Annotated in this window: 62 protein-coding genes and 6 tRNA genes (1 of these 68 running past the window's edge); 34 read left to right on the plus strand and 34 right to left on the minus strand. The window is 69.0% G+C overall.

The window, feature by feature from the left end; genetic code table 11:
- The first annotated feature begins 17 nt into the window (after positions 1-17).
- A complete protein-coding gene (locus BLQ91_RS01790; protein ID WP_090094790.1) occupies positions 18-3,305 on the plus strand; it encodes an error-prone DNA polymerase in 3,288 nt (1,095 codons plus the stop codon).
- A gap of 7 nt (positions 3,306-3,312) precedes the next feature.
- On the opposite strand, the gene BLQ91_RS40980 is transcribed toward BLQ91_RS01790, so the two are convergent.
- Positions 3,313-3,486 (minus strand): hypothetical protein, encoded by a 174-nt coding sequence (locus BLQ91_RS40980; protein WP_176959526.1) that lies wholly within the window; start codon positions 3,484-3,486, stop codon positions 3,313-3,315.
- Between the two features lie 398 nt (positions 3,487-3,884).
- Here BLQ91_RS40980 and BLQ91_RS01800 point away from each other — a divergent pair, with 398 nt between their 5' ends.
- The 6 genes from BLQ91_RS01800 (at position 3,885) to BLQ91_RS01825 (ending at position 10,801) form a co-directional block, all read left to right on the plus strand.
- Positions 3,885-4,511 carry a Crp/Fnr family transcriptional regulator gene (locus BLQ91_RS01800; protein ID WP_176959527.1) on the plus strand — a complete coding sequence of 209 codons (627 nt, stop codon included), beginning with the start codon at positions 3,885-3,887 and terminating at the stop codon, positions 4,509-4,511.
- A 140-nt stretch (positions 4,512-4,651) separates the two neighbouring features.
- Positions 4,652-5,332, plus strand: coding sequence for a Crp/Fnr family transcriptional regulator (locus BLQ91_RS01805; protein ID WP_176959528.1), 681 nt, complete (start codon positions 4,652-4,654; stop codon positions 5,330-5,332).
- Positions 5,333-5,364: 32 nt separating this feature from the next.
- The gene (locus BLQ91_RS01810; protein WP_143022481.1) at positions 5,365-6,108 is read left to right on the plus strand and encodes a hypothetical protein; all 744 of its coding nucleotides are present in this window, start codon (positions 5,365-5,367) and stop codon (positions 6,106-6,108) included.
- On the plus strand, positions 6,092-8,104 hold the full coding sequence (locus BLQ91_RS01815) for a hypothetical protein (protein ID WP_090094795.1): 2,013 nt from the start codon (positions 6,092-6,094) through the stop codon (positions 8,102-8,104). The genes BLQ91_RS01810 and BLQ91_RS01815 overlap by 17 nt, the downstream gene beginning before the upstream one ends.
- A complete protein-coding gene (locus tag BLQ91_RS01820) occupies positions 8,101-9,471 on the plus strand; it encodes a hypothetical protein (RefSeq protein ID WP_090094796.1) in 1,371 nt (456 codons plus the stop codon). The genes BLQ91_RS01815 and BLQ91_RS01820 overlap by 4 nt, the downstream gene beginning before the upstream one ends.
- Positions 9,461-10,801, plus strand: coding sequence for a DUF4407 domain-containing protein (locus BLQ91_RS01825; protein ID WP_090094797.1), 1,341 nt, complete (start codon positions 9,461-9,463; stop codon positions 10,799-10,801). The genes BLQ91_RS01820 and BLQ91_RS01825 overlap by 11 nt, the downstream gene beginning before the upstream one ends.
- A 51-nt stretch (positions 10,802-10,852) precedes the next feature.
- On the opposite strand, the gene BLQ91_RS01830 is transcribed toward BLQ91_RS01825, so the two are convergent.
- The 6 genes from BLQ91_RS01830 to BLQ91_RS01855 form a co-directional block, all read right to left on the minus strand.
- Positions 10,853-10,924 (minus strand) — tRNA-Asn (locus BLQ91_RS01830).
- Positions 10,925-10,943: 19 nt separating this feature from the next.
- Positions 10,944-11,032, minus strand: a tRNA-Ser gene (locus BLQ91_RS01835).
- An 8-nt stretch (positions 11,033-11,040) separates the two neighbouring features.
- Positions 11,041-11,128, minus strand: a tRNA-Ser gene (locus BLQ91_RS01840).
- An 11-nt stretch (positions 11,129-11,139) separates the two neighbouring features.
- Positions 11,140-11,211, minus strand: a tRNA-Phe gene (locus BLQ91_RS01845).
- 105 nt (positions 11,212-11,316) lie between these two features.
- Positions 11,317-11,388: transfer RNA gene (locus tag BLQ91_RS01850), tRNA-Arg, on the minus strand.
- 264 nt (positions 11,389-11,652) lie between these two features.
- Positions 11,653-12,216 (minus strand): dihydrofolate reductase family protein, encoded by a 564-nt coding sequence (locus BLQ91_RS01855; protein WP_090094798.1) that lies wholly within the window; start codon positions 12,214-12,216, stop codon positions 11,653-11,655.
- 75 nt (positions 12,217-12,291) lie between these two features.
- Here BLQ91_RS01855 and BLQ91_RS01860 point away from each other — a divergent pair, with 75 nt between their 5' ends.
- Complete coding sequence (locus BLQ91_RS01860) at positions 12,292-12,861, plus strand: TetR/AcrR family transcriptional regulator (protein WP_090094799.1); 570 nt, start codon at positions 12,292-12,294, stop codon at positions 12,859-12,861.
- Here BLQ91_RS01860 and BLQ91_RS01865 read toward each other — a convergent pair.
- The 3 genes from BLQ91_RS01865 to BLQ91_RS01875 are packed head-to-tail and all read right to left on the minus strand — an operon-like array spanning position 12,851 to position 14,923.
- On the minus strand, positions 12,851-13,144 hold the full coding sequence (locus BLQ91_RS01865; protein WP_090095915.1) for a DUF3017 domain-containing protein: 294 nt from the start codon (positions 13,142-13,144) through the stop codon (positions 12,851-12,853). The genes BLQ91_RS01860 and BLQ91_RS01865 overlap by 11 nt on opposite strands.
- A gap of 13 nt (positions 13,145-13,157) precedes the next feature.
- Complete coding sequence (locus BLQ91_RS01870) at positions 13,158-14,006, minus strand: bifunctional methylenetetrahydrofolate dehydrogenase/methenyltetrahydrofolate cyclohydrolase (protein ID WP_090094800.1); 849 nt, start codon at positions 14,004-14,006, stop codon at positions 13,158-13,160.
- Positions 14,003-14,923 (minus strand): DMT family transporter, encoded by a 921-nt coding sequence (locus BLQ91_RS01875; RefSeq protein WP_090094801.1) that lies wholly within the window; start codon positions 14,921-14,923, stop codon positions 14,003-14,005. The genes BLQ91_RS01870 and BLQ91_RS01875 overlap by 4 nt, the downstream gene beginning before the upstream one ends.
- Positions 14,924-15,079: 156 nt before the next feature.
- Here BLQ91_RS01875 and BLQ91_RS01880 point away from each other — a divergent pair, with 156 nt between their 5' ends.
- A complete protein-coding gene (locus tag BLQ91_RS01880; protein ID WP_143022482.1) occupies positions 15,080-17,794 on the plus strand; it encodes a TNT domain-containing protein in 2,715 nt (904 codons plus the stop codon).
- An 84-nt stretch (positions 17,795-17,878) separates the two neighbouring features.
- Here BLQ91_RS01880 and BLQ91_RS01885 read toward each other — a convergent pair whose 3' ends face one another.
- Positions 17,879-18,478, minus strand: a complete 600-nt coding sequence (locus tag BLQ91_RS01885) for a pentapeptide repeat-containing protein (protein ID WP_245732974.1) — start codon at positions 18,476-18,478, stop codon at positions 17,879-17,881.
- Positions 18,479-18,570: 92 nt separating this feature from the next.
- On the opposite strand from BLQ91_RS01885, the gene BLQ91_RS01890 reads away from it, so the two are divergent.
- Both BLQ91_RS01890 and BLQ91_RS01895 read left to right on the plus strand, forming a co-directional pair.
- Positions 18,571-19,551 carry a malate dehydrogenase gene (locus BLQ91_RS01890; RefSeq protein ID WP_090094803.1) on the plus strand — a complete coding sequence of 327 codons (981 nt, stop codon included), beginning with the start codon at positions 18,571-18,573 and terminating at the stop codon, positions 19,549-19,551.
- Between the two features lie 23 nt (positions 19,552-19,574).
- The gene (locus tag BLQ91_RS01895; RefSeq protein ID WP_090094804.1) at positions 19,575-20,390 is read left to right on the plus strand and encodes an inositol monophosphatase family protein; all 816 of its coding nucleotides are present in this window, start codon (positions 19,575-19,577) and stop codon (positions 20,388-20,390) included.
- On the opposite strand, the gene BLQ91_RS01900 is transcribed toward BLQ91_RS01895, so the two are convergent.
- The 10 genes from BLQ91_RS01900 to BLQ91_RS01945 all read right to left on the minus strand — a co-directional run bounded on the left by BLQ91_RS01900 (position 20,387) and on the right by BLQ91_RS01945 (position 28,729).
- Positions 20,387-20,578: a DUF1918 domain-containing protein gene (locus BLQ91_RS01900; RefSeq protein WP_090094805.1), complete on the minus strand. Its 192-nt coding sequence runs from the start codon at positions 20,576-20,578 to the stop codon at positions 20,387-20,389. The two genes, BLQ91_RS01895 and BLQ91_RS01900, sit on opposite strands and share 4 nt — an antisense overlap.
- 96 nt (positions 20,579-20,674) lie before the next feature.
- On the minus strand, positions 20,675-21,022 hold the full coding sequence (locus tag BLQ91_RS01905; RefSeq protein WP_143022483.1) for a hypothetical protein: 348 nt from the start codon (positions 21,020-21,022) through the stop codon (positions 20,675-20,677).
- A 45-nt stretch (positions 21,023-21,067) separates the two neighbouring features.
- Positions 21,068-22,039, minus strand: a complete 972-nt coding sequence (locus tag BLQ91_RS01910) for an ABC transporter ATP-binding protein (RefSeq protein WP_090094807.1) — start codon at positions 22,037-22,039, stop codon at positions 21,068-21,070.
- A complete protein-coding gene (locus BLQ91_RS01915; RefSeq protein WP_090094808.1) occupies positions 22,036-22,833 on the minus strand; it encodes an ABC transporter permease in 798 nt (265 codons plus the stop codon). The genes BLQ91_RS01910 and BLQ91_RS01915 overlap by 4 nt, the downstream gene beginning before the upstream one ends.
- Entirely contained in the window at positions 22,826-23,536 is a 711-nt protein-coding gene (locus BLQ91_RS01920) for an ABC transporter permease (RefSeq protein ID WP_245732982.1), read from the minus strand. Before BLQ91_RS01920 ends, BLQ91_RS01915 begins: the two co-directional genes overlap by 8 nt.
- A 111-nt stretch (positions 23,537-23,647) precedes the next feature.
- Entirely contained in the window at positions 23,648-25,024 is a 1,377-nt protein-coding gene (locus tag BLQ91_RS01925) for a serine/threonine-protein kinase (RefSeq protein WP_143022484.1), read from the minus strand.
- A gap of 39 nt (positions 25,025-25,063) precedes the next feature.
- Positions 25,064-25,966 (minus strand): esterase-like activity of phytase family protein, encoded by a 903-nt coding sequence (locus BLQ91_RS01930; RefSeq protein ID WP_245732983.1) that lies wholly within the window; start codon positions 25,964-25,966, stop codon positions 25,064-25,066.
- A 105-nt stretch (positions 25,967-26,071) separates the two neighbouring features.
- On the minus strand, positions 26,072-26,638 hold the full coding sequence (locus tag BLQ91_RS01935) for an HhH-GPD-type base excision DNA repair protein (protein WP_090094810.1): 567 nt from the start codon (positions 26,636-26,638) through the stop codon (positions 26,072-26,074).
- 167 nt (positions 26,639-26,805) lie between these two features.
- Positions 26,806-27,450 carry an RICIN domain-containing protein gene (locus BLQ91_RS01940; RefSeq protein WP_176959530.1) on the minus strand — a complete coding sequence of 215 codons (645 nt, stop codon included), beginning with the start codon at positions 27,448-27,450 and terminating at the stop codon, positions 26,806-26,808.
- A 166-nt stretch (positions 27,451-27,616) separates the two neighbouring features.
- Complete coding sequence (locus tag BLQ91_RS01945; protein ID WP_090094812.1) at positions 27,617-28,729, minus strand: J domain-containing protein; 1,113 nt, start codon at positions 28,727-28,729, stop codon at positions 27,617-27,619.
- A gap of 106 nt (positions 28,730-28,835) precedes the next feature.
- Here BLQ91_RS01945 and BLQ91_RS40985 point away from each other — a divergent pair.
- The 3 genes from BLQ91_RS40985 to BLQ91_RS01955 all read left to right on the plus strand — a co-directional run bounded on the left by BLQ91_RS40985 (position 28,836) and on the right by BLQ91_RS01955 (position 29,788).
- Positions 28,836-28,909, plus strand: a tRNA-Pro gene (locus BLQ91_RS40985).
- A gap of 216 nt (positions 28,910-29,125) precedes the next feature.
- A complete protein-coding gene (locus BLQ91_RS01950) occupies positions 29,126-29,386 on the plus strand; it encodes a Prokaryotic metallothionein (RefSeq protein ID WP_090094813.1) in 261 nt (86 codons plus the stop codon).
- 66 nt (positions 29,387-29,452) lie between these two features.
- The gene (locus tag BLQ91_RS01955) at positions 29,453-29,788 is read left to right on the plus strand and encodes a nitroreductase/quinone reductase family protein (RefSeq protein ID WP_090094814.1); all 336 of its coding nucleotides are present in this window, start codon (positions 29,453-29,455) and stop codon (positions 29,786-29,788) included.
- 4 nt (positions 29,789-29,792) lie between these two features.
- Here the strand turns inward: BLQ91_RS01955 and BLQ91_RS01960 are convergent, their stop codons facing one another.
- Complete coding sequence (locus BLQ91_RS01960; RefSeq protein WP_090094815.1) at positions 29,793-30,053, minus strand: hypothetical protein; 261 nt, start codon at positions 30,051-30,053, stop codon at positions 29,793-29,795.
- A 13-nt stretch (positions 30,054-30,066) separates the two neighbouring features.
- Between BLQ91_RS01960 and BLQ91_RS41975 the strand changes: the two genes are divergently transcribed.
- On the plus strand, positions 30,067-30,330 hold the full coding sequence (locus tag BLQ91_RS41975; RefSeq protein ID WP_218130138.1) for a hypothetical protein: 264 nt from the start codon (positions 30,067-30,069) through the stop codon (positions 30,328-30,330).
- A gap of 1 nt (position 30,331) precedes the next feature.
- Here the strand turns inward: BLQ91_RS41975 and BLQ91_RS01970 are convergent, their stop codons facing one another.
- The 6 genes from BLQ91_RS01970 to BLQ91_RS01995 form a co-directional block, all read right to left on the minus strand.
- Positions 30,332-30,901, minus strand: a complete 570-nt coding sequence (locus BLQ91_RS01970; protein WP_090094816.1) for a PIN domain-containing protein — start codon at positions 30,899-30,901, stop codon at positions 30,332-30,334.
- On the minus strand, positions 30,898-32,013 hold the full coding sequence (locus BLQ91_RS01975) for an XRE family transcriptional regulator (protein WP_245732984.1): 1,116 nt from the start codon (positions 32,011-32,013) through the stop codon (positions 30,898-30,900). The genes BLQ91_RS01970 and BLQ91_RS01975 overlap by 4 nt, the downstream gene beginning before the upstream one ends.
- Before the next feature lie 62 nt (positions 32,014-32,075).
- Positions 32,076-33,020, minus strand: a complete 945-nt coding sequence (locus BLQ91_RS01980; protein ID WP_090094818.1) for a ribose-phosphate diphosphokinase — start codon at positions 33,018-33,020, stop codon at positions 32,076-32,078.
- Between the two features lie 10 nt (positions 33,021-33,030).
- A complete protein-coding gene (locus BLQ91_RS01985; RefSeq protein ID WP_245732985.1) occupies positions 33,031-33,513 on the minus strand; it encodes a hypothetical protein in 483 nt (160 codons plus the stop codon).
- Positions 33,510-34,025 carry a hypothetical protein gene (locus BLQ91_RS01990; protein WP_143022486.1) on the minus strand — a complete coding sequence of 172 codons (516 nt, stop codon included), beginning with the start codon at positions 34,023-34,025 and terminating at the stop codon, positions 33,510-33,512. The genes BLQ91_RS01985 and BLQ91_RS01990 overlap by 4 nt, the downstream gene beginning before the upstream one ends.
- 78 nt (positions 34,026-34,103) lie before the next feature.
- On the minus strand, positions 34,104-34,910 hold the full coding sequence (locus tag BLQ91_RS01995; RefSeq protein ID WP_090094820.1) for a metal-dependent hydrolase: 807 nt from the start codon (positions 34,908-34,910) through the stop codon (positions 34,104-34,106).
- A gap of 260 nt (positions 34,911-35,170) precedes the next feature.
- Between BLQ91_RS01995 and BLQ91_RS02000 the strand changes: the two genes are divergently transcribed.
- The 11 genes from BLQ91_RS02000 to yhjD all read left to right on the plus strand — a co-directional run bounded on the left by BLQ91_RS02000 (position 35,171) and on the right by yhjD (position 45,358).
- On the plus strand, positions 35,171-36,394 hold the full coding sequence (locus tag BLQ91_RS02000) for an NADP-dependent isocitrate dehydrogenase (RefSeq protein ID WP_090094821.1): 1,224 nt from the start codon (positions 35,171-35,173) through the stop codon (positions 36,392-36,394).
- Between the two features lie 198 nt (positions 36,395-36,592).
- Positions 36,593-36,874 (plus strand): SH3 domain-containing protein, encoded by a 282-nt coding sequence (locus BLQ91_RS02005; RefSeq protein WP_143022487.1) that lies wholly within the window; start codon positions 36,593-36,595, stop codon positions 36,872-36,874.
- A 10-nt stretch (positions 36,875-36,884) separates the two neighbouring features.
- A complete protein-coding gene (locus BLQ91_RS02010; RefSeq protein ID WP_090094823.1) occupies positions 36,885-37,103 on the plus strand; it encodes a hypothetical protein in 219 nt (72 codons plus the stop codon).
- Positions 37,104-37,114: 11 nt separating this feature from the next.
- Positions 37,115-37,909, plus strand: coding sequence for an exodeoxyribonuclease III (locus BLQ91_RS02015; RefSeq protein WP_090094824.1), 795 nt, complete (start codon positions 37,115-37,117; stop codon positions 37,907-37,909).
- A 61-nt stretch (positions 37,910-37,970) separates the two neighbouring features.
- Positions 37,971-38,267, plus strand: a complete 297-nt coding sequence (locus BLQ91_RS02020; protein ID WP_245732986.1) for a nucleotidyltransferase family protein — start codon at positions 37,971-37,973, stop codon at positions 38,265-38,267.
- Positions 38,268-38,280: 13 nt separating this feature from the next.
- Positions 38,281-38,658: a HepT-like ribonuclease domain-containing protein gene (locus tag BLQ91_RS43570; protein WP_342670602.1), complete on the plus strand. Its 378-nt coding sequence runs from the start codon at positions 38,281-38,283 to the stop codon at positions 38,656-38,658.
- Between the two features lie 67 nt (positions 38,659-38,725).
- Positions 38,726-40,384 (plus strand): TIGR03767 family metallophosphoesterase, encoded by a 1,659-nt coding sequence (locus BLQ91_RS02030; protein ID WP_090094825.1) that lies wholly within the window; start codon positions 38,726-38,728, stop codon positions 40,382-40,384.
- Between the two features lie 61 nt (positions 40,385-40,445).
- Positions 40,446-42,968, plus strand: a complete 2,523-nt coding sequence (locus BLQ91_RS02035; RefSeq protein ID WP_090094826.1) for a bifunctional FO biosynthesis protein CofGH — start codon at positions 40,446-40,448, stop codon at positions 42,966-42,968.
- Positions 42,969-43,126: 158 nt separating this feature from the next.
- Entirely contained in the window at positions 43,127-43,282 is a 156-nt protein-coding gene (locus BLQ91_RS40990) for a hypothetical protein (RefSeq protein ID WP_176959531.1), read from the plus strand.
- Between the two features lie 27 nt (positions 43,283-43,309).
- Positions 43,310-44,347 carry a tryptophan--tRNA ligase gene (gene trpS, locus BLQ91_RS02040; RefSeq protein ID WP_090094827.1) on the plus strand — a complete coding sequence of 346 codons (1,038 nt, stop codon included), beginning with the start codon at positions 43,310-43,312 and terminating at the stop codon, positions 44,345-44,347.
- A 24-nt stretch (positions 44,348-44,371) separates the two neighbouring features.
- Positions 44,372-45,358, plus strand: coding sequence for an inner membrane protein YhjD (gene yhjD / locus BLQ91_RS02045; RefSeq protein ID WP_090094828.1), 987 nt, complete (start codon positions 44,372-44,374; stop codon positions 45,356-45,358).
- 66 nt (positions 45,359-45,424) lie between these two features.
- On the opposite strand, the gene BLQ91_RS02050 is transcribed toward yhjD, so the two are convergent.
- On the minus strand, positions 45,425-46,693 hold the full coding sequence (locus BLQ91_RS02050; protein WP_090094829.1) for a D-alanyl-D-alanine carboxypeptidase family protein: 1,269 nt from the start codon (positions 46,691-46,693) through the stop codon (positions 45,425-45,427).
- Between the two features lie 61 nt (positions 46,694-46,754).
- Between BLQ91_RS02050 and BLQ91_RS02055 the strand changes: the two genes are divergently transcribed.
- A complete protein-coding gene (locus BLQ91_RS02055; RefSeq protein ID WP_090094830.1) occupies positions 46,755-46,982 on the plus strand; it encodes an SCO4848 family membrane protein in 228 nt (75 codons plus the stop codon).
- Between the two features lie 10 nt (positions 46,983-46,992).
- Positions 46,993-47,343 (plus strand): hypothetical protein, encoded by a 351-nt coding sequence (locus BLQ91_RS02060; protein ID WP_090094831.1) that lies wholly within the window; start codon positions 46,993-46,995, stop codon positions 47,341-47,343.
- Positions 47,344-47,439: 96 nt separating this feature from the next.
- Here BLQ91_RS02060 and BLQ91_RS02065 read toward each other — a convergent pair whose 3' ends face one another.
- The gene (locus BLQ91_RS02065) at positions 47,440-47,862 is read right to left on the minus strand and encodes a hypothetical protein (protein WP_090094832.1); all 423 of its coding nucleotides are present in this window, start codon (positions 47,860-47,862) and stop codon (positions 47,440-47,442) included.
- 1 nt (position 47,863) lies between these two features.
- On the opposite strand from BLQ91_RS02065, the gene BLQ91_RS40995 reads away from it, so the two are divergent.
- Genes BLQ91_RS40995 through BLQ91_RS42415 form a run of 3 tightly spaced genes read left to right on the plus strand, consistent with a single transcriptional unit; the run spans position 47,864 to position 48,773 of the window.
- On the plus strand, positions 47,864-48,010 hold the full coding sequence (locus BLQ91_RS40995; protein WP_176959532.1) for an LPXTG cell wall anchor domain-containing protein: 147 nt from the start codon (positions 47,864-47,866) through the stop codon (positions 48,008-48,010).
- A 48-nt stretch (positions 48,011-48,058) separates the two neighbouring features.
- Complete coding sequence (locus BLQ91_RS42410) at positions 48,059-48,502, plus strand: hypothetical protein (protein WP_245732987.1); 444 nt, start codon at positions 48,059-48,061, stop codon at positions 48,500-48,502.
- Positions 48,503-48,506: 4 nt separating this feature from the next.
- Positions 48,507-48,773, plus strand: coding sequence for a hypothetical protein (locus tag BLQ91_RS42415; protein WP_245732988.1), 267 nt, complete (start codon positions 48,507-48,509; stop codon positions 48,771-48,773).
- 286 nt (positions 48,774-49,059) lie between these two features.
- Here the strand turns inward: BLQ91_RS42415 and BLQ91_RS02075 are convergent, their stop codons facing one another.
- Genes BLQ91_RS02075 through sdhC form a run of 4 tightly spaced genes read right to left on the minus strand, consistent with a single transcriptional unit; the run spans position 49,060 to position 52,452 of the window.
- Entirely contained in the window at positions 49,060-49,842 is a 783-nt protein-coding gene (locus tag BLQ91_RS02075) for a succinate dehydrogenase iron-sulfur subunit (RefSeq protein ID WP_090094833.1), read from the minus strand.
- Positions 49,842-51,596: a succinate dehydrogenase flavoprotein subunit gene (sdhA, locus tag BLQ91_RS02080; RefSeq protein WP_090094834.1), complete on the minus strand. Its 1,755-nt coding sequence runs from the start codon at positions 51,594-51,596 to the stop codon at positions 49,842-49,844. Before sdhA ends, BLQ91_RS02075 begins: the two co-directional genes overlap by 1 nt.
- Before the next feature lie 22 nt (positions 51,597-51,618).
- Positions 51,619-52,026, minus strand: a complete 408-nt coding sequence (locus BLQ91_RS02085) for a succinate dehydrogenase hydrophobic membrane anchor subunit (RefSeq protein WP_090094835.1) — start codon at positions 52,024-52,026, stop codon at positions 51,619-51,621.
- Positions 52,027-52,029: 3 nt separating this feature from the next.
- Positions 52,030-52,452: a succinate dehydrogenase, cytochrome b556 subunit gene (sdhC, locus tag BLQ91_RS02090; protein WP_090094836.1), complete on the minus strand. Its 423-nt coding sequence runs from the start codon at positions 52,450-52,452 to the stop codon at positions 52,030-52,032.
- Between the two features lie 134 nt (positions 52,453-52,586).
- Between sdhC and BLQ91_RS41000 the strand changes: the two genes are divergently transcribed.
- The 3 genes from BLQ91_RS41000 to BLQ91_RS02100 all read left to right on the plus strand — a co-directional run.
- The gene (locus BLQ91_RS41000; protein WP_176959533.1) at positions 52,587-52,724 is read left to right on the plus strand and encodes a hypothetical protein; all 138 of its coding nucleotides are present in this window, start codon (positions 52,587-52,589) and stop codon (positions 52,722-52,724) included.
- 300 nt (positions 52,725-53,024) lie between these two features.
- Positions 53,025-54,158 (plus strand): BMP family lipoprotein, encoded by a 1,134-nt coding sequence (locus BLQ91_RS02095; RefSeq protein ID WP_090094837.1) that lies wholly within the window; start codon positions 53,025-53,027, stop codon positions 54,156-54,158.
- An 80-nt stretch (positions 54,159-54,238) separates the two neighbouring features.
- A protein-coding gene (locus tag BLQ91_RS02100; RefSeq protein WP_090094838.1) for an ABC transporter ATP-binding protein crosses the window boundary here: on the plus strand, positions 54,239-55,550 show its 5' portion. It continues 287 nt past the right edge of the window; 1,312 of the gene's 1,599 nt are visible here — the first part of the coding sequence; it begins with the start codon at positions 54,239-54,241; its stop codon lies beyond the right edge, outside the window.

A 55,550-nucleotide genomic window follows, 5' to 3' on the forward strand; every position in this document is an offset into this window, starting at 1 on the left:
GCTGACCGAGAGCGCTGATGGGCTGGAACAACCCGCCGGTCCGCTGGAAGGACCTCGAACGAGCCCTCTCCGGCACACCGGCCGACCAGAGACCCGATGGCGGCGACGGTCCCGCGTGGTCGCGCCGCCGCGACCGCTACACCGCCCCGCCGGGGTTCGAGCTGCGCGTCGACGAGCTCGCGGTCACCCGCAAGCGCGTGCCGTACGCGGAGCTGCACTGCCACAGCAACTTCAGCTGGCTCGACGGCGCGAGCCACCCCGAGGAGCTCGTCGAGGAGGCGCAACGGCTCAAGCTCGACGCGATCGCGATCACCGACCACGACGGCATGTACGGCGTGGTGCGGTTCGCCGAGGCAGCCAAGGAACTCGGCATGCACACGGTGTTCGGCGCCGAGCTGAGCATCGGCCTGAGCAGGCCCGCCAACGGCGAACCGGACCCCGGGGGCGACCACCTGCTCCTCTTGGCGCGCAAGCAGGACGGCTACCACGCGTTGTGCCGCACGCTCACGACCGGTCACCTCGACGACGGCGCGGAGAAGGGCAAGCCCGTCTACGACCTCGACCAGATCGTCGCCGACACCAGGGACGAGGTCGTCGTGCTGACGGGGTGCCGCAAGGGAACCGTGCGCAGGGCGTTGGCCAGGGAGGGTCCGGAGGCGGCGTTCGAGGAGATCGTCAAGCTCACCGACATGTTCGGCAAGGGCCGCGTCCACGTCGAGCTGACCGACCACGGCCTGCCCGAGGACAGCAGGCGCAACGACATCCTCAACGCGATGGCGCAGAAGCTGTCACTTCCTGTCGTGGCAACGAATGCGGCGCACTACGCGACTCCGGGCCGTGGCAGGCTCGCGGCCGCGATGGCTGCCGTGCGCGCACGAAGCAGCCTCGACGAGATGGCCGGTTGGCTGCCGCCGTCGCCCGCCGCGTTCCTGCGCAGCGGTGAGGAGATGTGGCACCGGTTCCGCCGTTTTCCCGGCGCGGTGCACAACGCGGCGTTGCTCGGCATGCAGCTGGCGTTCGACCTGCGGCTGGTCGCGCCGAAGCTGCCGCCGTTCGACGTGCCGGACGGGCACACCGAGATCAGCTGGCTGCGTCAGCTCACCTACGAGGGCGCACGGCGCAGGTACCCCGACGGGGACGAGAAGGCGTACCGGCAGATCGAGCACGAGCTGAGGATCATCGAGCAGCTCGGCTTCCCCGGCTATTTCCTCGTCGTGCACGACATCGTGGAGTTCTGCAAGCGCAACGACATCCTCTGCCAGGGCAGGGGCAGCGCCGCGAACTCCGCGGTGTGCTTCGCGCTCGGCATCACCAACGTCGACGCCGTCCGCTTCGACCTGCTCTTCGAACGCTTCCTCGCGCCCGCCCGCGACGGCCCTCCCGACATCGACGTCGACATCGAGTCCGACCGCCGCGAAGAGGTCATCCAGCACGTCTACCTCAGGTACGGCCGCCGGCACGCGGCGCAGGTCGCGAACGTCATCACCTACCGCGCCCGCTCCGCCGTGCGCGACATGGCCCGCGCGCTCGGCCACTCGCCGGGCCGGCAGGACGCGTGGAGCAAGCAGATCGACCGGTGGGGCCCGCTCGGCGCCACGACGGACGACTGCGACATCCCGCGCGACGTGCTGGAGCTGTCCGCGCAGCTGGAGAACTTCCCGCGCCACCTCGGCATCCACTCCGGAGGCATGGTGATCTGCGACCGCGCCGTCAGCGAGGTGTGCCCGGTCGAGAAGGCGCGCAAGGACCAGCGGACGGTCCTGCAGTGGGACAAGGACGACTGCGCGTCCATCGGCCTGGTGAAGTTCGACCTCCTCGGCCTCGGCATGCTCTCCGCGCTGCACTACGCCATCGACCTGGTCCGCGACCACGAGGGTGTCGAGGTGGACATGGGCCGCATCGACCTCAACGACCGGCGCGTCTACGAGATGCTGCAGAAAGCGGACTCGGTCGGCGTCTTCCAGGTGGAGAGCCGGGCGCAGATGGCGACGCTGCCGCGCCTGAAACCGCGGGAGTTCTACGACCTGGTCGTCGAGGTCGCGCTGATCAGGCCCGGCCCGATCCAGGGCGGTTCGGTGCACCCGTACATCCGGCGCCGCAACAGGCAGGAGGAGTGGGACTACGACCATCCCTTGCTGGAGAACGCGCTGAAGAAGACCTACGGCGTGCCGTTGTTCCAGGAACAGCTCATGCAGATCGCGGTCGACGTCGGCGGCTTCACCGCCGCCGAGGCCGACGAGCTGCGCCGGGCGATGGGCGCCAAGCGGTCGACCGCCCGCATGGAGCGCCTGCGCGACCGCTTCTACGAGGGTTGCGCCGCCAGGGGAGTCGACGAGGACCTCGCCGGCCGCATCTACGCGAAGCTCCTGGCGTTCGCCAACTTCGGCTTCCCGGAGTCGCACGCGCTGTCGTTCGCGCACCTCGTCTTCGTGAGCGCGTGGTTCAAGCTCTACCACCCGGCGGCGTTCTGCGCGGCCCTGCTCCGCGCCCAGCCGATGGGCTTCTACTCCCCGCAGTCCCTGGTGATCGACGCCCGCCGCCACGGCGTGACGGTGCACGGCCCGTGCGTCAACCGGTCGCTCCCGTGGGCGGGCCTGGAACCGTTCGAGGGAGCCAACGCCGTCCGCATCGGCCTGTCCGCCGTGCGCGGCATCGGCGACGCGGACGCCGGGAAGATCGTCGCCGCCCGGCCGTTCCGCGACATGGAGGACTTCGGCACCCGCGTGCAGCTCACCGCGACCCAGGTCGAAGCCCTCGCCACCGCGGGCGCCTTCGCGTGCTTCGGCCTGGAACGCCGCGAAGCCCTCTGGGCGGCCGGCGCCGTGGCCGCGATCCGCCCGGACCGCCTGCCCGGCACGACGGTCGGCGTCGACGCCCCCGCACTGCCCGGCATGGACGACGTCGAACTGGCCGTCGCGGACGTCTGGGCCACGGGCCTGTCCCCGGACAGCTTCCCGACCCAGTTCGTCCGCTCCACCTTGGACTCGATGGGCGCGCTCCCGGTGACCGAGCTGTCGTCCGTGCGGCCGGGAACGCGGGTGCTGATCGGGGGAGCCGTGACCCACCGGCAACGCCCGGCGACCGCGGGCGGCGTCACGTTCCTCAACATCGAGGACGAGACGGGCATGGTGAACGTCGTGTGCTCGCCGGGGCTGTGGGCGCGGTACCGGCGGGTGGCGCGCGGCAGCGGCGCGATGCTCGTGCGGGGCGTCGTGGAGTCGGCCGAGGGGGTGGTCAGCGTGCTGGCGGACCGGTTGCAGCACCTGGACCTGCGGATCCCGTCGAAGTCGCGGGACTTCCGCTGACCCGGTGTCACGAGAGCCGGCCGGGCACGCCGCAGGTGCGAGGTAGCTCAGAACAGGCCAGTGCCTGTTGCTGAGTGCCGCTCTCCCCTCCTTGCGAGAGCAGGAAGCCTGCGGCCAGACCGATGATGAACGAGAGAAGCACCACCTGGATCACCTTCGAGACCTTGCACAAAACGACCATGAGCACGCTCCTCGGACTGGAATGGACCACTGCGCTTCGGGCAGAACGGCGCGCGATCCAGGATGGCGTGCTGGAGCGGGCATCACCGCGTCAGGCGACGCAGGGTCTCCGTGTCACCTGACGCACACCGACCAGGGTTGGCGCCGTCCGGTGGACGGCTCGACCGGGTGCCGATCGGGCCGTTGTGCCTGAGGAGGACCGAACATCGATAACCGTTCGGCGACGAACAATGACCGTACGTCGGAGTAGCTGGATATTCGGCCTGAAATGAAGCAAGGTGTCTCGCGTTGCTTCGACGTCGTCCGGGGGGATGAGTGCAAGCTGGTGGTGGATCGACGCCGGGTTCGTTCCGGGCGCGAATAGCGCCGGACGACTGGAAATGGCTCGTCGATCAAGGTGTGACGCGCATCTACGGCGCGGGCGAGGCGTTGTTCCGGCATGGTGAACCCGCCGGTCATGTGTTGCTGCTCGTCGAAGGCTGGGTCAAGATCACAATCGTCTCCTCGTCGGGGTACGAGGCGATTCTCGCGATTCGGGGCAGTGGCGACGTGCTGGGTGAAGTCGCCGTTCTGGACGGTCGAGAACGGTCCGCGAACGTGTGGACGTTCGGGGAGACCAAGGCGGTCCTGCTCACCGCAGACCGGTTCGTCGCGGCTTTGCACGAACGACCCTCCATCGCGGTAGCGCTGATCGTGCACGTCGCTGACCGCCTGCGCAGAGCTGACAACCGGCGGCTGGAGCAGGCCGCGCACAGCGCCACCGAACGACTCGCCGCGTTCTTGCTGAGGCTCGCGGGCCAGCACGGCGCTCCTGCGCCGGATGGTGTGGAAATCGCTGTGCAGCTGTCCCAGCAGGAGATGGCCGGAGCGATCGGCGCGTCGCGTGAGGCTGTCGCGCGAGCGCTGCGAACACTTCGCGACCGCGCAGTGGTGATCACCCGTCGCCGCAAATTGGTGGTCACCTCGCCGGCGACGTTGAGTGCAATGGCGTCGAGTGTGCCATTTGACGCAGAGGAACCGTGCTGAACGACATCGCGTGAGCTCCTGCTATTGGGCAGCCTTGGGTGTGCAGATCGCAAGTTTCCGAACCGCCTGGAATTTCGTGTGCGTGCTGCGCGCATTCGGAAAGGGGAGTCATGCGCGATGGGGGAAATTTCGGTACCCGGTTGTCCGAGCGCGAGTTGACCGCCCTGCTCGACAGAGGCCGGCCGGTCGAGTACCGGTCAGGTGACCACCTCATGCGTCAGGGCGAGGAAGGTGACTGCGTCATCGTCGTCCGCTCGGGAGTCGTCAAGGTCCTGAGCGACGACCGGGCCGGTGGCACCCGGTTGCTCGCGGTGTGCGGCCCCGGCGAGTTGCTCGGCGAGATGGCTTGCCTGGACGAAGGTGTGCGATCGGCGTCGGTGCTCGCCCGAGGACCGGTGTCCGGCGTGAAGATCGCGCGCAGCCGGTTCGTCGAGTACCTCGACGACCACCCCGTAGCGGCACGTGAGGTCACCAGGCAGGTCGCGCGCCGGCTTCGTGCCGCGGAAAACCACGCGAGGGCCATGACGTTGGAGTCCGTGGACGTCCGCGTGTTGCAGGTGTTGGCCGACATGATCGGTTTCTTCGCCGAGAACGCTGCGCGGACAGGCGCCGACGTGCCGTTGCGCCAGTGCGAGCTCGCGCAACTCGCCGCGGCGTCGGTCGTCGCCACGCACCGGTCGTTGCGGCGCTTGTGCGAACGGCGCCTCGTCGTGACGCGGTACGGCCGCGTGCGCGTCTACTGCACCAATTGTCTGAATCGTGCGATCCGCTCGAAAACCATCACAGGATGTGGTGGCTCACCGGAGTGCGTCCCAGGGTGACCACCACACCACAGCAGCTTCTGAGGAGTCCCGTGACCTCGCTTGCCCTCTCCAAGACAGTGATCAGCTCCGACGTGGTCGGCTCGTCCGGTGGCAGACGGCGTCAGTCGCACCTCGACGCTGCCCACGACCTGGTGCTCGACAAGGCCTTCGCCGCGGCGTCCAAGGCAGACCGTGCCATGCGATCGGCGTTTCGCCGGGTGGACGGCGACAGCGCGACGATCGTGATCGACGCCGCGGTCTCCCGCGCCTGGGTCCTCGCCGACTTCGTCCTGCGCGAGGTCGTCCTCGCCTTGGGAGAGGTGAACCAGACCGCGGGCGAGGAGTACCGGCTCCGGCTGCGCATGGCGGTCGACTTCGGCGAGGTCGTCTCCGACCCGCCGCACGTCCAGGGGGACGCCGTGGTGGGGGCGGCCCGGCTCAGGGACGCGGAGGCGCTGCGCGAAGCCATGTCCGGTTCCCCGCAGGCACAGCTTGGCCTGATCGTCTCCGACCGCTTCCACCGCGAGGTGGTCGTGCACGGAGAACGAGGGCTCGACGCCGACGTGTTCCGCGCGGTCGACGTCGACGTCAAGACCTATTCCGAGCGCGGATGGGTGTACCTGTCCGGTGTTGCCCCGAAATCCACTCCTGCTGTGAACCCCTTGCCCCACAACCGGTCGGCACTGTCCTCTTCAGACCGTCGAGTGGTCAACGCCGAGGTGTTCAACGTTTTCGAGGACAGGGTGTACGCACCTCGTGGAGTGTTCGGAGTGGTGCGTGACCGCCGCGGCTGAGAACGAAGGCACACCCGGCGAGCACGAGGCCTCGCCCGAGGACGAACGGCTCGCCGCCGGCGTGAAGATCGATGTGCTGAACATGTTCCACAAGGGTGTCCACGCACCAGGTGGGGTGTTCGGATCGGTGGACTCCGGAGGGCGCGGCAGGCGCTTCGGCCCCGACACAGGCAAGATCGACTCTCAGGACCTGAGGCACGCGCTCGACCACTACGTGGTGCCACCGTGCCAGGCATTCGCGGAGAAGTGGCTGACCGACGACCACGTCGTGATCATCGGCGGCCTGCGCGGCTCGGGCAAGCGGGCAGCCGCGTTGTCGATGCTCCGCGGCCGCACCGCCGGTCCGCTGATCGCACTCTCACCCGTCATCACTCCGGACGAACTCGCCACGCGGACGTACGAACGTGATCACGGCTACCTGGTCGCGGACCAGGTCGACACCGCGAAGGAAGCGGACACGGACTTCAAGTGGGCGGCGGTCCGCGACGCCGTGAGGGAAGCGGGTGCCTACCTCGTGGTCACCCGCACCGCTGACGCACCGGAGGCATCCGGCTCGGTGAAGCACGTGTTCTGGGAGCACCTCGGTGCGGAAGTCGTGCTCCGCGCGCACCTCGGTGAGGACTCCGAGGCCCTCCGCGAGCTGGTGGAGCTCCTGCCGGCGGACTGCCCGATGGGCGACCTGGCCGACGTCGCCGCGCGGGTCAACGCCGGTGAGCCGTTGTGGGAAGCGTTGCGCTACCTGAACGTCGCGTCCGCGCAGAGCGTCCGCGAGTGGTTCGAGCAGCCGCGCACGCGCCGGGAAGGTCTGGAGATCGCCACGCTGGCGTTCCTGACCGAGCTGAGCGAGCGCGAGTTCGAAGCACGCCTGGCGCTCCTCGAAGCACAACTCGACGCGTTCCTCCCGCTACCGGAGCAGGAACCCGTTGAGGGCGGCGGCGAGCCCGTCCTCGAGCAGTCCCGTGCCCGCCGGCTCGGGCCGGGCAGCCTGATGAAGACCGAGACGGTGATCAGGGAGCAGACCGCGGTTCGGGTACTGGTCTTCAAGGATCCGGGTTACAGGGGTTGCGTGCTCGCCGAGCTGAGCAAGAGGTTGCCGACCCCGTTCTGGGACGCGATCAAAGCCTGGATCCACCAGCTCGTCGAGGAAGAGGCCCACTTCGACATCGCTCGCGGGCTCGCGCTGCTGGCCGAGACCGACGCCGTGGAGGTCGAGCAGTCCTACCTCGCACCGTGGTCGCGCGGTGAGCTGGGAGACCAAGGGCGCGACACTGCCGCGATCGTGCTCTGGCTGATGTGCTTCGACGAGGCCACGGCACCGGTGGCGTTGCGCATCGTGCGCGGCTGGGCGATGTTCGGGTCGAGGGAACAGCGCCTCACGGCCGCGCTCGCACTGAGCGGGGAACTGGCGGCGAGGTTTCCGACCGAGGCTGTGCGCAGGCTCTGGAAGCTGCTGGAGCAGGGTTCCGACGCCGACGCCGAGGCCTACGTACAGGCGTTCGCGATGCTCTTCGCGACGCTCGTGCACGAGACCAACAACGGTGCGATCGTTCTGGGCCTGCTCGTCCGCGTGCTCGACGACTTCGAGATCAGGCCACCTCGCCTCCGCAAACGCGAGCTGGTGACGAGAGCGGTCCTCTCGGTGCTCAACGTCCGGGGAGGACCGCACCACCAGCTGGGGATCTGCGAGTTCATCCGCCGACGGCCGGACCGGCTCGACCTGGTGGCCCGCGTGTGGGCCGCCGTGCTGCGCAGCCGGCCACATCGACGTGACGCGGTGCACGCGTTGCTCCGTTGCATCGACCCGCTCCAACCCGAACAGACGAGAAGCCTCGGTGAGGCCTTGGCCGATGCCATGCCCGCCGCGGAGCTCGTTCCACTGCGCGAGTCGCTCGACGTTGTGCGTCAACGGCGCAAGCGGAGCGACCAGGACGCATTGATCGACGTGTTGCTCGAGACGTTGCAGAGCCGAAGGAACACCGAGGGGCCGACACCATGACCCGTCCATATCCCATCGTCACGCACCGGCCACTGGCGCCCTCGCCGAAGCGAGGTCCCCTCGGACTGGGCAGGAAGTTCCGCGACGCCGACGAGCTGCCGAAGCCCGCGGCGCACGAGGTGCTCGTCTTCCGCGTCGACGGGGAGTACGTACCCGACTCCGGCAGGCTCGGCCTGCGAGACGACCAGATCATCAGGGCGTCGCACGTGAGCCTCGTGGACATGAGCCGCGAAGCTCCGGTGATGGTCTCCGTCACCATCCAAAGCGGTGAGGCGAGCGTCTTCACCGTCCACGTCACCTTCACCTGCACGGTGAACGATCCTGTTGTGGTGGTGCGGGACGGCGTCGACGCCGCGACCGTGCTGCACAGCTACCTGATGAGCCACCAGCGGCTGTTCGAACTCGGGTTGACCCGGAAGATGTCCGACATCAGCACGGTTGTCCGGGACGTCTCCGCCCAGGTACGCGCGTACTTCGAGATTCGGCCGATCACCGTGCCGGGAATGACCATCAGGCTGGCCGGCGTGGAGGTGCTGACGCCGCAGGAGCTGGTCGAGTTCCAGGCGACCGTCCGGGACAGGGAGCGCGAACACATGTTGGCGCTCAACCGGCAGGCCCACACCACGCGGCTCGCGTACGAGTCCGAACGCGACGGCCAGAAGCTGGAGGGGGTCCGGCGGCGGCATCTGAACGAAGTCGAGCTCGAACAGCGCGACCACGATCGGACCGTGCAGGTGGACGACCAGCGCCACCGGCACGATCTGGAAACCGTCGACCGCCTGCACGGCTACCGCATCAAGGCTGCTGACGAGCGGCACGAACTGGATCTGGAAGGTCAGCGCAGGCAGTTCGGACGCAACCAGTTCGAACGCGATCTCGAGCTCATCAACGGCGACACCCGCAATGCGTTGCTGTACGCGCTGGCGACCGGATCGCTCGACCAGAAGGAACTGGTGAACGAGCTTCGCGCGGAAGCCGACCGGGAAAGCGCGCTGCAGGACAGCCGGCAGGCTCGCGACCGCGAGTACGAGCTGCTGATGCAAGACCGTGAACGCGAGTTCCAGCGCCTCCAGCTCGAGGAGGACAGGTACAACCGTGACGCGACGCGCGCCGAGCGGTTGCGCCGCGAGACAGCCGACCGCGAGGACGAGCGGCGTCGGTTCGACGCCAACGTCCAGCTCGTGCAGACCCTTGCGGCACGCGGGTTCCTCGACACCCAGAACCTGCCCGTGGAGAAGATCCTCGCCGACGTGCTCGACATGACTCCGCCCGCCTTGGAGCGGGAGGTCGTCGCAGGCGACAGGCCGAAGGAGATCGAGGACGAGCGGAGCGTCGCCGACGAGTTGAGGGAAGAGAATGCCGACTGAGACCTTGCCCGCGGACCTCACGGAGATCCCGGTCAGCCCGTACCGGCCGGCGTTCCCGGACCTCGGCTTCGGGCGCAGGTTGCGCGCCGTCATCGGGATCAAGGAAGACGTGCTCGACTGGGCTCCGGAGGAACGTCCGCGCTACACGAAGATGGGCGTGATCGTGCTGACCACGGGCGCGCTGAGCGGGTTGTCCATCCTCGTCGTCCTGATGCAGTTGCTCGACGGTGACGCGTGGTGGCGAGTGCTCGCGGTGGCACCGGTGGCCGCGTTCTGGGCGATCATGATCATCAACCTGGACAGCTGGCTGATCGCGAGCATGCACGGTGCGAGCGGTGCCAGGTTCGTCGTCTTCATACCCCGCCTCGTGATCTCCGTGCTGCTCGGGCTCACCATCGCCGAACCCCTGGTGGTGTGGGTCTTCAGCCCGGCCATCGAGAAACAGGTGGAAGACAGCCGAGCCGACGAGATCGCGCGGTACGCCAGCACGTGGAAGGCGTGCAACCCGTCGGACGGGGCAGCGGTGGAGACCGCCGAATGCGCGGACTACCGGTTGAACCTGTCGAGTTCCCTCGCCGCCCTGCGGGGTGAGCACGACACCCTCGTGGCGAAGCGTGACGACCTCAAGAAGGAGGTCGACGAATACTTGAAGCGGTGGAACGAGCTCGAGACGATCGCGCAGGCCGAGTGCAAAGGCCTCCCGGGCCCGCTGACGACGGGTGATGTCGGAGAGGGGCCCGAGTGCACGCGCAATCGCAACAGCGCCGACCAGTACCGCAGGGACACGCGCCTTGACGAACGGCAGGCCGACCTCGGTGCGCTCGACACCCAGATCGTGGGGCTCAAGACCAAGCTGCAGACCGCTGAGACGTCCTACGGTTCCGAGGTCAAGGACGCGATCGACAAGAAGGTCGAGGAACGGAAGGCGAACCGGACCAAGACCGGCATCCTCGAGGAGTTCGAGGCGCTCGGCGAGCTCTCGAAGGACAGCGTTCCCGTCAACCTCGGGCATTGGGCGCTGCGGTTGTTGCTGGTCCTGTTCGACTGCCTGCCGGTGCTGGCCAAGTGGATGAACGGCTCCACGACCTACGACCGGCTGATCGCCCGGCAGATCGAGGCGGACAAGCGGTTGCACAGCAGCCACGTCAACCTGTTCGAGCGACGTGACTCCGCGATCATGGACGTGAAGCTGGAGCGGATCCAACGGGAACGGCATGAGCGCTTGGAACGGCTCGACGTCGCCGACCGCCAGGCCAAGGCCCAACGGGAAAGTGAACTCGACGCAGAGATAGAACGCCTGGCGGCGCGGCTGCGAGGCGAACCGATCTGAGCGAAGACGGGGCTGGTGCGGACGTCCGCACCAGCCCCCTCCTCTGTGCGGTTCCCCTGCCAGGACTCGAACCTGGTCCTCCCGCGTAACAGTCGGGCGTGCTGCCACCAGCACCTCAGAGGACACAGCAGAACGGGTGGAGCGGAGGATGCAGGAGTCGAACCCGCGCAGCGCTCGCGCGCTGACCACTGTTGTCGAGACAGCTGCCTTACCGGGCTCGGCCAATCCTCCTCAGGACGCGGAGGGCGCGCGGGTCGAACGCGCGCCGGGCGCAGTGCCCGGACCTCGGATCAGCAATCCAGTGCCTTGCCACTCGGCCAGCCCTCCCTTCGTCTGCGCGGCTCCCCAGGGAGTCGAACCCTGACCACCGGATCTTCACGCCGGTGCTCTGCCTGTTGAGCCAAAGAGCCTTGGGCGTCCCGTGGGACGCTTTTTCCAGTCGGATGCCCGCGAGTCGAACGCGGTATTTCCTCAACCCGAATGAGGCGGGTTTCCGTCTCCCTCGCACCCGGAAGTACCCCTGCCAGGAGTCGAACCTGAATCTCGGCGTTCGTAGCGCCGCACTCTCTCCATTGAGCTACAAGGGCGAATTCACTGCACGGAAAACAAAGAGAGCCGCCCTGGTCGGTTTCCCGACGGGCGGCTCCCCGTGTGACATCGGCTCATGCCACTACAAGGAGCTCACCTGCGAAAACAGGCGTGAGAAGCTAGGTCGCCGCGAGAAGCTCGGGCATGCGACGGCGCTGGTGAAGCGCTCGCCTCGCATCTCCTGGCTGCTCATGGCGTTCCCCTTCGGCTCGGTGTGTGGCACAAGTATTGCGGCGCCCCCGGGCGTCCGTCAATCTTTTTCTTTAAATGCGTTCGTAGGTCATGAACGAAACTCCGCTCTCGAACAGGCGCGCATCGGCGCGCTGGAACTTCGTGATGTCGGCCTTCCCGTCGAACAGCGGGATGCCGCGCCCGAAGGCCACCGGGTGGAACTTGAGCAGCAACGTGTCGATCTCCGGCAGCAGTGCGGCGGCCAGCTTGCCGCCGCCGCACAGCCAGATGTCGAGGCCGTCCTCCTCCTTCAGTGCCCGCACGCGACCGGTGACGTCCGAAGAGATCACCTCGACGTCGGACGGGACGTCGAGGTCCCGGGTCGTCACGACGAACTGGCGCAGGTGCGCGTACGGCGAGGCCAGGCCGCCGGGGACCTGGTAGGTGTTGCGGCCCATCAGCACCGTGTCGAAGTGCTGGTTCGCCGCCTCCTGCAGGCCGACCAGTTCGCGGGCCTGGGTCGGCACCGTCTCCGGGTAGTGGGCGTTGATGCCGGCCATGTGGTCGCCTTCGAAGAGGAACCCGTCGTAGGTCCCGTCCTCGGCCGCGATGAACCCGTCGAGTGTGACGGCCACGTAGTAGACGAGCTTTCGCATGACTGAACCCCCTGGGATCTCGTTCAACCACGACAACTGTAGTACTATGGTTGTAGTGGTTGTCAAGGAGGAAACGTGGTCCGGAACGAGGCACGGCGAACTGCTCTGCTGGACGCGGCGATCGACGTCCTGGCCGAGGAGGGGGCGCGGGGGCTGACCTACCGCGCGATCGACGCGAAGGCGGAGGTGCCGGCGGGCACGGCGTCGAACTACTTCGCGAACCGCGACGAGCTCATGGCGGCGGTGATGATGCGCGTGCACATCAGGCTGATGCCGTCCGACGAGTCCGTGGCGGAGTCGCTCGCCCGGCCACGTGACAAGGCGCTGAGCGTGAAGTTCATGCACGACATCATCAAGCGGGCCGACGCCGACAAAGCGTGCTACCTCGCCATGATGGAGCTGCGGCTGGAGGCCACGAGGAGGCCCGGCCTGCGGGCCTCGCTCACGAGGACGGTCGCCGAGGGCCTCGAGCTCAACGTCGAGTTCAACGAGGAGTCGGAGCTGCCCGGCGACCGGATGACCGTCATGATCATGTACTTCGCGATGACGGGGTTCATCTACGAACGGCTGACGCTGCCCGACGCGGCGGCGGCGGTGGACCTCGACGAGTTCGTCGAGGTCATGGTCACCCGCGCTATCGGCTGAGCGGGCCGCCGGTGATCGTCAGGGCGACGGCGATCACCACGACGCCCAGCGTCGAGTACAGGAACGCGTCCATGCCGCGGCCGCGGATCTTGATCAGACCCGCCTGCTCGTCGGTCACGAGGATCCGCAGCACGGCCGCGACCAGCAGCGACACGCCGAGCAGCACGGCGCCCTGCCGCCAGTGGTACTGGAAGATCCGCACCAGTCCGAGCACGCCGACCCCGAGCACCAGCGCGAACGGCAGGTGCTTCGCGGGGCCCGAGCGCCAGCGCTGTTCCGGCATGAGCGCTTCGGCGTCAGACCGCCGCATGAGCGCGCTCGGCGGCTTCGACGGTGTTGGTCAGCAGCATCGCGACGGTCATCGGGCCGGAGCCGCCGGGGATCGGGGCGAGCCAGCCGGCGACCTCGCGGACCTCGGGGGCCACGTCGCCGACCAGACCGGCCTCGGTGCGGGTGATGCCGACGTCGACCACGGCCGCGCCCGGCTTCACCATGTCCGCGGTGATCAGGCCGGGGCTGCCCGCGCCCGCGATCACGATGTCCGCGCGGCGCACCTCGGCGGCGAGGTCCTTGGTGCCGGTGTGGCACAGCGTCACGGTGGCGTTCTCGCTGCGGCGGGTCAGCAGCAGGCCGATCGGGCGGCCGACGGTGACGCCGCGGCCGACGACGGTGACGTTCGCGCCCGCGAGCGGCACGTCGTAGCGGCGCAGCAGCTCCACGATGCCGCGCGGCGTGGCGGGCAGCGCCGCCTCCTCGCCGAGCACGAGCTTGCCGAGGTTCACCGGGTGCAGGCCGTCGCCGTCCTTGGCCGGGTCGATGCGCTCGAGGATCGCGTTCGCGTTGAGGTGCCCGGGCAGCGGGAGCTGCACGATGTACGCGGTGACCTCGGGGTTCGCGTTCAGCTCGTCGATGACGGCCTCGAGCTCCTCCTGCGTCGTCGACTCGGGCAGGTCGCGCCGGATCGACTTGATGCCGACCTTCTCGCACGCGCGGTGCTTGCCCTTGACGTACGAGTGCGAGCCGGGGTCGTCGCCGACCAGAACGGTGGCCAGACCGACCGAGCCGGGCAGCGCGGCGACCCGCGCCTTGAGGTCCTCGAACAGCGCGTTCCGGGTTTCGTTGCCGTTGAGCAGCGTCGCAGTCACGGCCTCATCCTCCCATTGGGCAGCGCCGCGACGCCCACCGACACCAGCGTCAGCACCACGCCGATGACCGTCGGCAGCGCGAGGTGCCCGCTCACCGCGTCCAGCAGCACGGCCCCGATGAGCTGTCCGCACACGCCGCACAGCCCGACCATCAGCACGCCGATGAACCGCACGGACGTGATCGCGCCGCCCACGCCGACGATGCCCAGCAGCCCGCCGAGGTAGAGCCACCACTGCGAGGTGGACGAGCCGGGCACGCCGTTCCAGGCGACGGCGTTCACCAGCGCCAACGCCGCCGTGCCCACGGTGAAGTTGACCAGGATCGTGGCCGCCGAGTTCGCCGCCGCCTCGCGGACCAGCCCGTTCACCGCCTGCTGCCAGCCCATCAGCAGCCCCGCGACCAGCGGCAGGACCGCGAGCCACAACCCGCCGGGCGACGTGAACCGGTGCGACACCGCCACCGTGACGGCGACAACGCCGACGGCGGCTCCGACGACACGTGTCCTCGTGACCGGCTTCGACTCGCCGGGACCGACGCCGAGGTTGTCCACGACCATGCTGCTCACGACCTGCCCGATGACGACCGCGACCGTGAACACCGCCACACCGATGGCCGCGACCGCGAGCCCCTGGGAGCCCACGAGCACGGCGCCGCTGACGCCACCGACGCACTCCCACCACCGGATGCGCCGGTGCCGCAGCGCGTCGCGCAGCCGCAGCAGGCCGTCCCGCCCGGACTGTCGCGAGAGGACCACCGCGAGCAGCACGAACCACCCTCCGGCGAAGGAGATCAACGCCGCCAGCAGCCCGTTGCCGAGCGACTGGGCGAGCGAGCCGTTGACCCGTGCCTGGACCGCGATGGCCACGCCACCGGCCGTCGCCAGCAGACCACCGGTCACCTGCGCGGACCGCGCCACTAGCCCTCCATGCCCCGCGGGAGTGTTCTTGATCAGCTTTAACCTTGCGCGTCGACCGCGTTATGGTCTTGCCTCCGCCGTTCGGCGCAGCGGCGGGGGACGTGTGCGATCCGGCGATGTGCAGGGGAAGATGTTGGCGTGTCCGAGCCGAAGCCGTTGAACCCTACAGAGCAGGATGCTCTGGTCAAGCAGATCGGCCTGACTCTCATGCGGGCCGCGCCGGAGGACTGGCGCAGCGTGATAGCGCAGTACCGCGCCACCGGCCGGTACTTCGAGCTGGAGGCCGAGCTCAAACTCCAGGACGGCAGCAAGCGCGCGTGGCAGGTGCCTCAAGAGGCAGCCTCGCTGTTCGCGCGGCTGCGCGCCGGCATGCACCGCGAGGGCCGGGGCAGCTGGACCAACGCCCGCTACCAGCTCGACCACCCGTCGAGCTACAACCTCGACTTCGACCGCGCGGAGCCGAGCTGGCAGACGCCACCTCCGCAGCAGGCGTACGTCGACGAGATGCGGTTCTTCCCGCGCGCCGAGGAGAACGTCCCCGACTGGCTGCGCCGCAGGCTGAACCCGCCGACGCCGGTGTTCCGCACGGCCCGCGTGTTCGACGGCGCCGGACCGAACGGCCGTCCGTCGGTCAACCGGCCGCCGGTGGCCGAGCCCGAGGTCGCGCCGCTGCTCGCCTACCTGTCGAGCGCGCCGGTCGCCGTGGCCGGGCGCGGCTTCGACAGCGACGTGCTGCACCCGGACTCGCCGCCGGTCGTGCCGTCCGGCTTCCAGACCGATGGCGTGTGGATCTGGCCCGCCGGCGTCGCGTTCTACCTGCGCCGCTACGGCGTGCCGCCCGAGCCCGAACTGGTCGACCGCGCGCGGGCCGCGGGCTTCGCCCTGCCCGAGGTCTCCGAGGAGTCGAGACTCGCCGCCGCGGCGAACCTCGGCGCTCCCGCCGCCCCTCCCGGCACCGTCGTGCCGTCGCCGCCCGAGCCGGAACCGGAGCCCGCCCCCTCGGCGGACGAGACGCAGTTCGTCAAGGCTCCGGAGTTCGCCGCCGGGGACGAGCCGGAGGAGTTCGACTTCGAGCCGATGTACCCCGAACCGCCGTCCGCCGCGGTCACTCCCGAGCAGCCGGAGCCCGAGCCGGCGCGCGACGACCTCAGCACCCCGATCCCGGTCGCGGTGCCGCCGATGACCGGGGACGGACCACCCTATCGGGTGGTCTTCGACTCCGACGGCATCCCCGGCACGGTCGACGACCGGACCCTGCGCGACACGTACGGCGCGGGCATGGACCTCTTCGCCCCGCACGCGCGTGAGGCGGAGGAGGCCGAGGCTCCGGAGATCGTCGTGGAGGAGCCGGACGAAATCGCGCCCGAGGACGAACACGAAGACGTGGACGTCCCCGAGGAACGCGAGATCCCCACGGCCGGGCCGGACGAGCCCGAGCTGCTCACGCACCACCGCGACCAGGACGAGCCGGAGCTCCTGACGCACCACCGCGAGCCGGAGCTCCTCACGCACCAGCGCGACGAGGAGCTCACGGACCACCTCGAAGCGCAGACCGAGGAAGGCCCGCGCGACGCCATGCAGGACACGATGGCGTGGAGCCCGGTCCTCGACGAACCGCTGGAGAGCCCCGCCGAGGTGACCGAGGAGCACCCGGTCGTCCCGGTCGAACCGGTCTCCGAGGAGGAGCCGGACCTCGCCGAGAACGAGGTGGAGTCGACGACGGCGTTCGAGCCGGGGACGTTCGAGCCGGGAACGTTCGAGCCGGGGACGTTCGAGCAGGAGCCCTTCGAGCCCCAGCTCGACGCCCACTTCGACGACGAGCCGGCCGACGACCCGGAACCCGAACCCGCGCCGCTCCCGGTCCCCGTGCCCGCGCCCACCCGCGCCGAGGAGACGACCCAGTTCGACGCGGCGCTGTTCAGCGAGCCCGAACCGGAACCCGAGCCCGAACCGGAACCGGAGCCGGAGCCGGTGAAGCCGCCGAGGCAGGTCACGCCGGAGGAGGACCGCGAGCTGGCGGGCACCCGCCGGGCGCTGGACGACCTCAACGTGCCGCACGGCGTGTTCCGCATCGGCGAGCCGGCCGACCGCACCTGGACGCTGCGCCTGGACGGCGACAGCTGGGAGGTGTGCTGGTTCGACCACGGCCCGAAGAACCCCGTGCGGTTCGACAAGGTCGAGGACGCCTCGGCGTACCTGGTCGGCAGGCTCGTGCTGGGCAACTTCCGCACGGTTCCGCGGGCACCCCAGCCGCCGCGCCCGATGACGAACGGCTTCCGCGAGGAGCCGCGCCGTCCCGTTCCGCCGCAGCGCCCGCCGTTGCCCCCGCAGCCCCAGGCGGCGCCGACGCAGGTGCAGGTGCAGCACGCTCCGCCACAGGTGCAGCAGGCCCCGACGCAGGTGCAACCGGTCCCGCCGCTTCCCGTTCCGCCCCTGCAGCCGGTCCCGCCACCTCAGGCGCCCCAGCAGCCCCCGGCCCCCTCGCCGGTCGCCGCGATGGCGCAGGAGGAACCGTCGAAGCGGAAGTTCCCGATCTCACCGCTCGCGGGCGAGCCGCCGCTGACGTTGTTCCGCCACAAGCAGATGTTCGAGCTGCCGGCGGGCACCGAGGTGGACCGCTACGGCGACCAGAGCGGCAACCTGGTCTACGTGGCGGGCACGCCGTTCCCGGAACGCAGCCTCGTGCCGTCGTGGATCAACCGCCCGTACCGCGTGTACCGGTTGCGCCGCCCGCTCGAGGTGCTGACGGGTGTCGCGGTGCCGTGGTTCGAGCAGCCCGGTGGCGGCACGGCCTACCTGCTGCCGAAGGCGATCGAGGAGATGGTCGCGGACGGCGTGCTGGCGGAGATCTCGGGACCGCCGGAGAACTGAGGTCCCGCTGAACAGTGCTGTGGCCGGTGATCCCCGTGATCACCGGCCACACGCGTACAGGGAGTTCCTACCGCTCCCGGCGAGTCACGACACCACCAGCCCGTAGGCGGCCGCGAAGGCGATCGCCTGGTCGACGTCGATCAGGGCTCCGGCGAGCTTGGCCTGCCGCAGCCCGTTGGCGTCCACCAGCGCCCCGCGCAGGTCGGCGCCCTCGAGCTTCGCGTCGAGCAGCCGGGCGCCCACCAGGTCCGCCCCACCCAGGTCGGTGTTGCGCAGGTCCGCCTCGCTGAGGTTCGTCTCGCGGAACCGCTGGCCGCCCAGCTTCATGCCGTGCAGCGGTGCCTTCACGAACGACGCCAGCGTGAAGTCGACCTCGGTGAAGGTGATGGGGCGCAGCACGCAGTCGACGAAGTTCGAACCCATGAGGCTGCACGAGCTGAACGTCGAGCGGGTGAGCACCGTGCGGTCGAAGGTGCACTGCCGGAACGCCGTCGCCTGGTGCTTCGACTCGCCGAGATCCGTCCGGGTGAAGTCGCACCGGGTGAACGTGCACCCCGTCGTGACGAGTTCGCGGAGATCGGCCTCGGTGAAGTCGCAGTCGGTGAAAGAGCGCTTCTCCCAGTGCTGTCCGTGCAGGTTGGCGTCGGAGTAGTCCTCCGCGACCTCTTCGAGCAGGTTGTCCACTCTCACACTTTGGCAGAGTCCACGTGTTGGTAACGTGCGGGACGCCGGGCGACCTGCCCGACGTCAACGAGGACCGTCATTCGGGAAGGCTCATGACCCGCACGCCCGTGAACGTCACTGTCACCGGTGCAGCCGGCCAGATCGGCTACGCACTGCTCTTCCGCATCGCCTCCGGTCACCTGCTCGGCCCGGACACCCCGGTCAACCTGCGGCTGCTGGAGATCACCCCGGCGCTGAAGGCCGCCGAGGGCACCGCGATGGAGCTCGACGACTGCGCCTTCCCGCTGCTCAAGGGCATCACGATCACCGACGACGCGAAGACCGCGTTCGACGGCGTGAACGTGGCCCTGCTCGTCGGCGCCCGCCCCCGCACCAAGGGCATGGAGCGCGGCGACCTGCTCGAGGCCAACGGCGGCATCTTCAAGCCGCAGGGCGAGGCGATCAACGCCGGTGCCGCGGACGACGTGAAGGTGCTCGTGGTCGGCAACCCGGCCAACACCAACGCCCTCATCGCCCAGCAGCACGCGCCGGACGTCCCGCGCGAGCGCTTCACCGCGATGACCCGCCTGGACCACAACCGCGCCCTGTCGCAGCTCGCCAAGAAGCTGGGCGTCGCGGTCACGGACATCCAGAACATGACGATCTGGGGCAACCACTCGGCCACCCAGTACCCGGACCTGTTCCACGCCGAGGTGGGCGGCAAGACCGCCGCCGAGGCCGTGAACGACCAGGCCTGGCTCGAGAACGACTTCATCCCGACCGTCGCCAAGCGCGGTGCGGCGATCATCGAGGCCCGTGGCGCCTCGTCGGCCGCTTCGGCCGCGAACGCCGCCATCGACCACGTCTACGACTGGGTCAACGGCACCGAGTGGACCTCGATGGCCATCCCGTCGGACGGTTCGTACGGCGTGCCCGAGGGCATCATCTCGTCGTTCCCCGTGCGCACCTCGGGTGGTTCCTACGAGATCATCCAGGGCCTGGAGATCGACGAGTTCTCCCGCGCCCGCATCGACGCCTCGGTCGCCGAGCTGGTCGAGGAGCGCGACGCGGTGAAGGCTCTCGGCCTGATCTGAGTTCCACGTGGCAGGGTGGGAACGTGCTGATCCCTTGGGACGTTCCCCGGCCACAGCTCTCCGACGAAGTGCACCCCGCGCTCGCTGACGCCGCCCGTGCGGCGTCGGCGGCGTACGGGCGTGCCCGATCCCTGCACACGCGCCTCGAACTCCGCGAGGAAGTCGCGGACGGCGCCGACGGAACACCGACGATGCGCGTCGACCGCATCGTCGAGGACGCGATCCTGGAGTCCATCCACCGCAGTCGCGTGAACCTGCTGTCCGAGGAAGCCGGGTTCGTCGACAACGGCTCCTCGATCACCCTCGTGATCGATCCGGTCGACGGGTCCGCGAACGCCGCGTTCGGCGTCCCTCTCTCGTGCTTCGCCGGTGCGCTCGTGGAAGACGGCACGGCAAAAGAAGCCCTCACGACGTGGTTCGACACGGGCCGTGCGTGGCATGCGCGCGCAGGAGTGCCGACGTCGTTCCGCACCACCGGGCGCACGTCGCTCGACGGCGCGTCGGTGTGCCTGATGCGCCCCAAGAAGGGCACTCAGGACGCGTGGCTGCGCGTCGCGAACCGCGCCGACCGCATCCGGGTGCTGTGCACGACCTGCCTGGAGACCATGCTCGTCGCGGAAGGCACCGTGGACGCCTTCATCGATCCGGGCAGCGACACGCACCGGATCATGGACCTCGCGACGGCGCTGGTCACCGTGCCCGCGGCGGGCGGGGTGCTGGTCGACCTGCGCGGGCGGCCGTTCACGTTCGAACCCGACCTGACCCACCGGTGGTCAGGCGTGGCGGCAGCGACTCCTCAGCTGGCCGAGGAGCTGATCGCGACCGTGCTCGGGGGTTAGACCGACCCTCTCGGCTCGACGATGCAGTCGGGGCCGGGGAAGACCAGACCCTCGTGCCCGTCGTTGAAGCGGACGAGGTACGGCGGATGTCCGTCGTTCCCGCGCACTTCGAGGATCTCGCCGAGGCGCTCCTCGAGGCCGATGGAACGGCTGTGGACGTGGAGCCTGTCACCCACTGTTGCTTGCATGGTGCTGCAACACCTCCGGTGTGCGGCGTGAGGCATGGCGCTGGATGCGTCAAAGCCTAGGCCGACACCGGAGACGCGCAACAGGGCCTCAAGGGCTCATCCGCCGCAGGCCGCGGAGACCTTCGCGACGAGGTCGGCCTTCTGCTGCACCCAGTCCGCCGCGGAGTTGACGTTCTGCATGCCGTTGGCCGCTTCCTGGAGAGCCTTCTTCACCTGCTCGTCCGGTGCGGAGTTCGCGAGGGTCTCGAGCTCCTTCGCCTTGGCCTGGGTGTCCTCCAGCGCCTTCTGCGGGTCGCTCAGGTCCGGTGAGAACCCCACCAGCTGGACCGCGTCGGCGCACAGCTTCACCTTGTCCGCGGTGTTGCTGACGCCCTGGAGCGTGTCGCAGGCCGTCAGGCTGCCCAACGCGATGACGGCTGCTGCCAGCGTTCCAACTAGGCGCATTCGCTCTCCTTCTGCCCGAAGTGTCCGTTTGTGTTACCGATGACTCTACCGATGTGCGTCTTGGTCCAGTTGCCGTTGGTAGAGCTTCCGGATGACGTCGTCGATCTCCGGCTCCACGACGGCGAGGTCGTGGACCTCCACCTGCCGCACCACCTGGGTGATCAACTGCGCCGCCGTCGTCTCCGCTCTCCTGAACGTGAGGTGGTGTCGCAATCCGCCCGCCTCGCTGCGCACCGCCGTCACTCCTGGGACGTCCGGCGCCGGTCCCGGTTCCCGGAGGTCGATCACGAGCTCGCGCTCCGGGGTCACCTCGGCGCGCAGCTCGTCGAGCGGGCCGTCGGCGAGCACCCGGCCGTGGTCGATCACCATCAGCCGCGGGCAGAGGCGTTCGATGTCGTCCAGGTCGTGCGTGGTGAGCAGCAGAGTGGTGCCGCGGCGGGTGTTGATGTCCGCCAGGAACTCCCGGAGGCGTTCCTTGGACTCGAGGTCGAGGCCGATCGTCGGCTCGTCGAGCACCAGCAGCTCGGGTGCGTGCAGGAGAGCCGCGGTGATCTCGCCCCGCATCCGCTGGCCCAGCGAGAGCTGCCGCACCGGGGTGAGCAGCGTCTCCTGCAGGCCGAGCAGCTCGACGCACTCGTCGAGCCGCGTCCGGTAGTCCTGCGCCGGCACCCGGTAGATGGACCTGAGCAGGTCGAAGCTGTCCTGCAGCGGCAGGTCCCACCACAGCTGGCTGCGCTGGCCGAACACGACGCCGATGCGGCGCGCGAGATCGCGCCGCTGCCTCGACGGGTCGACACCGCCGACCCTGAGGTGACCGCTGGTCGGCACGAGGATCCCGGTCAGCATCTTGATCGTCGTGGACTTGCCCGCGCCGTTCGGCCCGACGTACCCGACCGCCTCACCGGCCCGCACGTCGAACGTGACGCCGTCGACCGCCGTGACGGTCTTGTGGTTGCGCCGCAAGCCCTTCGACGTGGCGATCCTGAACTCCCTGCGGAGCTCCCTGACCTCGATCATGATCCCGTCCCCCGGTAGTGCCTGACCGCGAACCGCCACACCAGCGCGGCGACCCCCGCCGCGAGCGCCGCGACGAGCGGTGACGTCCAGCCGACCCAGCCGGGAAGGCCGAGCGGGTCCTGCTTCCCGAGCAGCGCGAGGCTCGGGTAGTACGCGACGAACGCCCCCGGCACGATGAACGCCATCACCCACCGCAGCGGGGCGGAGTAGACGTTGACCGGGTACGAGGTGAAGGCGCCGCTGCCGTAGGTGAAGGCGTTGGCGAACTCGCGGCCCTCCACGATCCAGAAGCACACCGAGCACGTCACCACCCAGATCGCGCTGAAGATCACCGCACCGGCCAGCGGTGTGGCGATGGCCAGCGCGACCTTCGCCGGTGTCCAGACGACGCTGACCTGCGCCAGCGCGTAGACCATCACGGCGAGCGCGCCGGCGATGCGCCCGATCCTGCGCAGGCGGACGTCCGACACCATGATCTGCGGCAACGTCCCGAGCGGCCTCAGCAGCAGCACGTCGAAGGTGCCGGCGCGGATGTACGTCGGCAGGTTGTCGAGCTGCCCGGCGAAGAGGTCGGCGATGCCGAACGCGATGCCCGCGAACGCGTACATCAGCAGCACTTCTTCTTTGGAGAACCCACCGAGCGCGTTGACGTGGCTGAACAGCACGAGGATGACGACCAGCTCGACCCATTGCGCCAGCGCCTGCGTGGCGAGGTCGAGCGCGAACGACGCGCGGTAGGACATCTGGCTTCTCAGCCGTGCGCCGATGAGCCTCGGGTAGACGGTGTCAGCCACCCTGGACCACCACCTTGCGCACCGCGCGCTGCAGGACCAGGTGACCGGCCCCGAGCAGCGCCACGGCCCAGAACAGCTGGTGCAGAAGGACTCCCGTCACGTCGCCGTGCCCGAGGAACACGTCGATCGGCGCCTGCATCAACGCCGGGAACGGGGTCAGCCACAGCACGTCCCGAGCCCACCCGGGGAAGAACGAGACCGGCACGGTGAGCCCGCACAGCAGGCCGGACGTGACGTTCCAGAACCCGTACAGCCCCCGGTTGTCCAGCAGCCAGAACGCGCTGGCGTCGACCAGGAACCGGCACGCGAAGCTGACCACCAGCGCGAGCACCGCGCTGACCAGGAACAGCGGCCACTGCGCGGAGCTCGCCGGGAACTGGAACGGGAACAGCAGCACGCCGAACACCATCGGCGGCGCGAGCCTGGTCAGGAACGCGAAACCGCCGCGGCCGAGGTCCTGCGCGAGCATGGCGCTCTGCAGGTGCCAGGGCCGGTACAGGTCGACGACGACGTCACCGGATCGCACGCGCTCGGCGAGCTCGTTGGTCCCCCACAGCAGGACGAACCCGAGCAGCCCCTGCCCGATCCAGACGTACGTGTTGGTTGCAGCGATGTCGTAGTCCGCGATCTCGCCGTCCGCCGCCTCGAGCGCGGCGGCGAGGATGGCGACCCGCAGCATGCCGAAGACCACGTTCGCGGTCATCCCGGCCAGCATCGCTTGTCGGTAGGTCGAGTACCTTCGGAATCCGGCAATGATCAAATCGGCGTGAACACGCACGTCGGTCTACGTTAGTGACCGTCGCAAGTGGATTTCTCAGCTGCCGAACGCGCTGGTGACCACCTCGCCCGCACCCGGCTCCGCGCCGAGGCACAGGAAGTAGTTGCGGGTGCCGTCCTTGAACCCGACCGCGGCCATCTCCCAGCCGGTGGTGTCGACGGTCGGCCTCGTGCTCGCCTTCATCAACGCGGGCGTGCAGACGTCCTTGACCTCGGCCGAGGCCAGCAGCTCGTCGGAGTCGACCGCCGGGATGTCCCCGGACAGCCAGCCGCCGCCGAACGCCTCCCAGTAGTGCTCGTTCGCGCAGCTGCCGACCTTGCGCGCGACGGCGGGCATTCCACCGATGGTGGTGATGCCGCGGAAGCAGGTCGACTGGTCCACGCAGAACCCGGCATCGCACTTCTTGAGGAACGGCGGGATGTCCTCCGCACCGCCCGGCTGCGTCGTCGACGGTCCGGCGCCCTGGGCGGTCTTCTGGTCCCGGCCTCCGAAGGGGTTCCAGATGAGCACGCCCGCCACGACCACGGCGACGAGCCCCGCGGCCGCCGCGACCAGGGGCCACGGCCTGCGCCCCGGCGGGGGAGGAACCGGCACGGTGGGCAGCCGCATCGGGTCGACCAGCTCGTCGCGGAGCTGCGCCGCGCTCGGCGTGCGCAGGTTCGCGTCCGGGTGCAACGCCCGCGCCATTGCCTCGTGCAGCGCGGCCGGCACCCCCGGCACCGCGGGCACCGGCCGGCGCAGGACCTCGCCGAGCTGGTCGAAGCTCGTGATCGGCCACGGCACCGGCCGCGGCGGCTTGCCCGCGAGCAGCGTGTAGAGCGTGGCGGCGAGCGAGTACACGTCGGCCTGCGGCGTCGGCTCGGCCATCGCGAACGCCTCGGGCGGCGCGTAGCTGGGGCTCAGGGCGTCCCGCGTGACCGTGCTGCCGCCCTGCGCGTCCAGCAGCGCCGCGAGCCCGAAGTCGGCCAGCTTCGGCGTGCCGTAGCGGTCGACGAGGATGTTGGCGGGCTTGATGTCCCGGTGCAGCACGCCTTCCGCGTGCGCCGCCGCCAGCGCGTCCGCGAGCTTGATGCCGAGGTCGCGGACCCGCTCGGGAGGCAACGGCCCGCGCGCGTCGAGCTGGTCGGCGAGCGACCCGCCGGTGCACAGCTCCATGACGATGTACGGCGTGCCGTGACCGGTGATGTTCGCGTCGTGCACCCCGACGACGTGCGGGTGGCCCGACAGCTTGGCCGCCGCCTGCGCCTCGCGCAGGAACCGCCTGCGGTCGCGCTCGTCGACGAGCACCCGGTTGTCGATCTTGACGGCGACGTCACGACCGAGCTGCGCCTGGTGGGCCGTGTAGACGGTGGCGAATCCGCCCGCTCCCAGAGGTCTCAGCTCCGTCAGGCCGGGGATGTGGGGTGCGGTCACGCGCGGCAGCCTAACTCCGCACCCCGACAACCCCGGCGGTTAGACCGTGCAGCTCAACGCACCACTGCGCAGGGCGTGACCGCTCGTGTTGTCGTCGTCCGCCCAGAGCACGACCTTCTTGCCGTTGACGCAGCTTGGCGAGATGGCAAAGCCTTCGAGGTTCACGTTCGGCAGCCTGGAAGGCCGGTCGTACGTCGCCGTCACCTCGAACTCGCCGTCGACGACTGCGAGAGTCGTGGCCCTGCCGCTGCAGTGGTTGTCGCACGTGGCCCAGAGCCGCGTCCCCTCCCACTCCAGGTCCATCACCCGCGCCTGCCCGCCGGCGAACTCCGAGACGAGCTCGGCGCCGCCGTCCCGCAGCGCGTAGAGGAAGATCCCGCCGGTCGCCTCCAGCCCGATCGCGAACAACCCCGTCCCGTGCGAGGGGTAGTCGGCCGGGTCGTAGAGCTTCCCGGTGTCGTCCCTGAACTCCTGCGCAGTCAGGTAGGAGTCCGGGATCCACGAGATCGCCTCGGGCCCGTCGTTGGGATCCACCGGCGGCATGCCCGGCAGCCCCCACTCGGCCACCGTGCCGCTGCCGACCTCCAACACCACCGGCGAGCTCACGTCACCGTTGTCGTTGTCCCGTTCTGTGACGACGAACAACCCCTCCGGCGTGCTGACGACACCCTCCGCGTCGGGATCGCCCTGCCCGTCCGCGAAGCGCAACGACCGCTCCCGGTCCACCTCCCACGTGCCACCGCTGCCCGGTACGAGGCGGTAGAGCGTGGACGGCCCGTTCTTCACCGCCCACACCACCCCGGAACTCTCGAACGACAACCCGCTTAGGTTCCCGCCGAACACGTTCGTGCCGTCAGCGGCCCTGGTCGCCGAGTCACCGGGCCACGTCGTGGCGGCCTCCACCGGACCGCTCGCCACAGCGAGCACGACGACCGTGAACACGCCAATCGCCTTGATGCGCAACGCAGACGCCCCTTCTCCCACGGGGGTGGTACCCCGTATGAGCAGGCGGCGTGCATCCAGTGCACCAGAGCGCGACCGGCAGGGCTACTTCTTGGCGGCGGCCTTCGCGGCCTTCTTGAAGTCGCGCACCTCGAGCAGCGACTTCTGGTCCGTCACGTCAGCCACGCTACGACGGCTTCCGTCCTCGCCGTAGTGCCCGGCCGCCTCCCGCCACCCGGCAGGCGTGACGCCGAACTGCTTGCCCAGAAGGGCGAGGAAGATCCGGGCCTTCTGGTCCCCGAACCCCGGCAACGCCTTGAGCCGCTTGAACACCGCGGTCCCGTTCCCGTCCGCCCAGATCCGCGCGACGTCCCCGTCGTAGGTCTCGACGACGAACCGCGACAGCGCCTGCACCCGCTTGGCCATGGAACCGGGGAACCGGTGCACGGCGGGCGGCGTGGCCATGACGGCGGCGAACTCCTCGGGGCCGGCCTCGGCGATGCGGTGCACGTCCAGGCCGCCCATGCGGTCGGCGAGGACCTTGGGGCCGGAGAACGCCTTCTCCATCGGGATCTGTTGATCGAGCATCATGCCGAGGAGCAGGGCGAACATGTCCGACGCGAGGAGTGCGTCCGCTTCGGGGTTCTGCGCTAGGCACACCGTGCGGGTCATGGCGAAATCCTCGCACGCGGTCCGGCGCGGTGCTCCGCCGAACCGGAACGGACGGCCGAAAGCCCGTCCGGGCGAAATTTTCGGATCGTCGGACGGGCTCGTGTGGAAATGGCGGATGGCCGCCCGCGGAAATGCGCGGGCGGCCATTTCAGGTGTACTTCAGATGATTAGATCCACTTGTAGAGCGAGAACAGCTGGTTCGGGTTGCCGTGGCAGTCCCACTGCAGGAAACCGGTGCCGTTGGCGATGCCGCCGTTGTCCGTGTCGAGGCACTTGCCGGTGGCGCGGTTCTTGAACAGGATCGGGCCGTCGTAGGTGGCCGGGTCCGCGCCGGTGGGCAGGACGACCTCCCACTGCTGGTTCGGGCCGTTGTGGCAGTTCCACTGGATCACGTGGGCGCCGTTGGCCGCCGAGCCGCTGGCCAGGTCGAGGCACTTGCCGGAGTTGGCGTTGATGAACATCGCCGTGCCGTACTGGGTGCCCGTGCCGGCGACCCAGATGGGCGCCCACTTCTGGTTGTTCGTGCCGTAGCAGTCGAACAGGATGGCGCGGGCGCCGTTGTCCACGGAGTTCCACGCGATGTCGGCGCAGCGGTCGACGCTCGCGCCGTAGTTGACGTCCGTCGTCTTCGGGATGATGGCGGTCCAGATGGCCTCGCCGACGGCGGCGGCCTTGGCCTGCGCCTGCGTGCCCACGTTCGGCAGGTCGTACGGCTCGAACTTCGGCGCGGCCGAGGAGGGCGCGACCGCGATCGACATCAGGGCGGCGGCGGCCGCGACGGCAACAGAAACTCTGCGAATGACGTTCTTCACGTGAAGTCCCCCATGATTGCGTGACCGAAAAAAGTCCATGGGAGGGCGTCCCCCGACGCTCATGCTCTTGCTCCCCCAGGAACAACGATAATCTTTCAGGCCGCAAGTCGCCCGTCAAGAGCCTTTTCGACTCGATTCGACCGCAATTCGTGGGGGGCGAAACGAGTCACGCGCCGGCCACGCGCACTTCGGAGACGACTTGGCGCACCAGGGCGCGCAACGCCTCGCGGTCGACCGTGGCCGGGTCGTCGGCCAGCCAGTCGCCGATTTCGCGCACGAACTGCTCCGGCGTCATCGGCGGCACGTCGAAGTCGAGGTCGTCGTCGCACGTGACCTCGCCGGCGCGGCTCGGGTAGACGATCACGGCGCCGCGGATCTCGAGCCACGGCAGGAGCTCGGCGAAGCGGTCGATGCTGTCGAGGAGTTGGGAGGCGCCGCCGCGGAACGGGTGGCCGTTGCGCCAGAGCTCGCCGTCCTCGTCGCAGTAGTAGTGGCCGGGCAGCCACGACTTCGACTCGATCAGGACGAGGCGGCGTCCGCACAGCAGGGCGTGGTCGACGTCGGCGAACACCGAGCCGGGCCAGGAGAGGCCGTGGAAGATGCGCACGCCCGGTAGTTGCGTCAGGTACTCCGTGAGCAGGCCGGCGGTCAGCCGTTCGCGTCTGTTTTCACCCGGACGGCCGAAGATGGTGTTCCCGTCGTACTCCCCGGCGAACGCCCGTTCGACCCTGGCGAGGGCCAGGTAGCGGCGTGCCAACCGGAATGCCCCGTAACCGGCGGCCGCGACCAGGGGTAGCCAGATGGCCAGCAGGAGCGGTGACAGGGTCATCGTCAACGGGATCAGCAGGACGAGCCACCCGCCGATCGCGGCGGCGGCGGGGGCGTGCCCGAGGCCCGTGGCGGGCACGTAGCGGACCCGCTGGCCGAGGTCGATGCGGTGCCACCAGTCCATCGAACCGAGGTCGACGCGGGGGCGTGGCGCCGTGTAGTTCGGGTCGTCGCCGAAGTCGCGCAGCCGGCCCGTGTGACCTGTTCGGCGAGGTCGCGGGCGTGCGGGTGGGCGGACCGGGGGCGGTGGCGCGGCGGGGCGGTCGTAGTCGGCGCGCCGGACCGGGTCCTTGAGCGTCTCGTAGGCCTCCTGGAGCAGGCGGAAGCCGCCGGACGTCCCACCCGCGTCGGGGTGCATGACCTTGGCGAGCGAGCGGTAAGCCGACTTGATCTCCGAGGCGCTGGCGCCCCGGGTCACACCGAGCAACTCGTAGTAGTCGATCCCTGGCACGACACCGTCCAGTCCGAGGTTGGTCCGTGAACCTTATTGGGTCCAACACTTTCGCCGGGCATACGGCCCGCACTCCGCCGTCTAGTGTGGGTGTCGCGGTGGCGATGGGGCCTGTAGCGCAGTGGTCGACGCGCCCTCCGGGACGGAGGGAGAACGCCGGTTCGAATCCGGCCGGTCCCGCTCTCCGGGATGTCCCGCGCTCGCTCTGTCCGTCCTTTGTGGAGGGTGTGCGTGCGGCCGCGGGACGGTGCGGTGGAAGCACTCGCGTCGGTCACCGCGGCTGGCTCGGCGTGCACCTCGACGAGGACGCCTATCGGGTGATGGCCCCGAAGACGCCGGTCGCGCGACTCGGCGTTCGAGTTGCCGACCGGGCGGACCTGCCGCACTCTTCCGCGCATGGCGACCTGTGACGTCTGTGGCAACGAGTACTGGATGACCTTCGAGGTGCGCACCGTCGGTGGCGGCGTGCACACGTTCGACAGCTTCGAGTGCGCGATCCAGCTCCTCGCGCCCCGCTGCGAGCACTGCGACTGCCGTGTGATCGGGCACGGCGTGGAGGTGGAGGGCAGGTTCTTCTGCTGCGCCCACTGCGCGCGGTCGGGCTCGGCCGACCTGGGCGCCCAGATCCGCGACACCGTCGGCACCCACCCCGGCTGATCCGGGAGCGGGCCGGGCGGCACGGGCGGCGGCGCCTCGACGCCCCGTTCGGATACGTTGGCGGGCATGAACTTCAAGAGTTCGGTCGTGGGCCGCGTCAACCGGCTGGTCGTGGGGCTCCGCGACGCGCCGGTCGTCGGGAAGCTCGTGCGCAGGGGCATCACGGTCGTGACCTACACGGGCCGCAAGTCGGGTCGCACGTTCAGCACACCCGTTGGCTACCAACGCAAAGGCGACGTCGTCGACATCAGGGTGATGATGCCGGACGCCAAGACGTGGTGGCGCAACTTCAACGGCGAGGGCGGGCCGTTGACGCTGGAAATCGATGGCGCGCAACGGACCGGACATGCGACATCGCACCGTGACGACAAGGGTCGCGTCACGGTGCGAGTGCAGCTCTGAGGCCTCAGGCGGCCAAGGCGTTGAGGCGGCGCGACTCCAGGAACGCGGCCAGCAGGTAGGCGGTGCCGCCCAGCACGGCCAGCACGCCGAAGAAGCCGGCTCCCGGCACGAACAGCGTCGCGGCGGCGACCAGGGCGAGCCAGGTGCCCAGGTTGTAGTGCAGCTCGTTGCCGCGGACGGCGCCCTCGGCGAGGTAGATCAGGCCGACCACGATGGTGGAGCCGGCGGGCCAGAGCACGGTCTGCAGCTCTGGTTTCTCGAACACCGTGCTCAGGCCGGTGACCGCCAGGGCGAGCGTGGCGAACCCGGTGGCCCAGGCCGTGCCGACCAGCTTCTCGGCGCGGCGCCGGGACTCCGGGGCGAACCGCTGGGCCCGCAGCGACGAGGGCGTCGCGCACCCCAGCGAGGACCTCCACGGCGACGCGGTGGCGTTGTGGCTGGGACTGCACGGCCTCGCCCACCAGCGAGCCGTGGTGCGCAAGATGCCGGGACCGGACGACATCGGGGACCGCCTGATCACGGCACTCGCGCACCTCAGGTGAGCTAGGGGATGAGTCCTTGCTCTTCTGCCCACTCCTGGAAGCCGCCCAGTTTGAAGGGCAGCCTGTACTGGCTGATCAGAAGATCATCGGCCAGCGCCGAAACCAGTTTCGGGGTCAGCAATCCGCTGCGGATCGCTTCGCACAACAACGCCAGGGTGGGGCGGTTCGTGATGCCGTTCGCCTTGGCGGCTTTCCGGCCGGCGCCGTCGTCGATCACAGAGGTACCACCGGTGACCTTCGCCAGTGCGAGCACGCCGGCCTCACCCCTGTTGCGATCTCCGCGGACCAGGAGGGACGAGAACTCCGCGAAGGCATCGATCTCTGCCTGCGTCCGAAGTTCTCGGTGCTTGAGCCAGCTCGCCGTGAGCACGGATTCCACGCGGGCATCGCTGCCGGCGAAGCTCTTGAGTTCCTCCAGCACGACGTCGGGGACCAAGGCCTCTCGGTCCCCGACGACGGCCTTCAGCGCACCCAGCCAGTCGTTCCGCGTGAAGTGGAGGAGAGGGCTGGTGTCGAACACCAACGTTTCGACCTTGGCGGCCCCGCTTCCAGGGGCGTTCGTCACCGTCACGTGAAATCCCAGATGGCCGACTCCGGGAGCGGTGGGAGTGGCGGCAGGTCGTCCTCGTTCAAGGTGTCGTAGAGCAACTCCGTCGCCCTCGCGGGCGAAATGACCTCCTGCTTGTACAGGCGGAGCACTGCCTGCTGGTACTCGAGTGAGAGCGATGTGGCGGCGAGTTCGTCCCTGGTGACCAGGTTGAGCTCGATGATGTCCGCCTTCGTCGTCCTGACGGACCGGACCGAAGCCGCGTCGTGCGTGCCGAGCACGCCCGTCTCCACGAGACGGCGCGACAGCGTCGACATGTCCACCCGGAACTTGCTCGCCACCTTCACCGCCGTGGTGCGCAGGTCGCCGTCCTTGCGCGCGGTGTGCCAGGCCTCGGTCAAGCCGTCCGCAGGGAGCAGCACCGCGCGGGCGAACCTGTCCAGCCGCGATTCCCAAGCGTTGTCGTCGTCCTTCTCGGCGATGCGCCAGTCGACGGTGTACTCGTCCGCGAACAAGTAGTGGCCCAGTTCGTGCGCCAACGCCAGGCGCCGGCGCCCCACCAGCAGGTGTCCGTTGATCACCGCGACGCCACCTCTGGCGAGCAGGACCGACGCAGCGTCCGCCGCGTCCGGACCCAGGTCGCGCGAGAGTGTGAAGAGTCCGATCTTCGCCACGGCTTCGACGATGTTCAGCAACGGCTCCGAGGGGCCGAGCCCCATGAGCTTGCGCGCCTCTCGCGCCGTTCGCTCCGCCTCGTCGTTGGTCCCGGGCTTCGCGAGCGGTCCCGGAGACTCGAGTCGCAGGCGGTCGTCGTGCTTGAGGAGGAATTCGGTGTTCCAGGCGAACGTCTCGACGATGCGGTCGATCACGGGGCTCTCGGCCCCGGGGTCCTGCATGTTCCGGTGGGACACGATGGCTTCCGGAACCTGCAGGACGAACCACTCGATGCGTTCGCGGGTGGCTTCGGCGATGCGAGCGAGTTCGAGGGCCGATACGCGGCGCGTGCCGTTTTCGATCTTCGCCAGCGCAGACCTGTCGATCCCGATCGCAGCGGCGAGCCCCGCCTGGGTCATGCCGGTCCGGGTGCGCGCGTCGGCAATGCGCTTGCCCATGGACTCGCTGTCAACTGCGGTCACTTGTGCGATTATAGAACACCGCAGGTCGGACTGACAGTGCTCAACCTGGTGAACGATGTTCGTCAGGGGGCCTCGAACAGCGTCGACACCGACTCGCCGACGTTGATCCGGCGCATGGCCTCGGCCATCGCCGGCGCGATCGACAGCACCCGCAGCTTCGGCACGGACTTCTCCGCCGGGATCGGCACGGTGTTCGTGGCGACGATCTCCAGCACGTCGTCGAACGCCTGCAGCCGTTCCAGCGCACCCGACGAGAACAGCCCGTGCGTGCAGGCGACCCGGATCGACCCGGCGCCGCGCTCGCGCAGCTTGTCCAGCAGTTCGATCACGGTCGAGCCCTTGGCGATCTCGTCGTCCAGCACGATCACGTCGCGTCCGGCCACGTCGCCGATCACGGTCGAGATCTGCACCCTGTCGTCGGCGAACCGCTGCTTGGCGCCCGCGGCCACGGGCAGGCCGAGGATGCGCGCGAAGTGCGCCGCCTCCTTGGCGTTGCCCAGGTCAGGCGACACGACGACGGTGTTGGACAGGTCGTGCTGCGAGAAGTGCGCGGCGAGCTCGCGCAACGCGTGCAGGTGGTCGACGGGCACCGAGAAGAACCCGTGCACCTGCGGCGAGTGCAGTGTCATCGCCAGCACGCGCGACGCCCCGGCGGCCACCATCAGGTCGGCGACCAGGCGGCCGCCGATCGAGATCCGCGGCGCGTCCTTCTTGTCGGAACGCGCGTAGGCGTAGTGGGGCAGGACGACGGTCGTGCGCGCGGCGGAGGCGCCACGGGCAGCGTCCAGCATCAGCAGGAGCTCGACGAGGTGTTCCTGCACCGGCGGCACCAGCGGCTGGATCAGGAACACGTCCCGTTCGCGGCAGTTCGCCTGCAGCTGCACCTCGAGGCAGTCGTTGGCGAACCGGGTCAGGCGGCTGGGCGACAGGTCGACGCCGAGATGACCGCAGATCTCGGCGGCGAGTTCGGGATGGGCAGAACCACTGAAGACAGCGATGTCACGCACACCCCGAAACCTAGTCGACGACCAGCACCAGCTTGCCGTCGCGGAAGAACGGCGTCAGGTTCCCGCGCGTGTCGACCGTGTGCGTGCCACGCGGCAGAACGGCCTCGATGGCCGTGAACGCGAGAATGTCCGAGACGCCGTGACGGCCGCGCAACGACCGTTGCCCCTGGAACCGCAAAGCGCGCCCCTCGCGGCGGTACTGGTGGGCCTCGGCAGCAGCGGAGGCGCCTGCTCGAAGCGCCTCCGGACCCACCAGGCGTCCCGAGGACGCACTGCGCACCGCGACACCGAACCCCTGGGCGACCAGTGAGCTCACCACCGCGTCGGACGGGGCAACGGGTACGAGGAAGGACATCGCGTGGTGGCCGTCGACCTCGTGCACGACGACCGTCCTGGCCGTCGTCAGCACGGTGTCGTGCAGCTCCAGTGCGATCTTCTCCGCTTCCCAGCGGTTCTCGTAGCCGGCGTCGACGCCGACGAAGGTGCTGGTCACCTGACCTCCACGAAGATCGGGTTGGGGTAGCACCACAGGTCCTCCCACGGGTTCGCGGCTCCCGGTGCGTCCGCCTGCGGGTCGAACGCGCCGCGGTTGCCGTCGGTTCCGCGCAACCGGAGGTAGAAGGGCTCCCGGACGTTGCGGAACGTGTGCGTGAAGACCGCATGGTGCCAGTGCGGCTCGCAGGATCGCTCGACCTTCACATGTGGCGTGGCCAACTTCTCAGATGATGATCGTCCCGTGACGGCGTCCTTGATGAGGTCCGAACGGCGCAACCTGGACACGAACCCCGCGCTGGTGGGCCGGTTCGCGGGACGTGCCTTGATCAGCACCGTCACGTCGGAACCACGCCGCACGCGCGGACGCCCGCCCATCATCTCCGTTCGCCCGGATGCGCGGACCTCGAACCGGGGATCATCGACGAGGCCGCCGTGCGACGCCCACGCGCGGCCCGCCACACCCAGCGCGCCCGCTCCCCGGAGGAAGCGTCTGCGGGCTGCTTCGGACATGGCTGGACCTCCACACGGCGGGCCGGGGTCCGTGGAGGCTAGGCCGATCGGATGAGGCGCAGATGGACGCCGGGTTGACTAGATCGGAAGAAGGTCCACCCAGTCCAGGAACGGCAGCGCGCCCGTGCCCTGCAACGCCGCGAGCCCCAGCCAGATCGACAGGATCGTCACGATCGGCCCGACGATCGCCATCTCGACCACACCGCCGGTCTTCATCCGCATGATCTTGGGTGGCGCCACCGGGTACCAGGTCTTGCCCATGATCGGGATGGGCCACAGGATCGGGCAGCCCTGCTCGGTGATCGCGTCACCGACGTAGTGCGCGAAGCACCCGACGCCGACCGCGATCCCGCACGCCGCCGCGGAGGCGTTCGTCTGCGATGTCCAGGCGATCATCGCCCACGTGATGCCCGCGGACACCACCGTGATCAGCAACGCGTCCTGCTTGGGGCACCAGTCGTTCATGATGCCGCGCACCGCCAGGCCGGCGAACACGAACATCAGCACCGGCAGCGCCCACTTCTGGCTGTTCTGCACGACCGCGGTGGTGAAGACGGCGGCGAACAGCGCGAAGACGAGCGTGTGGGTGAGACCGCGATGTCCGCCGTCCCGCTTGGAATCCTTCTTCAACCGCGTCGTGCGGTACACGAAGCTGCTCAACGCGTTGATGCCCGCGGAAAGCCCGCTGCTCAACGCTCCGAACGTGCGCGAGATGGTCGCCCCGGGGTGGTCGAGGTCGGGCAGGAGCGCCGCGCCGGTGGCGAGAACCGCCCCCACGGCCCAGCTCTGCGGCGTCAGCTGGCCGATCGGGTGAGCGGAAGCTAGTGCGGTGACGGCACTCCAGGCGAGCAGCCCGCTCATCGCGTGTGTTGGCCCAGTGGACACTTGCGCCCCTCCCGATGATCACTCAACGGTGAACAGTAGTCGCTCGCACGTTCGAACCGGTTCGCTTCTCGACACGTCCGCCAGGACGGTTCTGTTGCACCCGGCGTGGTGGCCGTGGGGGAGGCACCGCGTCCGCTGCTGGGCCGCGAAGCGGGGACTATGGTGCGCTGAACCGGTGTAACCAGGGTCGCAGGCACAGGCGGGCGTTCTACCAGTACGCTTGTCTTGCTTGCATCGTCGCGAGAGGAGCGCCCGGAGTTATGGGCAAGATCAAGGTTCAGGGCACCGTCGTCGAGCTCGACGGCGACGAGATGACCCGGATCATCTGGCAGTTCATCAAGGACAAGCTGATCCACCCGTACCTGGACGTCACCCTGGAGTACTACGACCTGGGCATCGAGCACCGGGACGCCACCGACGACCAGGTCACGATCGACGCCGCGAACGCCATCAAGAAGCACGGCGTCGGCGTCAAGTGCGCCACGATCACGCCGGACGAGGCGCGCGTCGAGGAGTTCGGCCTCAAGAAGATGTGGGTCTCGCCGAACGGCACGATCCGCAACATCCTCGGCGGTGTCGTCTTCCGCGAGCCGATCATCATCTCGAACGTCCCGCGCCTGGTCCCGGGCTGGACGAAGCCGATCATCATCGGCCGTCACGCGCACGGTGACCAGTACAAGGCCACCAACTTCAAGGTGCCCGGCGCCGGCAAGCTCACGATCACCTTCCAGCCGGAGGACGGCTCGGACCCGATCGAGCACGTCGTCACCGAGTTCCCGGCGGAGGGCGGTGTGGCGATGGGCATGTACAACTACAACAAGTCCATCGAGGACTTCGCCCGCGCCTCGTTCTCCTACGGCCTGCAGCGGGGCTACCCCGTCTACATGTCCACGAAGAACACGATCCTGAAGGCCTACGACGGCCAGTTCAAGGACATCTTCCAGCGCGTGTTCGACGAGGAGTTCAAGGCGGACTTCGACGCCAAGGGCCTCACCTACGAGCACCGCCTGATCGACGACATGGTCGCCGCCGCGATGAAGTGGGAGGGCGGCTACGTCTGGGCGTGCAAGAACTACGACGGTGACGTCCAGTCCGACACGGTCGCGCAGGGCTTCGGCTCGCTCGGCCTCATGACGTCGGTCCTGATGACGCCGGACGGCAAGACGGTCGAGGCGGAAGCCGCGCACGGCACCGTGACGCGCCACTACCGCCAGCACCAGGCCGGCAAGCCCACCTCCACGAACCCGATCGCCTCGATCTTCGCGTGGACCCGTGGCCTCATGCACCGCGGCAAGCTGGACGGCACCCCCGAGGTGATCCGCTTCGCCGAGGCGCTCGAGTCGGTCGTCATCGAGACGGTCGAGTCCGGTCAGATGACCAAGGACCTGGCCCTGCTGATCAGCAAGGACCAGGAGTGGCTGACCACCGAGGACTTCCTCGCCGCGCTCGACGAGAACCTCAAGAAGAAGATGGCGTCGTTCTGACGTCCGTCCTCTGAAAAAAGGCCACCCCGGTCACGCCGGGGTGGCCTTTCTCGTCGCACGTCACCCGGTCGGTTCCTCTTGCGGGTGGTTGCCGCGCCTCGGCGTCCACTGGCGTCTTCTTGCCGCTATATCTGCTGCTGGAAGCGGTTCGCGGGTTCGGGAGGCGTCATGTTCGGTGTTCCGGTCAGGGGATTGATCGTGATTGGGGTGCTGGGCGTCGCCGGGGTGCTGTACGCGGCGAACGGCGGCAGTCCGATGGACAGCGCCAGGGCCGACGAGATCTGCAAGATCACGGTGACCGCGGACATCCTCAACGTCCGCTCGGGACCCGGCGACATGCAGCCGATCGTCTCCACGATGCCGCGTGACGCGGTGACCGAGGCCCGGCCCCGCGTCGAGAACGGCTACCGCATGCTGGGCGACCGCCGGTGGGTCAGCCAGCAGTTCGTGGCGCTGACCAGCGACTCCACCTGCAAGTAAACTCGCGCGCATGCTGCGCAACATGTTCCGGTGGGGCAGGGCCAAGGGCGTCACGCAGTGCTCCTGCGACCCCGAGTGGCAGGGCCTGTACACCAAGATCGACGGTGAGCGCCGGCTCGCGCTGCCCCGCGACGAGATGGCCACGATCGTCGGCTACCTGGACCTGACCGCGCACTGCGCCCGCTGCGACGCCGAGTACCCGAAGCCCTGGGGCCTGGCCTCCCAGTAAGCTCCGCGTTCGTGCTCACGGTCTCCACGGTCAACGTCAACGGCCTGCGCGCCGCCGCGAAGAAGGGCTACCTCTCCTGGCTCGCCGCGTCCGCGGCTGACGTGGTCTGCCTGCAGGAGGTGCGCGCCGAACCGTCGGAACTGAGCGCGGAACTGCACTCGCCTCCCGGGTGGCACGCCGTGTACGCGCCTTCTTCTCTGAAAGGCCGCGCCGGCGTCGGCATCGTGTCGCGCGCCGAACCGACCTCGGTCCGCGTGGGCTTCGGCGCCTCGGAGTTCGAGTCGAGCGGCCGGTACGTCGAGATCGAACTGCCCGGCGTCGTCGTCGCCTCGCTGTACCTGCCGTCCGGTGACGTCGGCACCGAGAAGCAGGACGAGAAAGACCGGTTCATGGCGGCCTTCCTGCCGTACCTGGTGTCGCTGCGGGAGAAGGCGGCCGTGTCCGGGCGCGAGGTGCTCGTGTGCGGTGACTGGAACATCGCGCACCAGCAGGCCGACCTGAAGAACTGGAGGACGAACCAGAAGGAGGCCGGGTTCCTCCCCTACGAGCGGGAGTGGATGACCTCGGTGTTCGCCTCCGGGTACAACGACGTGGTGCGGTCGCTGCACCCCGATGTGGCCGGGCCCTACTCGTGGTGGTCGTACCGGGGGAAGGCCTTCGACAACGACTCCGGGTGGCGGATCGACTACCACGTCGCGACGGACGGGCTGGCCGGTCGGGCCACGTCGGCCGTGGTGGAGCGGGCGGCGACCTATGAGGAGCGCTGGTCGGACCACGCGCCGGTCACGGTTGTCTACTCGGACTGAACCGGTACCCGGGATCGCGCACGATCGTGACCCAGAGGAGGTGACGGGGGTGCACGAGTTCGTGGCGGCGAAGCTGGCTGAGATCGAGGAGCTGTGCCGGGCGCTGGGTGTTCGCACGCTCGACCTGTTCGGATCGGCGGTCGGCGATTCGTTCGACGTGGTGACCAGCGACGTGGACATCCTCGTCGACTTCGGCACGGCGGACGACTTCGACCACTTCGGCAGCTACTTCGCCCTGAAAGAGGGGTTGGAGCGGATTCTGGCCAGGCCTGTCGACCTCGTGGTCAACGGCAGCATCCGCAACCCCTACTTCCGCGAGCAGGTCATGCAAACCAAGGAAAACCTGTACGCGGCGTGACCCTCGGGCGTATTTGTGGGACGCCCTGCGCGCTGCCGAACTGCTGAGCCAGTTCGGCGCCGGCAAGTCGTTCGCGGACTACCTCGCTGACGCGATGCTCCGGTCCGTCGTCGAGCGCCAGTTCGAGATCATCGGCGAGGCGCTCAACAACCTGTCGAAGGTCTTCCTGAGCTCGCGGCCTCGATACCGCGTCTGGCTCGCATCGTCGCCTTCCGCCTCATCCACGGTTGTGCCAGTGCGGACGACGCTCTCGTGTGGCAAGTGCTCACCGAGAAGAGGCCGCAGCTGGAGGAGCGGCTGCGCCAGCTGCTCGCCGGACTCGGCTGAGCAACGGCGGCTGCTCCGACTGATCCAGTCCGAGCAGCCTTTATCGCTCCGGTCACCCGCCTGACCCCTCGATTCCACCCACCCGCTCCCTGAACATGAACACGATTCACCATCCATGAATCGGGGGCGGCATGACAGGCTTCAACCGGCGTTCGTTCCTCCTGGCGATGGGCATGGGCGTCGCGGGCGTTCCACTCCTCGACCGCCAAGCGTTTGCGTCCACGGCGGGCACCACGCTCGAAACGACGGCCACACCCGTTGGCACCAGCGGTTACCGCAGGCTCCAGGCAGGGCCGGGCTGGCCCGCGGTCGTGCGCGGTGACCTCGTCGCGGCCAAGCCGAACCGGGAAGCACGCAGGCGGGCGCTCACCAGCTTCGTGCAGTTCAGCGACATGCACATCTGCGACGCCCAGAGCCCGCTGCGGTTCGAGTACCTGCACCCGATCATGGGCTCCAGCGCGCACCGGCCGCAGGAAGCGCTGACGACGCAGGGTTCGACGGCACTGGTCAAGCGGGTCAACGCCGTCAGGAACGGGCCGCTGACCGGCAGGCCCTTCGACTTCCTCATGACGACCGGCGACAACACCGACAACCACGAGAGCATCGAGCTCGACTGGTTCCTGGCGGTCCTCAACGGCGGCAGCATCACGCCCAACACCGGCGACCCCAGGTACGAGGGGGTGCAGAACGCGGGCATCAGCACGTTCTGGCAGCCGGACCTCAGCGGCGCGGACGATTACAAGGCGAAGGGCTTCCCGCAGCTCGGCGGGTTGCTGGACGCGGCCGTGCGCACGTTCACCAGCCCCGGGCTGGACATCCCCTGGTACGCCACGATCGGCAACCACGACGACAGCGTGGTCGGCGCGCTGCCGGACGGGCTGCTCGACAGCTGGTACACCGGGCGCAAGAAGATCGTCGGGTTCGGCGATCCCGTGCAGAACGCGAAGGTCGCACGGGCGTTCCACGACCCCGCGGCGATCCCGGAGGCGATGGCCATCCTCGCCACGAGCGGCATCGTCCGCACCGTGACGCCCGATGACCGTCGCAGGCTGTTCGACACCGGTGAGTACGTGCGCAAGCATCTGCCGACGGGTGGGCACGGGTACACGGACGCCAACGCGGATGGTGTGGACGTCTTCTACACGTTCCGCATGGCGCCCGGAGTGACCGGTATCAGCATGGACACCACGAACCTCGCAGGGTTCTCCACGGGGTCCATCGGGCTGCACCAGCTCAACTGGATCGAGAAGACGCTCAAGCGCAACAGTTCGCTCTACTACGACTGGCTCGGCCTGCCGCAACGGCAGAACGTCACCGACGAGCTGTTCGTGCTCTTCAGCCACCACACGAGCACGACGATGGGCAACGTCCTGCCGGACAAGCGCCGCCCTCTGGACCCGCGCATGAACGGCAACGCGCTGGTGAACCTGCTGCACCGGTTCCCGAACGTGCTGGCGTGGGTCAACGGGCACACGCACCGCAACGTGATCACGCCGCACCGGCACGCCACGCCGTCCAGGAGCTTCTGGGAGATCAACACGGCCGCGCACGTCGACTACCCGCAGCACGCCCGCGTCATCGAGGTCGCGGACAACGGGGACGGCACGTTGTCGCTGTTCACGACGTTGCTGGAGGCGGAAGCGCCGTACCGGGTGGACTACGACGACCGCAGTGACGCGGCCCTCGCGAGCCTGTGCCGGGAGTTCACCTACAACGACATCCACTCGCGGACGGACCCGCTGGGAACGCCGCTCGACCGCAACACCGAGCTGCTCGTGGCCGTCCGCTGAGTGGGATGTCCCACAACGGGTGCGGGGTGATCAGGAATTCTGGCGGCCTAAGGTCGTTTACGTGGCAGTGGACATCTCGCTAACCTCACCGCAGCCCCGTCCGAGTGCGGCGGCCATGCGGCGTGCGCTGCGCAGGGCCGCCGACGGTGCCGTGCTCGACGCGACCGAGGCCGCTGTGCTGCTGCACGCGCGCGAGGACGACCTCGCCGCGCTGCTCACCGCGGCCGGGAAGGTGCGGGACGCCCACCTGCTCGCGGAGGGGCGTCCCGGGGTCGTCACGTACAGCCGGTCGGTGTTCATCCCGCTGACCCGGTTGTGCCGGGACCGGTGCCACTACTGCACGTTCGCGACCGTGCCGCACAAGCTGCCCGCCGCGTTCCTCGAACGCGACGAGGTGCTGGCGATCGCGCGCGCGGGAGCCGCGCAGGGGTGCAAGGAAGCGCTCTTCACGCTGGGGGACCGGCCGGAGGACCGCTGGCCCGCCGCGAAGGAGTGGCTGGACGCCCGCGGCTACGAGTCCACATTGGACTACGTGCGGGCGAGCGCCATCGCGGTGCTGGAGGAGACGGGACTGCTGCCGCACCTGAACCCCGGTGTGCTGAGCTGGGAGGAGCTGACGCGGCTGCGCCCCGTCGCGTCGAGCATGGGGATGATGCTCGAGACCACGGCGGAGCGGCTGTGGAGCGAGAAGGGCGGCCCGCACTACGGCAGCCCGGACAAGGACCCCGCCGTCCGGCTGCGCGTCCTCACCGACGCCGGCCGCGTGAACGTCCCGTTCACCACCGGGATCCTCATCGGCATCGGTGAGAACCTAACCGAGCGCGCCGAGTCGCTGCTCGCGATGCGCCAGGTCGCGAAGCAGTACGGGCACATCCAGGAAGTCATCATCCAGAACTTCCGCGCCAAGCCGGACACGGCGATGCGCGGCATGCCCGACGCCGACCTGACCGAGCTCGCGGCCACCATCGCCGTGGCACGCCTGGTGATGCCGTCCACCGTGAGCGTGCAGGCACCGCCGAACCTGGTCGGCGGTGAGTTCGACCTGATGCTGCGGGCGGGCGTCGACGACTGGGGCGGCGTCTCGCCGATCACGCCGGACCACGTCAACCCCGAGAAGCCGTGGCCTCAGGTCGACAAGCTCGCCGACATCACGCGCGAAGCCGGTTTCTCCTTGCGGGAGCGGCTGAACGTCTACCCGCGGTACGTCCGCGCGGCGGCGGGGCAGTGGATCGACACGAGGCTCACCGCGCACGTTTCCGCGCTGGCGCTGGAAAGCGGGCTCGCGAACCCGGACGCGGAGGTCGCCGGCCGCGAGTGGCAGGAGCCGGACGGCGGGCTCGACACGTTCGGCCGGGCGGACCTCAACACCGCGATCGACACCGAGGGCCGCACGGGCGACCGCCGCGGCGACTTCGACGAGGTCTACGGCGACTGGGACGAACTGAAGATCCCCGTTGCGCCGCAACGGCTCTCCGAAGACGTCCAACGTGGACTGAAGATCGCCGCGAACGACCCGGCGGCGTTGCTCGACGACACCGACGCCGCGATGGCGCTCCTCACCGCCGACGGCGAGGCACTCGAAGAGATGACCCGTCTCGCCGACGACCTGAGGCGGGAGGTGGTGGGCGACGACGTCACCTACGTCGTCAACCGGAACATCAACTTCTCCAACGTCTGCTACGTCGGCTGCCGCTTCTGCGCCTTCGCCCAGCGGGAGCGCGACGCGGACGCGTTCCGGCTGAGCGCCGAGGAGGTCGCCGACCGCGCGCAGGAGGCGTGGGACGAAGGCGCCACCGAGGTCTGCATGCAGGGCGGCATCGACCCCAAGCTGCCGGTGACGTACTACGCCGACGTGGTGCGCGCCATCAAGAAGCGCCTGCCGGACATGCACGTCCACGCCTTCAGCCCGATGGAGATCGTCTCCGCCGCCGCGAAGGCCGGCGTGAGCGTCCGCGAGTGGCTGACCGAGCTCAAGGAGGCCGGCCTCGGCACCATTCCCGGCACGGCGGCCGAGATCCTCGACGACGACGTGCGCTGGGTGCTCACCAAGGGCAAGTTGCCCACCGCGACCTGGCTCGACGTCGTCGGCACCGCGCACGAGCTGGGCATCCGCTCGTCGAGCACGATGATGTACGGCCACGTCGACCACCCCGGCCACTGGCTCACGCACTTCCGCGTCCTCGCGCGGCTCCAGGACCGCACCGGCGGGCTCACCGAGTTCGTCGCGCTGCCGTTCGTGCACCGCAACGCCCCGATCTACCTGGCGGGAGTCGCCCGCCCGGGCCCGAGCCGCCGCGACAACCGCGCCGTGCACGCGTTCGCGCGGCTGGCGTTGCACGGGCGGATCGACAACATCCAGTGCTCCTGGGTCAAGCTCGGCGACGAGGGCACCGCGGAGATCCTCAACGGGGGTGCGAACGACATCGGCGGCACGTTGATGGAGGAGACCATCAGCCGCATGGCAGGGTCCGAGCACGGGTCCGCGCGCACTGTGCGTGAGCTGGAGACCCTGGCTTCGCTCGCAGGGCGTAACGCCCGTCAGCGGACTACGACATATGGGCGAGTGCGAACCGATCATCCGTGACCGATAGTCTGATTCGGCGCATCGACGCTACCGGCCTTCGGTAGCTTGGCGGCCAATCAGTCAGCAAGGTTCACCCTTCCGGGGTGGGTCTGTGCCTTGGGGAGGCTCGGCGAGTGCACGGCATGAGTCTGGTACTGAGCGCTGCGGTTGAGAGCAGCATGACCGGTACCGCTGCGGGTCCCGTGGGTCTGATCGCGGTCACCGCCGGCGTCGGCGGTCTGGTGTACGGCCTGGTGAAGCGCCGCAAGCCGGCCCCGGTCATCGCGGCCAACCAGCGCATCGACCTGCTGCAGCAGGACACCGCGCAGAACTGATCCACCCGGTCTGAGAAGATTTCGTCCGTGTCCACGGAGAACGCGCCCGCAGAAGGTGTCACCGCGCCCGCCAAGCGCCCCCGCGTCCTGTCCGGCATCCAGCCGACGGCCGGGTCGTTCCACCTCGGCAACTACCTGGGTGCGGTGCGGCAGTGGGTGGCCCTGCAGGAGGCGCACGACGCGTTCTACTGCGTCGTCGACCTGCACGCGATCACCGTGGAGCAGGACCCGAAGGTCCTGCGCCAGAACACGCGCGTCTCGGCCGCGCAGCTGCTCGCCCTGGGCATCGACCCGGACCGCGCGACGCTGTTCGTCCAGTCCCACGTCCCGGAGCACGCCCAGCTCGGCTGGGTCATGCAGTGCCTGACCGGGTTCGGCGAGGCGTCGCGGATGACGCAGTTCAAGGACAAGTCCGCGCGCCAGGAGCAGTCCGTCGGCGTGGGCCTGTTCACGTACCCGATCCTGCAGGCCGCGGACATCCTGCTGTACCAGGCGCACTACGTGCCGGTCGGCGAGGACCAGCGCCAGCACCTGGAGCTGACGCGCGACCTCGCGACGCGCTTCAACTCCCGCTACGGCAAGACGTTCCGCCTGCCAGAGCCGTACATCGTCAAGGACACGGCCAAGATCTTCGACCTGCAGGACCCGACCTCGAAGATGAGCAAGTCGGTGCCCGGCGGTGTCGTGGAGCTGCTGGAGGACCCGAAGCGCTCGGCCAAGAAGATCCGCTCCGCCGTCACCGACACGGGCCGCGAGATCCTATTCGACGCCGAGAACAAGCCGGGTGTGTCGAACCTGCTGACGATCTACTCGGCGCTGACCGGCCGCACGGTCGAGTCGCTGGTCGCCGACTACGACGGCAAGGGCTACGGCGACCTGAAGAAGGACCTGGGCGAGGTCTTCACCGAGTGGGTCACGCCGGTCCAGCAGCGCGTGAAGACGTACCTCGACGACGTGGCGTCGCTGGACAAGATCCTGGCCCGCGGTGCCGAACGCGCCCGCGAGGTCGCCGCCGGCACGCTGCGCCGCACGTACGACAAGATCGGCTTTGTTCTGCCCGAGTAGTGCGCTTGCACTAGCGTCTCCGCCGTGGACAAGTGGCGGCGGAAGTACGCGTGGTTCGACCACATCATTCGTGCGTACGAGCGCTACGACCAGAGGTACGGCGCGCAGCACGCCGCTGCGGTGACGTACTTCAGCGTGCTCTCGCTCGTGCCCATCCTGATGATCGGGTTCGCCGTCGCCGGTTTCGTGCTGCAGTCGCAGCCGGACCTGCTGGCGTCGCTGCGGCAGAGCATCGCCGAGGCGGTGCCGGACGCCCAGCTGCGCGAGCAGATCAACGAAGCCGTGGACACCGCGCTGGACTCCAAGGGCACCGTCGGCGTCATCGGTCTGCTCGGTGCCTCCTACTCCGGTCTCGGCTGGATGAGCAACCTCCGCGACGCCCTGACGGCGCAGTGGGGCCAGGCGAAGGGGGAGCTGCCGTTCCTCGGCACGCTCTGGCGCGACGTGCTGTCGCTGGTCGGCTTGGGCCTCGCGATCGTGCTGTCGTTCGGCATCACGGCCCTCGGCACCGGGTTCGCCGAGCTGGTCCTGCGCTGGATGGGGCTGGAGGACGCCGGCTGGGCGCACGTCCTGCTGCGGATCGGCACGATCGTCCTGTCGCTGCTCGCGAACTGGCTCGTGTTCCTGTGGGTGCTCTCCCGGCTGCCGCGCAAGCCCGTGGGGTGGCGCAGCGCGATCCGCGGGGCGTTCGCCGGCGCGGTCGGGTTCGAGCTCTTGAAGCAGACGGCGACGGTCTTCCTGTCGTTCACGACCAAGTCGCCGACCTCGGCCGCGTTCGGCTCGGTCATCGGTGTGCTGGTGTTCGCGAACCTGGTGGCGCAGTTCATCCTGTTCATCACGGCCTGGACGGCCACCGCGCGGGAGAACCAGGAGCCGGAGGTCGTGAAGGCGCCTCCGCCCGCAGTGATCCAGCCCGTGGTGTCGGTGCGGCAGGGGCCCTCCCCGTCGCTGATGCTCGGAGCGGGCGCGCTCGCGGGTGCGCTGCTCGGCTTCCGGTGGCGCCGCAAGTAGGCCCGGACGCTCCCCGAACGAGAACGGCCCCGGCGCGAGTGCGCCGGGGCCGTCGTCTCGCGTGCCTCAGAAGCCCTGTGCCGCCTGCTGCTGGGCCTGACGGCGTGCCCGTGCCGCCTTGGCCCGCTTGTTGCGGACGAAGAGGACCAGGCCGGCCAGGAGGCCGAGGCCCGCGGCCGCCGTGATCGGGAGGCCGACGGTGCCGAACGCGGTCGGCGTCGGGCGGCCCGTCTTCGAGTCGACGACGGCCTCGTCGCCCGCGTCGGTGTTCTGCTGGGTCGGGACGACGTTCGGCTTCGGCTGCGGGGCGCCGTCGACGAGCTTGCCGACACCGCCTGGGCCCATCGCGAAGCCGTAGTCGAGCAGCTTCGCGGCTTGGGCGTCGATGCGCGTGGGCGTCTGCTGCCCGCGCAGCAGGACCACGACGAGACGGCGGCCGTTGCGCTCCGCGGCACCCACGTAGGTGTGCTGCGAGTCGTCGGTGAAGCCGGTCTTGCCGCCGAGCGCGCCCTGATAGCTCGTGAGCAGGCGGTTGTCGTTCTGCAGCATGATCGTTCCGCCGTTGCGGCCGGGGAACTGCGACTGCTGCAGCTTGATCGCCTGCGCGAACTCCTCGTACTTCATCGCGCCGCGGAAGATCAGGGCGACGTCGTAGGCCGACGTGCTGGTGCCGGGGCCGTCGAGGCCGGACGGCGTCACGGCGCGCGTGTCGAGGGCGCCGAGCTCTTTGGCCATCGCGTTCATCTTGCGCAGGGCGTTCGGCACGCCGCCGAGCTGGCGGGCCAGCGTGTGCGCCACGTCGTTGCCCGAGGTGAGCAACAGGCCGTGCAGCAACTGGCGGACCGTGTACTGGCCGCCGTCGCGCAGGCCGATGCAGGTGCACTCCTGCTGGGTGTCCTCGGCGCTCGCGGTGACGACCAGGTCGCCCCGCAGCTCCTTGGCGACGACCATCGCGAGGAGCACCTTCATGATGCTCGCCGGGCGCTGACGGCCGTGCGGGTCGTACGCGGCGAGGACGGCACCGCTGTCCATGTCCGCGAGCAGCCACGTCGCCGCGGTGATGCCGCTGGGCGGCTGCGCCGAGTTCGGCGGCAGGATCAGTCCGCACTCGCCGAGGCGGTCACCACCGATGGGCTTCTCCGGCACCTCGAGCGGCGTCGGGGCCTTCTGGCCGGGAGCCGGCTGCTCGGACGTGTCCACCGGCGGCGGCGGGGTCTCGCGGTTGGCGCACTGCGCCGTGCCGGCGGCCTGCTGTGCGGTGCCGGTCGGTGCGGCGAACGCGGCGGTGGCCGTTGCTAGGACCAGGGCGACGATGAGCCGTTGGGTGAAGGGCACGCCTCCAGGCTATCCACCCCCGTTTAGAGCCTTGCACGCACCACGTCCGATACTGGTCGCCGTGAAGCTCTCGCGCCCGATGTCACTCTTCCTGGTGGCTTTCGGGGTGTGGTCGTGGGTGATCTGGCCCACGTTCCTGAAGAACATCTGGAAGGACCCCCGTTCGTTCGGCGACGGACCTACCGCGTTCTTCACCGTGCACCTGGTGCTCGTGATCGCCTCGCTCGTCTTCGGCACCGTCATCGGTGTCCTGGGCGTGCGCGGTTACCTCGCCACCCGACGTCGATAAGGACAACGCTGTGGAGTTCGTACGCCTGCTGCTGGTGTTCCTGCACCTGCTGGGCATGGGCATGCTCGTCGCGATGATCATGTTGCAGGCCAGGGCCGGCAAGGACGCGCCGGTCAACAAGGGCTGGCTGCACGGCGCCGCGCTGCAGCTGCTCACCGGCATCGCGCTGGTCGGCATCGACCCGCTGGTCGACTCGGTGGCGTACGACCACGTCAAGATCGGCGTCAAGCTGCTGGTCGTGGTCGCCATCGCCGCCGTCGTCGCGATCAACGTGAACAAGCCGAAGGCGCCGTCCTGGCTCCTGCCGACGGCCGCGTCGCTCGTCGTCCTGAACGTGGGAATCGCCGTCTTCTGGACCTGATCGGGCGGTGTCGCCCGCACTGGCGGGTGACGTGGGCCTGCTTGCCGAGCGACCTGCCACACCAGCGCGCACCATCCGTGGCATGTCACGTATCGCCTATATCGGTGTGCTCGCCGCCGGCGCGGTGTTGACGGTCGTCGCACTGCACGGTGCCGCCCCGGAAGCCGCGGCCTCCGGGGATGGCCAGGTGTGCGCCGCTGCGTGGTGCTCGCAAGAACGCCCGGACTGGCGCGCGCCGTCGCCGCGAGGTGAGGACCCTCCGTCGTCGTCGACGCCCACGACGACTTCGAAGACCAAGCACACGAAGCCCTCCACGACCACGTCCACCACTACTACGACCACGTCGTCGACCGATACCTCGTCGACGACCAGTCCGTCGACCTCGACGTCCACGACGTCCTGGTCGACGACCTCGTCCACGACGACGCCGGTGACCACCACCACGTCCGGCACCACGTCCGGCACGACGACGACCACCACGTCGCACACCAACCCGCACACGTCGACGACCAAGAACATCGTGGCGCCTCCGGTGCACCACCAGGACAACCACCTGGCCAACACCGGCGCCTCGACCCCGTGGATGCTCCTGCTCGGCGTGCTGCTCCTCGTGGGCGGCGCGGCACTGCTGACGATCGAGCGCGCCAGGCGGCTCACCCGCCGCTGACTGTCGGTGTTCCTCGTCACACTGATGACGTGCGAATCGAACACCTGCGTGAACGCAGCGATCTCGGCGTCATCCGGCGCCCTGAAGTCCCTGGGCGTCTCGAACCCCTGGCGGCAATGCGCCGCGGGCGGGCCGTGGCAGCGCATGTACCCCGGTGTCGTGCTGCTGCACAACGGCCCGCCCACCCCGGACCAGCACCTGACCGCGGCCCTGCTGCGCGCGGGCCCGGGAGCCGTGGTGACCGGCGCCGAAGCCTGCCGCCGCCACGGTCTTCCCGCCCGCGGCCAGGAGATCCACCTCCTGGTGCCGGGCTCCGCGCTCGGCAGCGGCCGCCTGGTCCTCGAACGCGCGTGCCCGGTGCCCCCGGCTTCGGACGTGGGCGTCTTCCCCCGTCGTGTCCTGCGCCCGAGCCGTGGTCGACGCGTGCCGCCGGTTGTCGCGCCGCATCCGGCTCACCACCGCGCACTGGAACGTCACGCTCGCCAGCGCTGACGGCGTGATCATCGGCCGCCCGGACGCCTGGTACGACGACGTGGGACTCGCCTGGGAGATCGACTCGCGGGCGTTCCACTACGGGCCGCGTGACTACGAACGCACCCTGGCTCGCAACAGCCGGTACGCCGCTGCCGGGATCCTGGTGGTGCAGACGTTGCCAGCGCGGTTGCGGGACAACCCGGAGGCGGTGGCAGCGGAGCTGGAGAAGGCGCATCGGGCGGCGGCCGCTCGGCCTCGGCCTCCGGTGCGGATCGTGGAGGGGAGCTGACCGGGGCCGCGTCGGTACGGCCTGCGCGTCGAGGTGCGCGTGCCGGAGGCGCTGTCGGGTGTTCGATGCCGGGCTGGTGAGCGCGGACGCCGGGTGGCGTGGTGAGGCGGCTACCGCTGCCGTCCGCTCGCTGCTGCTGTGCTGCCGCCCGACCACGTCCCGGCAGGCGCGCGCCCCAAGTCCACGCACCCCGCGCCACGGAGCGCCGAGCCCCACCATCCCGCACAAAGGCGAGGCGCCGCGCCCCCACCGGGAGCGCGGCGCCTCGAAGCACCCGAGAAGAACCTCAGACGCGCTTGAACAGCAGCGCCCGCTTCACTTCCTGGATCGCCTTCGTCACCTGGATGCCACGAGGGCAGGCGTCGGTGCAGTTGAACGTGGTGCGGCACCGCCACACGCCGTCGATGTCGTTGAGGATGTCGAGCCGCTCCTCAGCGCCCTCGTCGCGCGAGTCGAAGATGAACCGGTGCGCGTTCACGATCGCGGCGGGCCCGAAGTACGAGCCCTCGGTCCAGTAGACCGGGCACGACGTGGTGCAGCAGGCGCACAGGATGCACTTCGTCGTGTCGTCGAACCGCTCGCGGTCGGCGACGGACTGGATGCGCTCGCGCGTCGGCTCGTTGCCGTAGGTCACGAGGTACGGCTTGACGGCGCGGAACGCCTCGAAGAACGGCTCCATGTCGACGAGCAGGTCCTTGTTCACCGGCAGGCCCTTGATGGGCTCGATGGTGATCGTGGTCTGCTTGTCGCCCTTGAGCAGCAGGTCCTTCAGCAGGACCTTGCAGGCCAGGCGGTTGACGCCGTTGATGCGCATGGCGTCCGAGCCGCAGATGCCGTGGGCGCAGGAGCGGCGGAACGTCAGCGTGCCGTCCACGTACCACTTGATGTGGTGGAGGAGGTTCAGCACCCGGTCCGAGGGGAGGGCGGGGATGTCGAACGAGTCCCAGCGCGGCTCGTCGTCGACCTCCGGGTTGAACCGGCGGATCTTGACGGTGACCGTGACAGCGCCGTCCGGAACCGGCGGCTGGGAGCCGCGCGAGCCAGCAGTGGTTTCAGCGGTGGCGGTCATCAGTACTTGCGCTCCATCGGCTTGTACCGGGTAAAGGTCACGGGCTTGTAGTCGAGGCGGATGTCCGCCGACAGACCCTCGCCCTGCTTGTAGAACATGCTGTGGCGCATGAAGTTCGTGTCGTCGCGGTTCGGGTAGTCCTCGCGGGCGTGGCCGCCGCGGGACTCCTTGCGCGCCAGGGCGCCGACGACCAGGACCTCGGCGAGCTCCAGCAGGAAGCCGAGCTCGACGGCCTCCAGCAGGTCCGTGTTGAAGCGCTTGCCCTTGTCCTGCACGGAGATGTGGGCGTAGCGATCCTTCAGGGCCTGCACGTCGTGCAGGGCCTGCTTCAGCGTGTCCTCGGTGCGGTACACGGACGCGTTGGCGTCCATGGTGGCCTGCAGCTCGGTGCGGATGTCCGCCACGCGCTCCTGGCCGTGCTCCGACAGCGCCAGCGCGACCTGGGCCTCGACGGCCGCGGCCGGGTTCTCCGGCAGGTCCACGTGCGACTCGCGGGACAGCGCGTACTCCGCTGCGGCGATGCCGGCGCGGCGGCCGAAGACGTTGATGTCCAGCAGCGAGTTCGTGCCCAGGCGGTTCGCGCCGTGCACGGAGACGCAGGCGCACTCACCCGCGGCGTAGAGGCCGGGAACGACGTTGTCGTTGTCCCGCAGCACCTCGCCGTGGATGTTCGTCGGGATGCCGCCCATCGCGTAGTGCGCGGTCGGGTAGACCGGGACGGGCTCGTGCACCGGGTCGACGGCCAGGTACGTGCGCGCGAACTCGGTGATGTCCGGCAGCTTCGTCTCGAGGACCTCGGCACCGAGGTGCGTGCAGTCCAGGAGCACGTAGTCCTTGTTCGGGCCGGCGCCACGGCCTTCGAGCACCTCGAGGGCCATCGAGCGGGCCACGATGTCGCGCGGCGCCAGGTCCTTGATGGTCGGGGCGTAGCGCTCCATGAACCGCTCACCCGAGGCGTTGCGCAGGATCGCGCCCTCGCCTCGCGCGCCCTCGGTCAGCAGGATGCCGAGACCGGCGAGGCCGGTCGGGTGGAACTGGTAGAACTCCATGTCCTCCAGGGGCAGGCCCTTGCGGAAGACGATGCCCATGCCGTCGCCGGTCAGCGTGTGGGCGTTCGACGTGGTCTTGAAGACCTTGCCGAAACCACCCGTGGCGAACACGACGGACTTGGCCTGGAAGACGTGGATCTCGCCGGTCGCGAGCTCGTAGGCGACGGCGCCGGTGCAGACCGGGCCGTTCTCCGTCTCGGTCAGGCAGATGTCGAGCACGTAGAACTCGTTGAAGAACTCGATGCCGTGCTTGACGCAGTTCTGGTAGAGCGTCTGCAGGATCATGTGACCGGTGCGGTCCGCGGCGTAGCAGGCGCGGCGCACGGCGGCTTCACCGTGGTTGCGCGTGTGGCCGCCGAACCGGCGCTGGTCGATCTTGCCCTCGGGCGTGCGGTTGAACGGCAGGCCCATCTTCTCGAGGTCGAGGACCGCGTCGATGGCCTCCTTCGCCATGATCTCGGCGGCGTCCTGGTCGACCAGGTAGTCGCCGCCCTTGATCGTGTCGAAGGTGTGCCACTCCCAGTTGTCCTCCTCGACGTTGGCCAGGGCGGCGCACATGCCGCCCTGGGCCGCGCCGGTGTGCGAACGCGTGGGGTAGAGCTTGGTGAGCACCGCGGTGCGGGCGCGCTGGCCGGACTCGATCGCCGCGCGCATTCCGGCACCACCAGCGCCGATGATGACTACGTCGTACTTGTGGAACTGCATTGTGGTGGGCTCCCCGCGCGGGTCAGTTCGAGATGTTCGGGTCGAAGGTGAAGATCACGAACGTGCCGAGCGAGATGATCAGGACCATCGACACGTAGAGCAGCATCTTCAACCAGAACCGGGTGGAGTCCTTGCGGGCGTAGTCGTTGATGACCGTGCGCACGCCGTTGCCGCCGTGGATCTGCGCGAGCCAGAGCATCGCGAGGTCCCAGAACTGCCAGAACGGAGACGCCCAGCGACCGGCGACGAAACCGAAGTTGATCTTGTGGACGCCGCCGTCCAGGATGTTCATGATGAACAGGTGGCCCAGGACCAGGACCACGAGCAGCAGGCCGGAGAGGCGCATGAACAGCCAGCTGTAGAGCTCGCCGTTGCTGCGGCGCGCCGAGGGGCGGCGGGGCGAGCGGGGCTTGTCGAGTGCGAGGGACATGGCTCAGTGACCCCCAAGCAGGTCGGAGATCGTGCGCTCCATCATGAAGTAGAAGCCGGGGATCATCACGAGCACCCAGACGCCCAGCACGGTCCAGAGCATGGCCCGCTGGTACTTGGCGCCCTTCTCCCAGAAGTCCACCAGCATGACGCGGATGCCGTTGAGGGCGTGGTAGAGCACCGCGCCGACCAGGCCGACCTCGAAGAGGTTGACGACCGGGTTCTTGTAGGTCTCGATCACCGCGTCGTACGCGTTGGGGGACACCCGCACCAGGGCGGTGTCGAGCACGTGGGTGAAGAGGAAGAAGAACGTGAGGACACCGGTGATCCGGTGGGCGACCCAGGACCACATGCCCAGATCACCGCGGTAGAGCGTCCCACCCCCTCGGGTGGTGCCCGACCGCTCGGGTGCGCCTGCGCTGGTCATGCGCCGCGGCCTCCAACGTCAGTGGTGGTGTGGTCGGCGAATAAATCCGTTCTCGTCCGACCATGACCGGAAAATCCTAGTCCCGCACGTTGGAACACTCCCAGCAGGCGCACCCGCTCTGTGATCGATGAGACATGCTGTCGATCCTCCAAGCGGTCTTTATCGATCCGGAAATGCGGTCCACGCCACAACCGGCCGGCGGTTCGGTCTCCGCGTTGGACCAGGTCGCCACCGTCGGCAAGGGCATTTGCCACCTGTCGCACGACGAGTAACCGGTCATTGGTTCAGCTGCACCGCAGCGTTCGTTGATCATCGAAGCACATCGGTGGGTGCCGTTGGGCCGTTTGGACGACGATTGGAACCGAGAAGCGGCGGAACGGGACTTTTCGCCACGGGGTGAACACGAGTGATCACCTCTCGTGCGGCCTAAGCGTCGAATGCGTAACCGATAGGGGTCTTTGTAGGTGCTGGCGGCAACGGGGTTGGTTACTAAGAGGTACGGTGCCGCGTCTAGGACCCAACAACGTCGTTGGGGAGGAACCTCAGGGAGGAGACGAGCCGTGCGTCGTCGTATGCGTGGTGTCGCGGTCGCCGCGATCGCGTTGACCAGCGTGATGACTATGGCCGCCTGCGCGAAGGACTCGGGTGGCGGCAGCAACAACGGGAGTGCCGGTACCGGCGCCGCCTGCGAGTTCGCCGAGGCTCCGTCCGCGCCCGCCACCTCGAACACCAGCGCCGCCAACGGTGACAAGGTGGACGCGAGCGCGCTGAAGATCGGTCTGGCCTACGACATCGGTGGCCGTGGCGACGCGTCGTTCAACGACTCCGCCGCCGCCGGTCTCGACAAGGCCATCGCGGACATGGGCGTGAAGAAGGAGAACACCCGCGAGCTCTCCGCCGCCCCGAACGAGGACGAGTCCGCCAAGCAGACCCGTCTGCGCCAGCTGGCGTCCGAGGGCTTCAACCCGATCATCGGTGTCGGCTTCGCCTACGCCGAGTCGCTGAAGGTCGTCGCGCCGGAGTTCCCGAACGTCAAGTTCGGCCTGGTCGACTCGGCCGTCGAGGGTGCGACCAACGTCACGCCGCTGCTCTTCGCCGAGCAGGAGGGCTCCTTCCTGGCCGGCGTCATCGCCGCGTACCAGAGCAAGAAGTGCCACGTGGGCTTCGTCGGCGGCGTCGAGATCCCGCTGATCCAGAAGTTCGAGGCCGGCTACGTCCAGGGTGCGACGACCGCCGCCCCGAAGGTCAAGGTCGAGAAGAAGTACATCACCCCGGCCGGTGACTTCACGGGCTTCCAGGACGCGCCGAAGGGCCAGGAGGCCGCGAAGGGCCAGATCGACAAGGGCGCCGACGTGATCTACCAGGCCGCCGGTGCGTCGGGCAAGGGCATCTTCTCGGCCGCCAAGCAGGCGAACGCGCTGGCGATCGGCGTCGACTCCGACCAGTACAACCAGGCGACCGTCGCCGACACCAAGGACGTCATCGTCTCGTCGATGCTCAAGCGCGTCGACGTCGCGGTCTACAACTTCGTCAAGGCCGTCGCGAAGAACGACCTCGCGTCGCTGCCGAAGGTCTTCGACCTGAAGGTCAACGGTGTCGGCTACTCCACGTCGGGTGGCAAGATCGACGCGAAGCTGCAGGGAATCCTCGAGGGCTACAAGGCCCAGATCATCGAGGGCAAGATCCAGGTCAAGGACAAGCCGTAGTCCGAAAGCCACACACCACCGGGCCCTGTGAGGATCTGCCCCTCACAGGGCCTGGTGCGTGGTAGGAGGAGCACTCGACGATGAGCAGTTCCACGTCCGCACGGACGGACGATCCCCCCGCTGTGGTGCTCACCGGCATCACCAAGCGGTTCCCCGGTGTGGTCGCCAACAGCGACGTCCACCTGACCGTCCGCCGTGGCGAGGTGCACGCGCTCTGCGGTGAGAACGGTGCCGGCAAGTCCACCCTGATGAAGATCCTCTACGGCATGCAGCCGCCGGACGAGGGCACCATCGAGGTGAACGGCGAGCAGGTGCGGTTCCGCACGCCGTCGGACGCCATCAAGGCCGGGATCGGCATGGTGCACCAGCACTTCATGCTCGCCGACAACCTCACCGTCCAGGAGAACGTCGTCCTGGGCGCGGAGGCGTTGCACGGCATCGGCCAGAAGGCCCGCAAGCGCATCATCGAGCTCTCCGGCAAGACCGGGCTGAACGTCGACCCCGGCGTGCTCGTCGAGCAGCTCGGTGTCGCCGACCGCCAGCGCGTCGAGATCCTCAAGGTGCTCTACCGCGGCGCCAAGGTGATCATCCTGGACGAGCCGACCGCCGTGCTCGTGCCGCAGGAGGTCAACGAGCTCTTCGACACCGTCCGCGGCATGCAGGAGCAGGGCTACACGTTCCTGTTCATCTCCCACAAGCTCGACGAGGTCCGCGCGATCGCGGACTCGGTCACGGTGATCCGCCGCGGCACGACCGTGGGCAGCGCGGACCCGAAGACCGTCTCGTCGCGGCAGCTGGCCGAGATGATGGTCGGCAGCGAGCTGCCCAGCCCGGAGACCCGCGAGTCCACCGTGACCGACAAGGTCGTGCTGGACGTCCGGGGCCTGAAGCTGATGACCCCCGACGGCTCGCGGCCGATCCTCGACGACGTCGACCTGGTGGTCCGCTCCGGCGAGGTCGTCGGCATCGCCGGTGTCGAGGGCAACGGCCAGACCGAGCTCGTCGAGACGGTCATGGGCATGCGCAAGGCCGGCAGCGGCACGATCACGCTGCTCGACGCCGACCTCACGAAGCTGGGCACGCTCGCCCGGCGCGAGGCGGGCATCGGCTACGTGCCGGAGGACCGCCACCGCCACGGCCTGCTGCTCACGCAGCCCCTCTGGTACAACCGGATCCTCGGCTACCAGACCCGCAAGCCCACGTCCAAGGGCATCTGGCTCGACACCGACGGCGCGAAGAAGGACACCGAGCGGATCGTCGCGGACTTCGACGTCCGCACGCCCGGCATCGACGTGCCCGCCGCCGCCCTGTCCGGTGGGAACCAGCAGAAGCTGGTGGTCGGCCGCGAGCTGTCCGGCGACCCGAAGCTGCTGATCGCCTCCCACCCGACCC

The sequence above is a fragment of the Lentzea jiangxiensis genome (assembly GCF_900104175.1).
In the GTDB taxonomy this organism is placed as follows: domain Bacteria; phylum Actinomycetota; class Actinomycetes; order Mycobacteriales; family Pseudonocardiaceae; genus Lentzea; species Lentzea jiangxiensis.

Bases quoted from the DNA above. Each gene is read 5' to 3' on its own strand.
- BLQ91_RS41000 (WP_176959533.1), top strand. From the start codon at position 52,587: ATGCTGTCGATCCTCCAAGCGGTCTTTATCGATCCGGAAATGCGGTCC.
- BLQ91_RS01855 (WP_090094798.1), bottom strand. From the start codon at position 12,216: ATGCGAAAGCTCGTCTACTACGTGGCCGTCACACTCGACGGGTTCATC.
- BLQ91_RS01790 (WP_090094790.1), top strand. From the start codon at position 18: ATGGGCTGGAACAACCCGCCGGTCCGCTGGAAGGACCTCGAACGAGCC.
- BLQ91_RS01820 (WP_090094796.1), top strand. From the start codon at position 8,101: ATGACCCGTCCATATCCCATCGTCACGCACCGGCCACTGGCGCCCTCG.
- BLQ91_RS01950 (WP_090094813.1), top strand. From the start codon at position 29,126: ATGGCGACCTGTGACGTCTGTGGCAACGAGTACTGGATGACCTTCGAG.
- BLQ91_RS02065 (WP_090094832.1), bottom strand. From the start codon at position 47,862: ATGTTCTTGGTCGTCGACGTGTGCGGGTTGGTGTGCGACGTGGTGGTC.
- BLQ91_RS01990 (WP_143022486.1), bottom strand. From the start codon at position 34,025: ATGTCCGAAGCAGCCCGCAGACGCTTCCTCCGGGGAGCGGGCGCGCTG.
- sdhA (WP_090094834.1), bottom strand. From the start codon at position 51,596: ATGCAGTTCCACAAGTACGACGTAGTCATCATCGGCGCTGGTGGTGCC.
- BLQ91_RS02030 (WP_090094825.1), top strand. From the start codon at position 38,726: ATGACAGGCTTCAACCGGCGTTCGTTCCTCCTGGCGATGGGCATGGGC.
- BLQ91_RS01890 (WP_090094803.1), top strand. From the start codon at position 18,571: ATGACCCGCACGCCCGTGAACGTCACTGTCACCGGTGCAGCCGGCCAG.
- BLQ91_RS01920 (WP_245732982.1), bottom strand. From the start codon at position 23,536: ATGACCGCGAACGTGGTCTTCGGCATGCTGCGGGTCGCCATCCTCGCC.
- BLQ91_RS01900 (WP_090094805.1), bottom strand. From the start codon at position 20,578: ATGCAAGCAACAGTGGGTGACAGGCTCCACGTCCACAGCCGTTCCATC.
- BLQ91_RS01825 (WP_090094797.1), top strand. From the start codon at position 9,461: ATGCCGACTGAGACCTTGCCCGCGGACCTCACGGAGATCCCGGTCAGC.
- BLQ91_RS01905 (WP_143022483.1), bottom strand. From the start codon at position 21,022: ATGCGCCTAGTTGGAACGCTGGCAGCAGCCGTCATCGCGTTGGGCAGC.
- BLQ91_RS01955 (WP_090094814.1), top strand. From the start codon at position 29,453: ATGAACTTCAAGAGTTCGGTCGTGGGCCGCGTCAACCGGCTGGTCGTG.
- BLQ91_RS02075 (WP_090094833.1), bottom strand. From the start codon at position 49,842: ATGACCGCCACCGCTGAAACCACTGCTGGCTCGCGCGGCTCCCAGCCG.
- BLQ91_RS02010 (WP_090094823.1), top strand. From the start codon at position 36,885: ATGCTGCGCAACATGTTCCGGTGGGGCAGGGCCAAGGGCGTCACGCAG.
- BLQ91_RS40980 (WP_176959526.1), bottom strand. From the start codon at position 3,486: ATGGTCGTTTTGTGCAAGGTCTCGAAGGTGATCCAGGTGGTGCTTCTC.
- BLQ91_RS02095 (WP_090094837.1), top strand. From the start codon at position 53,025: ATGCGTGGTGTCGCGGTCGCCGCGATCGCGTTGACCAGCGTGATGACT.
- BLQ91_RS01865 (WP_090095915.1), bottom strand. From the start codon at position 13,144: ATGCCGGAACAGCGCTGGCGCTCGGGCCCCGCGAAGCACCTGCCGTTC.
- BLQ91_RS02085 (WP_090094835.1), bottom strand. From the start codon at position 52,026: ATGTCCCTCGCACTCGACAAGCCCCGCTCGCCCCGCCGCCCCTCGGCG.
- BLQ91_RS02000 (WP_090094821.1), top strand. From the start codon at position 35,171: ATGGGCAAGATCAAGGTTCAGGGCACCGTCGTCGAGCTCGACGGCGAC.
- BLQ91_RS01910 (WP_090094807.1), bottom strand. From the start codon at position 22,039: ATGATCGAGGTCAGGGAGCTCCGCAGGGAGTTCAGGATCGCCACGTCG.
- BLQ91_RS01935 (WP_090094810.1), bottom strand. From the start codon at position 26,638: ATGACCCGCACGGTGTGCCTAGCGCAGAACCCCGAAGCGGACGCACTC.
- sdhC (WP_090094836.1), bottom strand. From the start codon at position 52,452: ATGACCAGCGCAGGCGCACCCGAGCGGTCGGGCACCACCCGAGGGGGT.
- BLQ91_RS40990 (WP_176959531.1), top strand. From the start codon at position 43,127: ATGACCGGTACCGCTGCGGGTCCCGTGGGTCTGATCGCGGTCACCGCC.